The sequence below is a fragment of the Pseudomonas sp. EA_65y_Pfl2_P78 genome (assembly GCF_963970495.1).
Lineage (GTDB): Bacteria > Pseudomonadota > Gammaproteobacteria > Pseudomonadales > Pseudomonadaceae > Aquipseudomonas > Aquipseudomonas baetica_A.
Genome location: NZ_CAXAON010000024.1, coordinates 1 through 55105 on the forward strand (window position 1 = coordinate 1; position 55105 = coordinate 55105).

The following is a 55105-nucleotide window of genomic DNA, read 5'->3' on the forward strand; positions in this document are numbered from 1 at the left end:
CTTGGCCTGGAATACTGGCGTAGGTGCATAGAGTTCGGAGGCAGCGGAGACTGGGAAAAATTGGAGAAAGCTCTGCGCGATGAGGTGCATCATCAGGCGCAGAGCCTGGAGTAGATTTGTGGGGATCCCTCAGGGTCCGATGGCGGTTTTTGGTGCGGGTAACACTTTTGAAGATGGGTCAGGCTTATACAATCATTTCTGGGGTGATGAACCGTCTAGTTATAACCCGGTCAAGGATGCGTTTTATCAAATTCCGGGAGGATACGGGCCTGCCGTGTATAGTGGAGCTGATTTAGTGTTCTCTGCAGGAGCAGGGTTTGTAAAGGTTCCGTTGAAAGTCGTAGCGTCAGATGGCCTGAAGTCGACATCTTTATTCGGTGTAACGGTGAGGCAGTTCGACAATAATAAATTTATACCGCTCACAGGTATCGGTTTGCCTTATGGCTCGGCACTGGGTGTGTACATAGGTGGAGTGGGCGGAAAAGTGTTTGACTTTTATAAGGAGGCTAGCGGTGCGAAACAAAAATATTATTCTAAGGGGGATTATTTTCTTTAGCGTGATCGGATTTGTTTGGTCCGCGTTTCTTCTGGTATCGTTGGTTGTGGTTTTTTTGCTTATGGCAGTTTTGTATCTGTTTTTTGAACCGGATTTCAACGTGGTATTCAAGTGGCTCGGGCTGCCTCTATCAGTTCTTCTGTCAGTGCGTTGGATCTACAAGAACTTTTATAAAGTAAAAGGCTATGTGGAGGGGTGAGTGTTTGTTTTTCTCTTCCCCCCGGTGTCCTTCAAGATAGAGCCAAACGTAACCTGCTCCTGGAAGAGGGAGAACCTACTTGTAGGTTTATCAACAACCCACCTCGAGAACACAAAAATTTGTGCAGTTGAGGGAATTCTTGACTCTTTCAACGGGCAAGAACCTTGGCTGGCTGGATTCAGAGTTACGTTCGAGACCGGTGACTCATTAATCTACCTTAACCAGGGCGACGATGCCGTCGTATTGATTAATGCGCTACCGCCAGTCAGCGTTGGCCTCGAAACCCGCTTCGTTACCTCAATTTGATGAACGCCTTGGCGTCGATAGCAGCCTAGGGGGAGAAGATGAACGAAGAATTCAGCTATGTCTGGCTATTGCCGCTGCTTGAGAAACCTTTCGAAACAGCTGCACTCGATTTGCCTGATGCGGTAAGAGCCCTTAGCAAAAAATATAAGCTACCTGCCGACATAGCGTTGCAGCCGCTGGTGATCACAGCTTTGATGTCGCAATCCGAATATTGGTCGGGACTGGCGCTTAAATGGCTGGAGGATGGCATTCCTATAGACATTCCGCTGACCGCGCTCTTGGCTCATTGCGCCGAGGACAAAACGTTGTCTCAGTCTCGCCGTCATAGAGCACGCAGGCTTGTCGGCCGGAAAAAATTATGGGGCTGAATCCTATGTCTGGCTGTTATCGACCGATTCTGTTGAAAAAGTCGGCTTCAGTTTTCACGGCAGAAAAGTTCGTGCCTGAGATTGAAGTCTGTGCTTTGGGCAAACGGAATTTTTCAACAGAATCGACCCAAAGCGGCCAGTCGTGAAGGCAACTTGATCGTACTCCCTGCAATTCTGTTCTAACCGTCAAACGTGTCTATTATGCTGTCTAGTCGCTTCAGAAAGGGATGTGAATTGCGGGCAGGGGCTTAGAAGAGTCGCTGGAATGTGTATAGCGCTAAGATTAAAGTGGTCGAATGGAACCAAGCACCGAGCGGAAAATATTTGCCAAGATGGGAAGTTACTCAAAAGCTTTCGAGGGAAATGTTCCTCAGTCTGCGCTGATAGGTTAGGGTTGAATTGATGAAAAGTTATCAAGGTAATATTTCTAAAGAATCATTGAATCTGTTTGTTTCAGATATTGGCTCCGGAGAGTTTTTTTCATATGTGGGAAGCTCGGTGTCATTAGAACAAGCAGTTGCGGTTCTAGGTTTGCTTTCTCCTGATTTTATTGAGTCTGACGGCCACGTTTTCTGGCTGCCTAACGCTCAGCAATACGATCCGCAAAATTTTTCTTTAATGGGGCTGGTCGAAACTAGAGCTGGCGTGTGTGAAAAAAGTGTGTCGCGTAGAGATATTGAACGATATAGAAATATTTTCCCTATAAGTCAATTTTTTACAAAGTGGGAAGATACATCGAGTCGCCCTATATTGAAAGTTGGTTTGTCGGAGGAGGATTATCGTCTTTGTCATTTATTTGCTGAGCAGATAGTCAGATATTGGGCGCGCGCATTATCAGAATACTTTCCAGAGAAGGTGTTTCAGTTTGAAGTTGCTGATGATCTTCTCGATGAATATGGAGTTTGCCTGACATTCTGGCAGTCCTAGCAGCAAACTCCGAGCCAAGGGGGTGTAGAAAGGCTTCACAAGACATTCCAAGCATTGAAGCTAGACGGTTCGACGCATCTACATCTTGAGACTGTAGATGTGCGCTCGCGCAGGGGATCAGACCAAACTTCTGTGACTAGGAGTCTTTTGCTATTTGACGTAGCCGCCGAAATTGTGGGGACGAAATCAAGTGACAGTCCCCATGCTAGTGCCAATCAACGCCGGATCTAGGCTCATCAATGGAATCGCTGACGGTCTACTTTTGGCCGATTGCCGCCCGTCACAAAAAGCTATGCTCCTGAGTGGACACCCTCAGCCAAGATCAAAAAGCAGCTCGCCTCTTTACTGCAACGGAACATATATGTCCGTTTGCCATTGATCTTGCGGTGTTTGCGGATACACGCTCAGGTAATGGAAGAACAGTGGTTGATCACGCAGTTCTTCGCCACTGGCAGGCAGCCAATCGCGGTAGATCGGATAGATCGATTCGCCGATGTGGTCCGGCGACCCCACGTGCCGCACTACGACGCAGCGACCACCAGCGATGACCCGCTCGCGCACGCCGAACGCGTTCGGTTTCACCGCCTCGTGAATCTCGCCGCAAATGGCGAAGCGGAATGCTTCTGCTGGCGTGGTGTCTGGGTTGCCGTAGGGAATGCCAAAGCTGCGACTCGATGCCACCGGCGACTGCCCGCTCTGCATGCGCCACTCGATGAACCTGCTCACGCTCTCATTGACGAGCCCGGGGGAGCCGCAATGTTCAAGCGCTGCGACCCGGACGTTGGGGAATTCCACGATTCTTACTTGCATGATGATCGTCCTGGAAAAGTGAGGGATGGCGAACACCGCATGCCAGACCTGCCAGTTCGGAGCCTTCCTGAACGCACTCGGCGTCATGCCGACCGCTCGCTTGAACGCCCTGCAAAATGCCTCGGGACTGTCGAAACCGGCACCGAGTGCCGCCTCCAGTACCGAGTGATCCGCTACGGCGGCCAAGCGATGGGCGGCGCGTCGTAGCCGCATCAGTTGCACATAACGTGAAACCGGCACGCCGACGAACGCGGTGAATTGGCGATGGAAGTGAAACGTCGAAAAATTCGCCACATGGCTCAACGTCTTCACCGACAGATCACCTTCGAGATTCTCATCAATGTAGGCGAGTACGGCGTTGAAGCGCTTTGTGTAAGCGACGTTGATCGGCGTGTCGGGCACTGGGACAAGCTCCTGGAAGTACGGTCGGCAATAGAGTCGACCATAACGACGGGAGCATGCCTAGCCGGGTTTGCTCAACGCGGGTTTTGGGTTGGAACATCCCTGGATGAGTGAGCGCCCCTTTCACCCCCGCAACGTCTCCCATTGAGCGCGCGTAAGTGATTTTTTTAGGTCTATTTTTTAAGCAATATGAAAATAAATCCGTCCCCTTTTTTTGTGGCACATGTGAAAAACGTTTGCTCAGGCCTGGCTGATATCCAGCAATCGAGGCATGGCAATCGCCAGATAATCCTGCGTATCGAGCACCATCGACGCATCCAGCCGCCCCGCGTTGAAGGCTATTTCAGCGTAGCCTTTAGTCAAGGCTGGATCGACGATCAATTGAATTCGCTCATCGAAGACAAAAGGCGGGATGGCGCCGATCCGGCACCCGGTCAGTTCCATGGCCGTTTCGGCCTTCACTAACTCGGCTTTTTTGCCGCCCAGGGCCGCTCCGACTTTCTTCATGTCCAGCTTCTGGTCGCCCGGCAGGATCACCAGTGCATAGGGGCCGGCCTGCCCCTTGAGGGAGCAAAGCATGGCCTTCGCGCCTTGGCCGGGCTCGGTGCCACGGATTTCGGCGACGCGCGCCGACTGGCCCTCGGCATCGTGTATCAACACCCGGTAGGAGGCTGAGCGGGCATCGAGCAGTGCCACGAGGCGATCGAACATGGGGTGCATGCGGTTTTCCTCTGGTTTACAGGAACAGGTCGTAGGACAGTTTGCTGATCAGAATCACCAGCAACACCAAGAAGAGAGCCCGGACAAAGGGCACGCCTTTATGAACCGCCAACCAGGTGCCGGTGAGTGCGCCCAGGATGTTGAATGCCGCCATGGGGATTGCGATCAGGTAGAGCACGTTACCCGTCGGAATGAAGAACATCAGTGCCGCTACGTTGGTCGCGATGTTCACCAGCTTGGCTGATGCCGAGGCATGGAGAAAGTCGAAGGCGAAGCAGCGGATAAACAGGAAGATCAGGAAGCTGCCAGTGCCGGGACCGAACAGACCATCGTAGAAACCGATGGCGCCGCCGATGACGATCGCCAGCAGTTTTTCCTTGGTACCGATGCGCATGGGTTTGTGCAGGGCGCCGAAATCTTTTTTCCAGAAGGTGTAGATCGCCATCAGTACGATCAACACCAGCACCGCCGGCCGGATCATCGACTGGGGTACGAACGACACCGTGGCGGCTCCGAAGAAGGCCATGACAAAAGCCGCGCAGGCGGCGGGGATCACAAGGCCCCAGTCGATTACCACCTTGCGCACGAAGGACCGGGCCGCGAATGCGGTGCCGCAGGCGGCCGCGACCTTATTGGTACCCAGCAGCGCCGCCGGTTGAGTGGTGGGTAGCACGTTGAATAGCGCGGGAATCTGGATCAGTCCGCCGCCGCCCACCGCCGCATCGATCAGACCGGCGGCGAAGGCGAACAGGCAAAGGATGACAATATCGACCATGAATCAGGCTCTTACGATGTAGGGTTGATGAGGGTTCAGCGGCACCACGCGTGCCGGATCATTGACCCCGAAGACGCGCAACATCCAGCGATCACGGCCGTCGTAGCGGGGGGTGAAACCATCCCGGGCATGCAGGGTTTGCTGGTTCTTGAAGATCAGCATGTCGCCTGGTTGCAGCAGTATGTGGTGCACGACATCGGGATGATTGGCGGCGGCGGCGAACAGTTGGAGGGCAAACTTCGCATTGGCGCAGGTCGTTTCGACACTCGCTTTGTTGTAGCGGCAATACAGGCCATCGGTTGCGCTTCTGTACAGCAAGGGGACGTTTTCCAGCACATTCCCCTGTTTGCCGAAAGAAGCCGGCCGGCGAACGGTGAATTTCTGCCGTGACAATTCTTCTTCGACCCAGGTCGGCAGAATGGCCAGCACCTCGTCAATGGCGACGATGCGCGTCGGCACGTCGAGCTCGCAGCGCAGGCCGGTCAGGGACAGGTACTCCGGACAGGCCGACAACTGCGAGACGGGTTCGCAGGTCAAAGGCAGGTGTGGGTTGTCGACATGCATGCCCAGATCCGCGCGCGAGCCATAGGAGCTCTTTTCGGTCTCTCGCTTTTGCTTGGGCGAAACGTGACGGAACACGGTGTCGTGGCTTTCACCCTCGTACGCCAGCGGACGGGTTTGCAGAATTTGCAGCACGGACAAAATAGCCGAGGCCAGAGTCGACACGTTCTCGATACCCGGCTCCAGGTCGTAGGGCGTGGCGGGCAGTTGCGGGTCCAGCGGCAGCCCCCTGAGGATCATCGCCACGTCTCGGGCCTGTGGAAAATTGCGTAGCTGCTGGATTTTCTCGGTGCACAAGACTCTTTCCAGCAACTGCCCCAGGACCGGCATGTGACGGATACCCGAGGCGCTATCGGTCACGTCCAGCGATGCCAGACCGGTCTGAAGTGTGCGTTGTTCTTCGAGCGACAGATGAATTTGCGGTATCTCGCGTCGAATCGAAGTCACTGATTTTTTTTCCAGCCATTCATGAATGACTTCATCAACACAAGCTGCAGCTTTCCCGATTTCTTTATCCAGCTTCGACACGTCCTTGCGCTCCTGTTTGCCCCATCCTTGTAAGTTGAACGGGAAGGTTAACGGAAGGGCCTTTTTTGTGTTGCAATGCCGCGTTGTGAAAAATGCAATGAGGTGGAGAGTGGCATTGAATATGTTGGGGGAACTTGAAGCCTTCGCGACCGTGGCTCGCAAGCGCAGCTTCGTCGCCGCGGCACGGACCCTGGGACGTTCCCCCAGCGCACTGACCCGGGCCGTTCAGGCCCTGGAGGAAAGTGTGGGGCTCAAGTTGTTCAATCGCTCGTCCAATGCCGTGAGCTTGACCGAAGCGGGTGAATGCTTATTGCCCCACGCGTACAAAATGCTCGATCTGCAACGTGAGGTGGATGAAGACCTGGCCGGTCTCAGCGGCCTGGCCTCCGGCTGGATCCGTTTTTCCGCCCCCGAGCTTCTCGGAAACGGGGTATTGCCCCGGTTGATCGCGCAATACTGCGCGCGTTATCCAGACGTAAACATCGATGTGATTTTCACCGATGAGATCATCGACCCGGGCAAGAGCAAGCTGGACTTCTCGATTCGCGGCGCGTTTCCACAATCCAGCGAATTGATCGGCTTTGCGCTCTGGCGTTACTCACGTTATCTGTATGCCAGCCCCGACTACCTGGAGCGCAACGGCATGCCCGACTCCATCGAGGCGCTGGAGTCGCATTCGCTGATCCTGCACACGGCGCCACGGATTCTCAAGGAGTGGAATTTTCGCAGTGAGGAGCAGGCCATCAGCTTTCGGGTTCATCCAAAATTTCGTTTCAGCTCCGGTCTGGCCGTATTCCAGGCAGCCCTGGCGGGCGTCGGGATCGCCCGCCTGGCGGATTGGATGGCGGAGCCCGAAGTGGAAGCGGGGCGCCTGCTGCGGGTTTGTCCCGAGTACAAGCTCACCTCCAGCAGCGGTGAGAGCCCACAGATGCACGCGGTGTACCCGCCCGGAAATTTGCCGCTGCGGGTGAAGGCATTGATGGAGATGATCCGTGGCTTAGGTGAAAGCCTCGAATGTAAACGCGGCGCAGCGCTGATATGAGGTTACGGGTCGTTCAGCCCTGTCCGCTCACTCTGCCGTTGATCAGAAACCCACCCTGGGCTAACGCAGACGAGCATCGACAAGATGCTGAGCCGAGGATTTTGTATTAGGGCTTCATTGGCGCAGTGGTGACTATCGACGCCAGCAATGGGTGAAGCGCAGGAAGACGCCGCGCCCATGTCAGTGCAGCCCCTGACGGCGCGCAATTGTCCAAACACCCAGGCCCCCTGCGGGGTGCGAGCCGGCTCGCGATGGCGTCGTGTCAGCCAACATCAATGGAAGCGCTGGCCTCATCGCGAGCACACTGGATTTTTGATGTTTGCCGGACCACATCATGAGCGCATGGTCGATATCTGCCCGTCATTTCAAATCTGTTCAACCTTTGTCAGATCCACTGAATCCTTTTGAGGCTTCATCCCGCGATGATGTTGAACGCGGTAGTTGCCAACACCTCCCCATTAACCATCACCCGAACCGCATGCACCCCAGCGAAATGCTTGCGCGTCGTAAAATCCTTCATCACCTGTCTGCGCCCCACAACCACACTCTCAAACCCCGCCAATACCAACGTCTTCAACTTAAAAACCTTAGCCGAAACCCCGCCATTCGCCTTCACATAGTCAATCGCATAATCAATCACCAACCGCTGCTCTTCCAGCACCGTGGACTTCACCGTAAACGACAACGTAATCGCTTCCCCCAGTCGCACTACTGCCGGCTCGATCTTCACATCCAGCAACTCAACCTCAGGCTTCGCACCCGCACCAATCACTGTCAGCGCCCGCAAATTCCCCTGCTTGATCAAGCTGCGCAACGCATGCTTGGCAATCCACGCCGTGTGTTTGTTTGCCAGTGACCACCCTTCAATCACATCCAGCACCCACTCTGGATGTTCCTTGGTCACGTCATTCAAATGATTCGCCACGGATTTGCGCACGTACAAGCTCTCATCCGCCTTCAACCGGTCCAGTATCCCGGCGGCCAATTGCGGATCAGCCTGCACCGTTTCCAGCCTGAACGACCATGGCAGGCGCGGGCGGCTGCCTTCGCTGGCGAGGCGGCGGACGTGGTGGTTTGCGCTCTGGGTCCAGTCGTGCATCAGTTCCAGCGTGCGCTCCAGGTCGCTGCGCAGAAAGTGGCGGATGGCGAATTCGGAGGAGCCGAAGGTGGTGAAGTACTTAAGGGCCTCCATGGAGGTATCGAATGCGTGAGCGCCGTAGCTGGCGACGTAATGCGGCAGGCACATGCTGACGAATCCGCTGTTCAGCCGTGGGGCGAGTTCGCGCAGGACCTGGAGGGAATCTTCGTAGTCCAGTGGCAGCACGGTGTGCAGGCTTTCGCTGACGCGGGCCATGCGTTGCATGACTGAGAGGTCGGCGAGGCCGTCGTTGGCATGTTTAAGGAATGTTTTGGTTTTGAATGCCGGGTACACGGCGCTCATTTCGGTGGCAATGTGTTTCAAACGTTCGGCGTTGAAGATTTCCTTGAGGGCCGGCGCAGCATTTTCAGTTGCACTCATGATCAGTTCATCGGCGAGCTGACGAACGCTTCAAGCGTTTCAGCGTAGGCGGTGTATTGGGCGATATGGCGATAGCGCGCAACATCAATCTGGTCCGGCACGACAAGATCAGTGAAACTCCAGGCGACGGCGAGGCTGATGCCGGCCTGGCTGAGGGTGCCGTCGGTGGGCAGGCCGTGTTTTTCGAGTTCGTGTTCCAGGGCAGTGAAGGCAGCGGCGAGTTGGCCTTCGACGCGTTCGACCCATGGTTGGTACTGGATGTCGGCTGGGCGCAGGTTGCGTTCGTAATAGAGTTGCACGGCTTTTTCGCAGGCGGAGAGGCTGAGACCGATCAGGCGCAGGGCGTGGGCGCGTTGCTTGAGCTCGGAGGGCAGCAGGCTTTTGCCGGCGGCGGTTTCGAGGTAGTCGAGGATGAGGGTCGAGTCCATGAGGACGACGCCGTCGTCGAGGATCAGGGTGGGGGCCTTGACCACCGGGTTGATCTGCTGGAATCGCTCGAAGTGGCGGAACACCGAGACTGACTCGTGTTCGAGGTCGATCCCCAGGCGTTTGGCGCTGATCGCCACGCGGCGCACGTAGGGGGAGTCGAGCATACCGATCAATTTCATGACGCGTTCCTTCAAGTCGAACCGGTGAGGTAGGCATAACCTAGCTGAGCCTGAGGGAAATGTCAGGTGTCGAAAACGGCTTGTTCGTGAATTCAGTCGACATTCAATTGCGGCGCAACGGTGGCGGTCGGCAAACCCTTGCGAATGCTGGCTTTGCGCGGTCTCAAGGTCGCTCTGAATAAAAGCGCTGGCCTGCCGATAGCCTTTGGTCGCAGGTCGTCGATAGCCGTTTGTCTTCTATATACAGCCGCTCGACTGAATTTCTTGCTATAAACGCACTCCGATGACCGTTGTGAAGCTTGTGTGAGTGCAGATTCCGGGCGTTGTCGGACAAATTCCCTGTATTTACAGTTGCTGAGGCCTCAATCGGGCCTTAGACTGCCGCCCCTCGTAAATTGAGTGCCGGGTGGCGTTTGCAATAAACGATGCCTTTTCGTCGACCGGACACGGTTCGCCGGAACGCTCCCTAATTCGCCTTAATGCACGTTTTTTTATAGAGATATCAATGACAAAGGACAAGTTGCTGGCCATGCCGGCAGATGACTACATGAATGAAGAGCAACACGCTTTCTTCAGTGAGCTGTTGCAGAACATGAAAGTCGAAACCCATGAGCGCATTGAGCAAAACCGTATCGCTATCGAAAGCCTGGACACCCCGGCCGACCCGGCGGACGCGGCTTCGGTTGAAGAAGAGCGCACTTGGCTGGTAAACGCAATCGATCGCGACCAGCGCATGCTGCCTCAACTGGAACAAGCCCTTGAGCGTATCAAGGAAGACAGCTTTGGCTGGTGCGACGACAGCGGCGAGGCCATCGGTCTGAAACGCCTGCTGATCAGTCCGACCACCAAATACTGCATCGAAGCTCAAGAACGTCACGAGCAGATCGACAAGCACCAGCGTCAGGCCTGATTTCCCAGGCACTGCCATCGCGGGCAAGCCCGCTCCCACAAGGTTTTGCATTGAACCTGTGGGAGCGGGCTTGCCCGCGACGCTTTTTATCGTCCGCCATATTTCCCTGCCGTTCCATTGACCTGCTGCAGACCCCACGACTAACGGACCATAGATAATGGCGTTGTAGTGGCGTTTAATGCAGTCACAATAATGAGAACAAGCGTGGGGTGTTGATATGACGAGAGATGGATCTCTGGTTGGGGCTTTGCCTGCACCAGTGCTTTTGCCGAAGAACCGCTGGATCGCACCGACCTTGCAAAGCATCGCCCTGATGTTGTTGCTCGCCGGTATGACCTTGGGTGGAGGGTCGCTGTACGTCGGCATGCCGCTGGCGGTACTGATTGTCTGGCTGCCGCGCCTGCGCGTCCGAGCCGTTCCCGCTGCACTGCCTGCCGACACCGGCAGCGCCATTTCCGAACTGACCCGCGATCTTTCCTACACCACCAGCCATAACGCCTTGTCGGCAGCCGGCGTCGCGTTTTCGGTCAAGGCGTTGGCGAGCAAACTGGAATCGCAACTCGATGCAGCGGCGCGGATTGTCAGTAATGCTGAGGTGATGATCGCCACCGAGCACGCCACTTCGCAGCTCAGCCGCGAAGCGCTGGCGGCGGCCAGCGAGGCGCATCACAGCAGTGCGGCGGGGCGAACCGAGTTGGTCGACTCGATTTCGCGCATGCATCAGCTCAGTCAGCGCGCCAACGCCAGCCGTGAATTGATCGAGGCCTTGAGCCTGCGCAGCGATGATATTCAGCGAGTGACGTTGGTGATTCAGTCGATTGCCAGCCAGACCAATCTGTTGGCGTTGAACGCAGCAATTGAAGCGGCGCGAGCCGGCGAGCATGGTCGCGGTTTCGCGGTCGTGGCGGATGAGGTGCGTGGGCTGGCGGCGCGCACGGCGTCGGCGACGGGCGAAGTCGGTGAGATGGTCGCGGACATTCAGCAACGTACCGCTCAGGTGGTGGAGCAGATCCGCGAACTGTCGAGTGATCTGCACACGGGCGTCGAACAGGTCGAGCACACCGGCCAGCATCTGGAAAATATCGCGCGCTTGGCGGCGGGAGTGGAAAGTCAGGTCGGTGAGATCGCACGCGGCGCAGAGACCAATCGCGAACAACTCGACAGCCTGTTCAAGGCCATTGAGCAGATGCGCAGCGATCTGGCGATCAGCGATCAACAGACCCGTCACCTCGCCGAAGCGGCAGTGCAGATGGAAGGGCAGGCGGAAACCATCAGCGAGCGTCTGGCCGAAGTCGGCCTGGATGATTATCACCAGCGTATTTATGACCTGGCGCGTGAAGGGGCGAGCCAGATTGCGGCGCGGTTCGAGGCGGACGTCGAGCAGGGGCTGATCAGTCTTGAGGATCTTTTCGACCGTCAGTATCAGGCGATTGCGAATACTCAACCGGCCAAGTATCAGACCCGATTCGACCGTTATACCGATCAGGTGCTGCCGGCGATTCAGGAGCCATTACTGCCGCGTCATGAAGGGCTGGTGTTTGCCATCGCCTGCACGCAGCAGGGTTATGTGCCGACACACAATCAGGCGTTCAGTCAGCCGTTGACCGGGGATGCACAGGTTGATGCGGTGAATAATCGCACCAAACGCAAGTTTGCCGACCGCACCGGGATACGCTGCGGCAGCCATCAGCAACCGGTGTTGCTGCAAACCTATACGCGGGACACTGGCGAGCTGATGCACGACTTGTCGGTGCCGATCATGATCAAGGGGCGGCATTGGGGCGGTTTGCGTTTGGGCTATAAGCCGGAAAGTCCGCGCTGATTGATTGTTGCGATTGATGCAATGAATCTGTGCACGGGCGTCGCTGTTTCCTGCGCAGTGAAATCATTAACATGCCGACTTGGTTAGGTTGCTAATGAAGTCGGGAGGTCTGCATGCCCTGCAGAATTGATGTCGCCGTGATGATCGGCAGTGGCGTGCCCGCCGCGTTGCGTGCGATGGGTCAAAGCGTTTGCTGGGTGGTGTTGCTTGACGGTGAGCGACGCGGCACCGCGTTTGCCAGCCGCGATGAGGCCGAGGAGTGCAGGGCTGCGTGGCTCGCGCAGTTGAAGGCCGAGCCTGGCGACAGCCTGCATTGATCAGGGTTAGTTGCCGTCGTGCAAACGTACGTTGAGCTCGTCGACCACAACGGCTTCTTCGCCGTCGTTGCGCAGCCATTCCTTGAGCAGTTGTGCTTGTGATGGCGTCCAGAAATCGGCGTCGATCAGCTTGGTTTCGGCGTCCAGTGGATGGGCTTCGATGAAATCGTCGATTGCTGTGCCTTCTGAGGGCAGTCCCAGTTGATCGAACAGGGTTTTCAGATCATAGGTCGGCAAGTCCATCGTGTACTCCTTCTGATTGGCGCCGGGATGGCGCAGTCGATCACTTCCTTTATCTGAGGCAGTCGTTGTCCAGGAGTTCGATTTGGATTTCGAGCGAGCGGGCGAGGGCGCAGGCTTCATTGTGATCTTCGCGGAAACCTCTTACGCGTCCGGTGGATTTTTCCTTGATGTGGAAAAAGGCGTTGCCCGCCGGCACCACTTGAAAGCGCGGAGCATGATCGTTTTGTGCGTGTTCCGGCAGATCGTTCATCGCGGCGACATGCATGATCAGAGTTGATTTGAGTCGGGCGTCAGCGGGCATGGCGAAGTGAGTCAGAGTGCACATGTGAAGTCCTTTTCATCAGTTGGCCGATATTTACAGGCCGTTTCGGGTAGTCGTAATGAGCATCGCTGCTCTAGAATCGCCAGTACCTGTTGACGATGGGGCTTATCTAAAGCAATTTTTCGCGAGCGATATGTCGGAAAACTGCTTTTTTTCGTGAGAATTTTCCCTAAAGTTTGTAGTCGGCGTTCTCTGGCCGACGGTAAGGATTATTCCTTCAAGCTTTGGCGACATCGGGGTGAGTTTCGCGAGTGACAATCCAGTAGTCTTACGAAACCTCGCGTTGGATGAGCGGTCTGCTCTGTTCGAGCTTTTATTAGAGTCATTTGGCGGTTCCATCGGCCTGGCCGTTTTTTCGCCGTGCGCGTTTTCCGTGTGCGGTTTTTTCAGATCTGGGGATGTTTCTTTGGCAGTCAGTAATCTCGATATGCATGCTTTGTTCGTGTTGGGTGATTTGCGTGCGAAGCTGGTCAAGCTGTTTCAGTCGCGTTTTGTTTACATCACCGAGCAAAATGCCGAAGGCATTTACGTTGCCGAAATCGACACCGACAGTGCGTTGGTGGTCGATGACAAACCGGGGCTCAAGCTCAAGGTCGGCGATCATTTCAGCGCATCGGTCCTGCCCAGCCGCGAAGGCGGCAAGATGGATATCCGCTTTCGCGAAATCAAACTGACGGTCTATGGGCTTGGCGATTACGCCTTCGTCGACACTGCCGATGGCCACGCGATCCTGTTCAAGGAAGGTCACAGCGTGGTGACCGTGTTCGCCGCCAATGAGCAATTGCAGGAAGGCCTGACCAAGACTCTGAAAGCCGTTACTGCCAAAGCCGCGAAGTGGCGCAAGGGCGAACTGGTGACGTTCAAGGCCAGCGAGTGATCGGTGGATTGAGCCGCGCCGACTTCCACGCGCAGAACCTCGAAAGCGCACGCGAAGAGGCCCGGCGTTTGTTTGCTGCCAAGGCCGAGTTGCAAGGTGCGTGGCTGGGTTGGGTGGCGTCGCAGATTTACACGTTGCGCCCGGCGGAATACGCGAGCATGGTCAGACGCGAGCTGCAAAGTTTGCAGGGAAATGTCTGAAACCTGACATCGTTCGGGGCTTGGCCCTGAAAAAGCAGGAACCTCGGCTAAAGTCAGTTGACTGAGTATTCAGAGGCTTGCGGTCTTCTGTCAGGCCATTCCGCCATTGCTGTGAACAGCACGAGGTGCAATGAATGAACGGATTTCGACGGTTATTGGCTGCCAGCGTGGCCACATTCGGTTTGCTGACGTCAGCGCAGTCGGTGATGGCGGCACCCGCGCCGATCCATTTTGCCGACCTGAACTGGGAAAGCGGCAGCCTGATCACGGATGTTCTGCGCATCATCGTCGAGAAGGGGTACGGACTGCCGACTGACACTTTGCCGGGTACCACCATCACCCTGGAAACCGCGCTGGCCAACAATGACATTCAAGTGATTGGCGAAGAGTGGGCGGGGCGCAGTCCAGTGTGGGTCAAGGCTGAGGCCGAAGGTAAAGTCGTGAGCCTGGGCGATACGGTCAAGGGGGCGACCGAAGGCTGGTGGGTGCCTGAGTACGTGATCAAGGGTGATCCGGCCAAGGGCATCAAGCCGCTGGCGCCGGACTTGCGCAGTGTCAATGATCTGGCCAAATACAAAGACGTGTTCAAGGACCCGGAAAGCCCGAGCAAGGGGCGTTTCCTTAACAGCCCGATCGGCTGGACGTCTGAGGTGGTCAACAAACAGAAGCTGACGGCTTACGGCTTGCAGGATGACTACACCAATTTCCGCAGTGGCTCGGGGGCGGCGCTGGATGCTGAGATCAGTTCCTCGATTCGTCGCGGTAAACCGGTGTTGTTTTATTACTGGTCGCCGACGCCGTTGCTGGGCAAATTCAAACTGGTACAACTGCAAGAGCCGCCGTTCGATGCCGAGGCGTGGAAGACGTTGACCGATGCCGATAATCCCAATCCGAAACCGACCCGCTCACTGGCGTCGAAGCTGTCGATTGGCGTGTCTACGCCATTTCAGAAACAGTATCCGCAGATCGCCGAGTTCTTCAGCAAAGTGGATTTTCCGATTGGGCCGTTGAACAAGGCATTAGCGCAAATGAGCGAGAACTACACCGCGCCGCGTCAGGCAGCGGAAGCGTTTATGAAGGCGCATCCGGATGTGTGGCAGGCCTGGTTGCCGAAGGATGTGGCGGATAAGGTCTCGGCTGATCTGAAATAAGGGTTGAGCCTGCTGGCCTCAACGCGAGCCAGTCCACTCCCACAGTGGAATGCATTCAACGGTGGGAGTGGACTGGCTCGCGAAGCTTTTAGAATCGAGTCTGCACCGCCAATTCAAAGGTACGCGGCGTACCCAGGTAATACGCTGGCGAAACATGCGCAAACTCGGCATACACCTCATTCGTCAAATTGCGCACCCGCCCGGTCACGGTCGTGTGCGAATCAACCTTGTAGCTGAGGAAACTGCCGAACAGCGTGTATGACGGCACGGTCATGGTGTTGGCGGTATCGGCAAACACCGAGGCTACGTATCGCGCATCGACCCCACCTTGCCATTGCGATGAAAAATCGTAGGTCATCCACAGATTGCCGACCCGGTCAGGGACATTGGTGGGTGTATTGCCTTTGCGCGATACCACCACGCCAGCGGCGTTTTTCTCAGTGAAGTCATCGTACTGCGCGTCGACCCAGGCAAAGTTGCCTTCAGCCAACAGCCGGTCGGTGATTTGCAGCGAACTGGCAATCTCAATCCCTTTCGACGTTTGCTGGCCCACTGCAATGCTGCTGGTCGGGTCCAGCGGATCGGTGACGGCGAAGTCCTTTCGTTCGATTGTGTAGGCCGCCACCGTGGCCGAACCACGGCCGTTCAGGTAGTTGAACTTGCTGCCAATCTCCCATTGCTTGCCCGTCGAGACGTCGAAATCCTGAGTGCCGTTCGGTTGCTCGGCGGCGGTGCTGTATTGCACATAAACGTTGGCCGAAGGGATGAATTGATACGTCAGGCCCGCGCGGCCGGTGACCGGCTCCCAACGGCGTTTGAGATGCTTTGGATTGGCGGCGGTCACGGCTCGGTGGTTGGTCACGTCGAGATCGATGTCGTCATAACGCAGGCCGGTGAGCAGCGACAGTTTGTCGGTCAACGCCAAACGGTTTTCCACGAACAGCGCTTTGGTGGTCACCTGGTTGGTCTTGTCGCTGACCAATTGAGGGTGGGTGCCGGGAATGTCGTAGAAGTGCCCCGGTCGATAGTGGTTCGGGTCCACTGTGCTCGCGCCTCTGATGTTGAGCGGCGAGTTGGTGGTCTGGTTGACCTTGTATTCAAAGCCGCTCGACCACGTCGTATCAAGACCAAACAGTGTGCTGTCGTGGCGCAGTTCGAACTGGTTGCCGTTCTGCTCACCCTGGTGGCGTACCTGATACGCCGTGGAGCGATTCACCGCCGTGTTATCGGCGTTGTACTGGTAGGTTTCGAGGTTGCGGTAATCGCGTTGGCTGTCGAGGTGGTACAGCGTGTTGCGAAGAGTGGTGCTGTCGTTGATCCGGTAGTCGACGATCGAGCGAACCCAGATCGTTCGCTGCTCGTAGCGACCGTCCTCGACGTTGTAGTTGTTGAAGCGGTTGTGTTTATCGATCTTCAACTCGCCGGCCTTGGGATTGAGCACGGGCGTGCCCCAGTACGGACTGTCTTCGTGTTCATCCTGATATTCCAGGGCCAACGTGTGCGACAGGTCGGGTGTGAGATCGCTGAGCAGCGAGAACGCCACGCTCCAGGCATCGCGCTCCTGGCGGTCGATGTAGCCGTTGCTGGTGTTGTGACTGACGTCGAGGCGCGCGTAGTGCTGCACGTCGGCGCTCGGGTCGGTCAGGGCGTGGTTGAGGCCGAACGCGGTTTCGGTGGTGTCATAGCGGCCGTAACTGACTCTGCCTTCAACCGCTTGTTCATCGCGGGTCGCCAGTTTGGTCACGTAGTTCAGCGAGCCGCCCACCGAACCTGCGCCGTTGACCAATGAAGACGGGCCGCCGAGTAACTCCACTCGATCATAAATCCACGCATCCACCGGCCGGGCGAGGCCGCCTGAGACGTTGATGCCGTTGAACATCTGGGTGATCTGGCTGCTGGTGAAGCCGCGATAGGAAATGAAACCGCCGAAACCCGGCGGTGCGCTGGCGTTGACGCCGGGCAGGGTGTTGGCGGCGTCCTGGAAGTTCTGCGCGCCATGGCGTTCGATGTCGTTGCGATTGGCGATGGCCACCGAGGCGGGCGTGTCGCGCACGCTCAAGCCAAGGCGCGAAGCCATGCCGCTGGATTGGTCGAGGCTCAGGCCCGGTTCGGTGCCGGCCTCGCCATCGATGGTGATCGGCGCCAGATCCACGGTGGATTGCGCCCAGGCGTTAACGGACAGGCAGCCGCACAGGCTCGCCAGCAGAGTGAGTTGTTTCATCAAAGAATCCTGAATACTTGTCTAGGAATCAGCGCACAGGCAAACGCCGCGCGTTGGCGCAGTAGGCTGAACAATCAAAAAGGCAAGGGCACTCAGGCGAGCGGCGGGGCGCGTGGGTTGGCCGAGGGCCAGGTGAAGCGGGCAGGGAGGTCGGCGCTGACAATCGGGGCCAGCGGCGGGCTGTGTTGTTCGGGGAGGACTGCCAGGGTCAGGCTGGAGTTGAACGCCGGGCCCATGCCGCCGGTGGAGCACAACGGGCAACCGAAAGCTTTGGACAGGGTCGGCAGTTTTTCTTCGGTGGGATTGGATGCCAGCGGCGCTTGCGTCGTCGGGTCCACCGTACAGAACTGGCCGCCAATGCCGTTGAGCTGCATTGCGACCATTTGTCCGTGACCGATGCTGCACGCGAACACGTTGAACAGGACGCAGCAATAAAGCATCCAGGCCAGCAGTGAGCGATCGGTATTGGAGAATTTCATGGGGCGGCACTTTACCGTACCGCCGATCGGTCGTGCACTTGAAAAAAATGCGACTAGGATCATTTGTTCAAATCCCTTTCAAGGATTTCAATCATGACGTTTGTGTTGGCTCAATGGATGGCGGCCACTTTTGCGGTGATCGCCCTGGTGCATGTGTATTGGGCGTTGGGTGGTCAATGGGCGGCGGTGGCGGCGGTACCGCAAATTCCGGTGGACGGTTTTGTCGCGACGGTGCGGCCGGCGTTCAAACCGTCGGGCTGGATCACATTGGTGGTGGCGGCCGGGTTATTGCTGATTGCTGCACTGGTGTGTCTGCGGGTTGGCTGGGGCTTCCCGGCGGTGAATCACAAGGCATTGCAATGGGTGATCAGCGCGATTGCGCTGTTGATGTTCGCCCGAGCCATTGGCGATTCGAATCTGGTGGGGTTTTTCAAGGAAGTGAAGGGCTCGCGATTTGCGCGGCTGGATACCTGGGTGTATTCGCCGTTGTGTCTGGTATTGGGGGCGGGGTTGTTGGCGGTGGCGTGGGTTTGAGGCTGAGCGGGCTTGCCCGCGAAGAGGTTCGCCCTGACACGGATGATTGCAAACTAACTGCCGTTCTCAGTCCGCCGGCTACTGACTTCAGCCGGCACGTCATCCCCTGCCATGCGCTTGCGGAATAACGCCGCCCGCGCCAGCAGCAGCGTGGTCACCGGCATGGTGATCGCCAGCAGAATCGGGATCAACCAGGCATGCAGGACCGGCCCGGATTTCAGCGCTGAAAAGCAGATGATCGACGCCAGTGCGACGCACCATGCACCCAGCGTCGAGGCCAGTGCTGGCGGGTGCATGCGCTGGAAGTAATCTTTCATCCGCAGCAATCCGGTCGCGCCGATCAGCGTAAACACACCGCCGAGCACCAGCAGGATCGCCACCGCAATCTCGACCCACAGAGACCATTCAGCGTTCATTCGATCACCTCGCCACGCAGCAGGAATTTCGCCAGGGCAAACGAGCCGACGAAGCCGAACAGCGCAATCAGCAGCGCCGCTTCGAAGTAAGTGTCACTGGCGTAACGAATGCCCAGGGTCAGCATCATCAGCATTGCAACGATGTACAGATAATCCAGTGCCAACACCCGATCCTGCGCCGACGGCCCTTTGAACAGGCGGATCAGGGTCAGCACCATTGCCAGCGAGAACAAAAACAGCGTCAGCAGGATCGCGTTCGACAGGAACGGGCTCATTCGTAAATCTCCATCAACGGCCGCTCGTAAGCAGTCTTGAAGTGCTCAATGAACTGCGCTTCATCATCCAGATCCCAAATGTGCAGCAGCAAAATGCTGCGATCCAGCGACAGTTCCGACCACACCGTGCCGGGCACTACCGTGCAGATCATCGACAGCGCAGCCAGGCCGTGGGCATCGCGCAGGTCCAGCGGCACTTTGACAAAACACGAGCGCGGCGGGCGGCGGCCGGCGTTGAGCACGCCCCATGCCACGATCAGGTTGGACATCACCACATCACGGCCGACAAGCAGGAGCAGACGCAGGATCGTCCCGGGACGGCGAATGCGCACGGGTTTGGGACGCAATTTACGCATCATCAGCGGCGCAGCAAAACCCAGCATCATGCCGAGCAGCAGATTACCGGGGCTGACCGACAGATTCAGCGTCAGCCACAAAACACACAGCGCCAGGGATAACAACGGTGCAGGAAACACGCGCTTCATGGCTGTACCTCCAGGATGGCGGCTTTGGCTTCCGGGCTCGGTACGGCGCGAGTGCCGAGCACGGCCATCACGTACTGCTGCGGGTTGTGCAAGGCATCAGCGGTCGCTTGGGTGTAGCGCAGCAGCGGCTCAGCCTTGAACGTGAGGAGGATGCTCAACCCCAGCAACAGGAAAATCGGCGTGCATTCGAGTTTGCGCAACAGCGGTGAAGGGCGCTCTTGCGGCGTCCAGAATCGCTGGACGCCGAGGCGCGAGAAGGCCATCAACGACGCCAGCCCGGAAAGGATCAGCAGCACAAGCAGTGCCCATGCCGCATTGGAAATCGGCGCGTCAGTGCCCAGCCCCAGCGGATTGAGCAGCGCACCGATCAGGCTGAGTTTGCCGATGAATCCGGACAGCGGCGGCATGCCGATAATCAGCAACGCGCAGGCGATGAAACTCAGGCCGAGAAACGCCATGGTCCACGGGATGACCTGACCGACCACGGCTTTCTGCTCGTCATCGAGGTTGATGCCTTTGGGCGGTTGCAGCGATTCCTGCGGGCGTGGCAGCAGTTCGCTTTCGTCTTCCAGCGCAATCTCGTTGGCCGAGCGTGAGCGCTCGATCAACTCAGCCAGCAGGAACAGTGCGCTCAACGCCAAGGTCGAGCTGACCAGATAGAACAGTGCCGCGCCGATCAGGTTCGGCTGGGCGAAACCCACGGCCGACAGCAGTATCCCCGCCGACACCAGAATGCTCAGGCTAGCCATGCGCTCAAGCCGTTGCGCAGCAATAATCGCCAGCGCTGCGCACGCTATCGTCGCCATGCCGCCGTAGATCAGCCAGTCGCCACCGAAGAAGGACGAAGCCCCAGCCTGCCCGGAGAACAGCAGGGTCCACAGGCGCAGCAGGGTGTAAACGCCGACCTTGGTCATGATCGCGAACATCGCCGCCACCGGCGCGCTGGCCGAAGAGTACGCCGGCACCAGCCAGAAGTTCAGCGGCCACATACCGGCCTTGGCCAGGAACGCTACCGCGAGAATCCCCGCACCGGCGTGCAGCAAACCGCGGTCGGCTTCCGGCACCAGTGGGATTTTCAGGGCCAGATCGGCCATGTTCAGCGTACCGGTGACGCCATAGATCAGCGCCGCACCGATCAGAAACAGCGACGAGGCGAGCAGATTGATCGAGATGTAATGCAAACCCGACGACACCCGCGCCCGGCCGGAGCCGTGCAGCAACAGACCGTAGGACGCGGCCAGCAGCACTTCGAAGAACACGAACAGGTTGAACAGATCAGCAGTGAGGAACGCGCCATACAGGCCCATCAACTGAATCTGGAACAATGCGTGGAAGCTTGAGCCCGCGCCATCCCAGCGCGCCATCGCAAAGAGGAGGGCGCTGACGCCGATGATCCCGGTCAGCACCAGCATCAACGCTGACAGGCGATCGACCACCAGCACGATGCCGAACGGCGCCTGCCAGTTGCCCGGCAGGTACACGCCGATCGAGCCGGGCACGCCAGTGTTCTGCGTCCATTGCAGCAGCATCACGGAAATGAACAGGCCGAGCAGGCTGGAGAACAGGTTGATTTTCGCCTTCAGTGGTCGGTGTTTCTCGCCGAGCATCAACATGATGGCGGCGGTCAGCAGCGGCAGCAGAATCGGTGCGGCGATCAGGTGAGTCATCGCCATCATTCTTTTGGCTCCCGGCCGTCAACGTGGTCGGTGCCGGTCAGGCCGCGCGAGGCGAGCAGAACGACGAGAAACAACGCGGTCATGGCGAAGCTGATGACGATCGCCGTCAATACCAAAGCCTGTGGCAGCGGGTCGGTGTAGTGCAGCAAATCTTGCGTCACGCCGTCCTTGATCACCGGCTCCTTGCCGATGAACAGGCTGCCCATGCTGAAGATGAACAGGTTGACCGCGTATGACAGCAGACACAGGCCCATGACCACCTGAAAGGTCCGTGGTCGCAGGATCAGCCAGACGCCGGACGCGGCGAGGATGCCGATGGCGATTGCGATGACTTCTTCCATCAGACGGCTCCTTTGCTGGCGACGGACTTGGGCAACGATGCGGTCTTGTGCCCGCGCACCGATTGGTGGGCGAGGGCGGTGAGGATCAACAGCGTCGAACCGACCACCACGCCGTACACGCCGATATCAAAGAACAGCGCGCTGGCGATATGGATCTCGCCCAGCAGCGGCAATGCGAAATGCCAGGTGTGCGTGGTCAGGAACGGGTAGCCGACCGCCAGCGCTCCGAGTCCGGTCGCCGTGGCGAACAGCAACCCCGTCCCCATCCAGCGCAGTGGTCGCAGGCTCATTTGCGCCTCGACCCACTGCGTACCGGCCACCATGTATTGCAGGATGAACGCCACCGACATCACCAGGCCGGCGACAAAACCGCCGCCCGGCTGATTGTGGCCGCGCATGAACAGGTAGAACGACACCACCAGAGCAATCGGCAGCAGCAGTCGTACCAGCACCGCTGGCACCATCATGAAGCCGAGCGCGGTATCGCTGGCCGTACGCGGGTTGACCAGATCGGTGACCACGTCCGGCGCCAGCAGGCGTTGCTGTGCGGGCAGTTGCAGGCTCTCTTTCGGTGGGCGGAAGCGGCGCAGCAAGGCAAACACGGTCAGCGCCACCGCGACCAGCACGGTGATTTCGCCGAGGGTATCGAAGCCACGGAAGTCCACCAGCATCACGTTGACCACGTTGCTGCCGCCGCCCTCAGGCATGGCGCGACTGAGGTAGAACGAGGAAATGTCGTTCGGTGTCTGGCGCGTGAGCATGGCGTACGACAGCAGTGCCATGCCACCGCCGACGGCAATCGACAGCAGCAAGTCGCGCAGACGACGAATGCGCGCCTTGCGCAGGGTGCTCGGCAGTGGCGAGACTTCCTCGATCCGTCGTGGCAACCAGCGCAGGCCTAGCAGGATCAGTACCGTGGTGACCACTTCGACCGCCAATTGCGTGAGGGCCAGATCCGGTGCGGAGAACCAGACGAAGGTCACGCAGGTCATCAGGCCGCAAACACTGACCATGGTCAAAGCCGCGAGACGGTGATACTTGGCTTGCCAGGCGGCACCAAGGGCGCAGGCAATTGCCAGTAGCCACAGGGTCACGAAGACGATGGAGCCGGGGATTTTCGGCCGGTCGCCCCAGCTCAGGCTGCTGTGCAACATCGCAATCAGGCCCGCTAGCACCGCCGCCAATACCACCAGAAACAATTGCATTTGCAGGCGACGGGTGCCGAGTCGGCGCTCGACCCTGCGGGCCATGCGCATCATGACGACCAGACTGCGCTCGAACAGGTGCTTGCCGTTGAAGCGGCCTATCAGTGGCGGATATTTGAAGCGCCCGCGCTTGAGTTGCTTGCGCAGCAACAAATAGACGACGATGCCGGCGGACATGGCAATCAGGCTCATGATCATCGGGGCGTTCAGACCGTGCCAGATCGCCAGGCTGTACTCCGGCAAGGTGCCACCCACCACGGGCAGCGCGGCGGCTGCAAGCAGCGGGCCGACCACGTGCGCGGGGAAAATCCCCACGACCAGGCAGGTGAACACCAGCAGTTCGACCGGCGCACGCATCCAGCGGGGTGGTTCGTGCGGGGTGTGCGGCAGGTCGGTGGCTGGCGGGCCAAAGAACACATCGACGGTGAAGCGTAGCGAGTAAGCAACGCTGAACGTACCGGCGATGGTCGCGACAATCGGCAACGCCGCTTCGACCCACGCGGTGGCGTTGATGAACACGGTTTCGGCGAAGAACATCTCCTTCGACAGGAAGCCGTTGAGCAACGGCACGCCGGCCATCGAAGCGCTGGCAACCATGGCCAGCGTCGCTGTGAACGGAATCAGTTTGATCAGGCCGCTGAGTTTGCGGATATCGCGAGTACCGCTTTCATGGTCGATGATGCCTGCCGCCATGAACAGCGAGGCCTTGAACGTGGCGTGGTTAAGGATGTGGAACACCGCCGCGACGGCGGCCAGCGGACTGTTCAGCCCCAGCAGCAGGGTGATCAGGCCGAGATGGCTGATGGTCGAGTAGGCCAGCAGACCCTTGAGATCGTTCTGGAACATCGCGCAATAGGCGCCGAGCAACAGCGTACATGCGCCGGCACCGCTGACGATGTAGAACCATTCTTCAGTGCCGGACAGCGACGGCCACAGGCGCGCGAGCAGGAAAACCCCTGCCTTGACCATGGTTGCCGAGTGCAGATACGCGGAGACTGGCGTTGGCGCCGCCATCGCATGGGGCAGCCAGAAGTGGAAGGGGAACTGGGCACTTTTGCTGAGTGCGCCGATGAGGATGAGAGGTAATAGAAGAGGGTAGAGGGCATGTGCGCGAATCTGATCGCCGGCGGCCAGGACCTTGTCCAGGTCATAGCTGCCGACGACATGGCCGAGGATCATGACCCCCGCCAGCAGACAGAGTCCACCGGCCCCTGTAACCATCAATGCCATATAGGCACCGCGGCGGGCGTCCGCGCGGTGGTGCCAGTAGCCGATCAACAGGAATGAGAAGAGGCTGGTCAGCTCCCAGAAAAACACGATCTGGATCAGGTTGCCGGAAATCACCAGCCCGAGCATGGCGCCCATGAACGCCAGAAAAAACGCGAAGAAACGCGGCACCGGGTCGTCCGGAGACATGTAATAACGGGCATATAAAGAGACGAGCGTGCCGATGCCGAGCACCAGCATCGAGAACAACCAGGCGAAGCCGTCCATGCGCAGGACGAAGTTCAACCCCAGGCTGGGGAGCCACATGAACTCTTCGCGGATGACGCCGCCATCGGCGATTTGCGGATACAGCATCGCGACCTGGACGGTGCCGATCAGAGCGACCAGACCTGCCAACAGGGATTCGGTATTACGCGCATTGTGTGGCAGCACCGCTGCCAGACAGCTGCCTATGAAAGGCAGAAGCAGTAGAACTATCAGGGACATAGGCTTCTAATCTGCGGAAGTTTGTGAAGCATCATACGTGCCAGCTCCCCGATCACCAAACGCCAGGATGTCTCAGAATCCTACAAAATAGTCTGGAAATTTCTGTTTGGCATTGTTTCGCAGGAAAGGAAGTTGCCAGTGATGGTCCCATCGCGAGAAGGCTTACGCTCACGGGGGACAAACAATACCTGTGGGCGCGGGCTCGCTCGCGAAGGCAATGCGTTGGACAGCACCCAGCCTGGTTTAACCCTGAGTTTCCCGCTCCAGCTCAGTCTCTGCTTCGGCAGCTTTACCCTTGGTCTTCAACTCACTGACAATCACTGCCGCCACAATCAACCCAGCGCCCAGCAGTGCAATCGCTGGCAAGCGCTCACCGGCAATCCGTCCGACAATCCCGGCCCACACCGGCTCACCGGCATAGATCAACGTGGCCCGCGTCGGCGATACACTCTTCTGTGCCCAGTTCATTGCCACCTGAATCGCCGCACTCGCGGCGCCCAGTCCCAGTGCGGTCACCAGCAGCGTCCAGGAAAAGTCCGGAATCGCTTCGTTCGTCGGCACCACCAGCAGAAACGACAAGACAGCCGTCACCGCCAACTGCACCACGGTCACCCGGCGCACATCGACTTGCCCGGCATAAGTGCTGATCAGAATGATTTCGGCCGCAATGGCAATGGCGCTGATCAGCGTGGCGATTTCCCCGGGGCTGAAATTCAGCGAGGCCCCCGACGGCCCCGACAGCAGCATCAAACCGGTAAACGCCAGCATGATACCGATGCTCGGCATCAACCCCGGTCGCCGCCCGAGCACCAGCCATTGCAGCAACGGGACGAACGGCACGTACAACGCGGTGATGAATGCTGACTGACTGCTCGGGATCGATTGCAGACCGACCGTCTGCAAACCGTAGCCGAGCATGATCGCCACACCGATGAAGGCGCCGGCCTTGAGTTCGAACAGGGTCAGTTCGCGCAGATGGCGCCAAGAGAACAGCGCCACGATGCACGCCGCAGCGGCGAATCGCAGACCGACAAAAAACATCGGCCCACTGACGGTCATCGCGTGTTGCACCAGCAGGAAAGTGCCGCCCCAGACCATGGTGATCAGCACCAGCACGCACTCGGCTTTGCTGAAACGGGAGAAACGGAGGGAGGTGTCGGGGCGATTCACTGACGTCATGACCTTGCGCACTATAAAAGGCAGGACGCACAATGCGCCCAACGTTGCGCAGTATACTGCCCAACCCCACCGAGTGAGCAATATAGTGCCCAAAGATTCCAGCCAACGAGCGTCCGTCCTGCAACACGTCAGCCAGAACGTCCGGCGTCTGCGCCACGCGGCAGACATGAGCCAGACCGCGTTGGCGGAAAAATCCGGGGTGAGCCGGCGCATGCTGGTGGCGATCGAGGCGGGCGAAAAGAATGTCAGCCTGACCACCCTCGACCGAGTCGCCGAAGCACTCGACGTCGCCTTCAGTGATCTGATCCAGGCATCCGACGCGCGCGATCCGAGCCGCATCAACGAAGTGGCGTGGGCGGGCACGATCCCTGGCAGTAAAGCGGTGCTGCTGTCCAAAGCCACGGCGACTCGCGAAGTCGAACAGTGGGAGTGGTGCCTGCAACCCGGCGAGGTCTATCCCTCGCAACCGGATGCCGACGGCTGGAGCGAACAGATCTACGTGTTTGAAGGCTGCCTGACGTTAATGCTCGGCGATCAACCGCAGCACATCAACGCGGGTGAGTTTTTCATGTTCGCCAGCAACCAGCCGCACGCCTATCGCAATGATGGGGATGTGGCGGCGCGGTTTGTCCGTAATGTGGTGATCTGAATGAGTCAGAGCGCAGATATCCTGATTATTGGCGGCGGCCTCAGCGGCACGATGCTGGCGGTGCAATTGCTGCGTCTGCCCGGTCAACGCAAGATTCTGATCATTGAACCGCGCGCCGAAGTGGGGCGCGGCGAGGCTTACAGCGCAGTCGAACCTGGCCATACGCTTAATGGCAACGCGGCGCGAATGAGCGTCGACCCGGATAACCCCAATGACCTGACGCAGTGGCTGACCGAGCATATTGCCGCTGGTGGCTGGCCGGAGTCGGCTGAGCAAAATGTACCTGTCAGTGAGTTGTTCCCGCCTCGTGGATTGTTCGGCGTTTACGTGCAACAACGGTTAGCCGAAGCCCGCAATGCCGGTGCGCAACAAGGCTCGACAGTCGAGCATGTCCGCGCGGAGGTCGTCGATCTGCACGCCGATGCGGATTCAGTGCACTTGACCTTGAGTGACGGTCAACTTTTACACGGCGCATTTGCTGTGCTCGCCACAGGCATGTTTCCCGCCGCACGCACGCCGCAGAAAGAATCTAGTGGCCTCAACGCCACCGCACTTGACCCTTGGGACGTCGCGGCCATGCGCCAACTCGATCCGCAATCGACCGTGCTGATCATCGGCTCCGGCCTGACCATGGTCGATGCCGTGGTCTCACTGGAACAGGCCGGGCATCGCGGGCCTATCGAGGTGTTTTCCCGTCACGGCTTGCTGCCTCACGTACGGCGCCAACCACCGGTTTGGGTGGATTTCCTCGCTGAAGATCCTGGCATTCGCTCGCCACGGCAGTTGCTGCGCGAATTGCGTCGGCATTGCCGTGAGGCCATCGCCCAAGGCATTGATTGGCAGGCGCCTCTGGACACGGTGCGCGCTCACATCGGACGCTTGTGGAGTCAGGCGACTGACGTGCAGCGTCGACAATTCGTACGGCATGTGCGGCCGTGGTGGGAGAGTCATCACCATCGTTCGCCGCCGCTGAGTGCGCAGTTGGTCGAACGGCTGCAGGGCGAGGGGCGGTTGCGGATTCAGGCGGCTTCTTTCAAAGGGCTTGAAACGTGCGTGGCGGACGGTGTGAGTATTCGCATTCGTCGCCGTGGTGAGGCTCAAACCTGTGTAGTTCATGGCGCTGCGCTGATCAATTCCAGTGGCATCGAGTATGACTGGCGTCGGGTGGCGCGACCGTTGCCGCAGCAGTTGCTGGCGCGGGGATTGGTGCGACCGGGGCCGTTGGCGTTGGGGATCGCGGCTGCGATTGATGGTGCAGTGCTGAACGAACACGGGCAGGCAGCGAATCGGCTGTTCGCCATGGGCCCGCCGTTGCGCGGGATGTGGTGGGAGAGTACGGCAGTGACCGATGTGGCGTTACAGGCGAAGGCGTTGGCGATGCGATTGTGTGCTGAGCAAGGCTGAGGATTGAGGTTGCTGATCAGGGCCTCTTCGCGGACTTGCCTGCGAAGAGGCCAGCAGGTTCAACATCTCTGTCTACTGGTCTGGCCTATTCGCTAGCAAGCGAGTTCCCACAGGGTTGTGTAGCGGCTGAAAGCTTACGCGACCACTTGATAACACGGCACATACGCCGCGCCGCCCGGCAGTTTCATCCGGTGCTGCGCAACGAAAGCTTTGAGCAGCGCATCGAGCGGTTGCATGATCGCTGCGTCACCACGGATCTGGTACGGCCCGTGTTCTTCAATCAAGCGAATGCCCTTGTCCTTGACGTTGCCGGCCACGATCCCGGAGAACGCCCGGCGCAGGTTGGCCGCCAGTTCGTGTGGCGGCTGATCGCGGTGCAGTTTGAGGTTGGCCATGTTTTCGTGGGTCGGATCGAACGGACGCTGGAACCCCTCCTCGATTTTCAACAGCCAGTTGAAGTGGAAGGCGTCGTTGCGCTCGCGGCGGAATTGCTTCACGGCTTTCAGGCCCTGAGTCATCTGGCGCGCGACTTCGGCCGGGTCGTCGATGATGATTTCGTAGTGCTGTTTTGCGGCTTCGCCAAGGGTGGCGGTGACAAACGCGTCGAGTTGCTCCAGATACGGTGCGGCATGTTTCGGCCCGGTCAGTACGACCGGGAACGGCAGGCCTTCGTTGTCCGGGTGCATCAGGATGCCCAGCAGGTACAGAAACTCTTCAGCAGTACCGGCGCCGCCCGGGAAGATGATGATGCCGTGGCCAACGCGCACGAACGCTTCGAGGCGTTTTTCGATGTCCGGCAGGATCACCAGTTCGTTGACGATCGGGTTGGGCGCTTCGGCGGCGATGATGCCCGGCTCGGTCAAGCCGAGGTAGCGACCGCCATGAATGCGTTGTTTGGCGTGGGCGATGGTCGCGCCCTTCATCGGGCCTTTCATGACGCCGGGGCCGCAACCGGTGCAGATGTCGAGGCTGCGCAGGCCCAGTTCGTGGCCGACTTTCTTGGTGTATTTGTACTCTTCGGTGTTGATCGAGTGGCCGCCCCAGCACACCACGATTTTCGGCTCGACACCCGGGCGCAGGGTGCGAGCGTTGCGCAGCAGGTGGAAGACGTAGTCGCTGATGCCTTGCGAAGTGCTCAGGTCGATGCGTTGGCTGTCGAGTTCATTCTCGGTGTAGACGATGTCGCGCAGAGCGCTGAACAGCATTTCCCGGGTGCTGGCGATCATTTCGCCGTCGACGAAGGCGTCGGCGGGAGCGTTCAGCAGCTCCAGGCGCACACCGCGATCCTGCTGGTGAATGCGGATTTCGAAATCCTTGTAGGCTTCAAGAATGGTCTTGGCGTTATCGACATGCGCGCCGGTATTGAGGATGGCCAGGGCGCACTGGCGGAAGAGGGTGTAGGTGCTGCCGGATCCGGCTTCGCTCAGTTGCTGAACTTCACGTTGAGAAAGGGTTTCCAGGCTGCCCTTCGGGCTGACCGAGGCGTTGATTACGTGTCGTTGGGTCATGCAATGATCCTTAAAACGATGTCATCTCAAGACGAGGCGATGGCATCCGAATAGTGTGTATCCATGAATGAAGATGGCACGATCTGCGCTGTACCGCCATGTCCCCGTTGATTGATAAAAAGATGAAAAGGAGCCCCAGCATAGCTAAATCCGCCGCAGAGGCGATAATGCCCCGGCCGGTTTTTTCCGTTGCCCTTTTTTGCCGCTCAAGGAAGTCATTCGTGATGTTTGAAATTCAGCCGATGGATGCCGCTACTTTTCGCCAGCAGACCCGCCGCAGCACGATCATCATCGCCGTGCTGTTTCTGGTGCTGGCGATGTTGTTTTCGGCGGTGGCAGTGGCGCTGTTCGGTGAGCCTGGCGGCGATAATCTGCGGTTCAATGTCGGTGGGGTGTTTGTCGCGTTCCTGTTGACGGCGGGGCTGTTGCGCGCGCGATTCTGGAATCAGAGCTGGATGGCCCCGGCTGTTTATAGCTGGCGGCTCAAGCGTAGCCTGATGAGTGTCACCAATGTGATGCATCAGGTGACGGCGGCGGTAGAAAAAAACGATCCGACGGCGATGAAGGTGTTGCGCTTCTATCATCTGGGGCTGACCCAGATGCATGAACTGGACGGTAACTCCAGTGATCACGGGCAACTATGGCGGGAAGTTGAGCAGCATAAGGAACGCATGCAGGCGTTGGGGCTTGATATCGATCAGCCACGCCTCGATCCGGCGTGGCTGGAAGCCTTGAAATCCGCGTCGCGTTAAAACGGAATGCGCCTGGCTCGGCGCAGTTTCCACGAGCGGATCAGCCGCCCATAGACCAACAGGTTGACCGCCAGCACCACGCTGGCGAGTGCCAGTTGAATCTGCGGTGTCAGCCCGGCCGGGTAGATGATCGGCCAGATGTAATGCTCGATGAATCCACCGGCGTATTCGGTCTGTCCGGCGGCGTGGCGCATCAGGTTTTCCCAGTAGGTCAACGGACAGGTCAGGTGCAACACCTCGACCGCGAAGCCCCACGCGGCGGCGGGCAAGTGCAACCACATCAGCCGTGGCCACTTGAGCACCAGCAACCCGCCGAACAGCACGAACACAATGAACAACAAATGAAACAGCACCAGCCCGTCGGCTGCGATTCGGTACAGCATGTTGTGTCCCTGACGCGATTGTGAAAGGCGTTATGTTACGCGCAGGCCTTGGGCAATGGCGCAAGCTTGTTCAAGCCAGAGAGGTTTTTTAATGGCACCGTTATCAACGGCTTTTCTGGATGGAGAGCGTTATCTGCGATTCACGGTTGCCGCGCAGTAGGTTTCTTCAAGACGCTGGTGGTTGTAAGTTGCCCGCGTGAAACTGCTCTACGCTGTAAGGAGGGTAATTTACTTGTGGCAGGAGGTGTGCATGACGACTGAGCAAGAGCATCCTGAACGGGATGACGATGAGACGGATGAGCCGACGCAAGAAGAAATAGAGCGGGAGAAGCACAAGGAGCAAACCTGGAAACACGATGACGGCAGAGAGCTATCGGAGCCTGATCGCAAGTTGTAATTGATTCTTGCGAAAAAGCCCCGCATCAAAGCCTGAGCGGGGCTTTTCGTTATTTCAGAGATCGTCCATCTGCGTGAAATCGGGGTGTGAGGCCCGATATCCCAGGGTTTTGTCGATCCAGGCATTGAGTTCGTTGACCATCACCGGTGCCTGACCAGGATACTCTTCGAGGGTGGTGCGCAGGATACGTTCGATGTCGGGAACGGCACGCAGGTTTCGGGTTTTTATGTAGTGGCCGATAAAACAGTCGAGTTGAAAGCGTTCTGTCATGGACAGATGAATACACTCCAGGTCGTTGGCCTGTTTGATTGCAAAATCGTCGCGCAACTTGGTTCTCTGCAGGTTTGAAAAAGTTGTTGGGGATTCCTGGTTTTGTTGACTCTTCGGTCAACTGATATGCCAAATGGAAATGCGGCGCGCATGCTATCGCTAGCGCCTCTAAATGTATGTATGACGGTTGAAATGTCTGACAGGCGGTTAGTTCGTTCAAACGACTGTTTCGCGTTGGGCTGTGTCATTGTTGAAACGCTTGTTGTAATGAAACGGAATCACTATTGATTCGAATCTTTTTAAATAAATTGATGCAAAGAACATTCAGGTCAGTTGTTCTATTAGCCTGGCGCCCTGATTGCGTGAATTTCCTACGGTTTTAGCGACTTTGTACCATTCGAACGTCTCCCACGGTTCGCCTTCGAACAGAAGCATATGTTCGGCGCGTTCGACGGGCGTTGCTGGATCGAGCCATTCGCGCACCAAATCTGCGCAGAACACCACAGGTCGACGATCATGGATATCAAGCATGCCGCCGACGCTGTCCGCAGTGATGATCACAAACCCATCGTCGTCCCGCGCCTGCGTGCCGGATGTAGGAAGTTGTCCGATGGCGGCGCAGAAAACTGGTCCGTGATCGGCCCGACGGATCAGCCACGGTTGTCGGGTTTTATCCTCGGCATCCACCCACTCAAACCAGTTGTCGACCGGGACGATCAAGCGATCCCGCCAGATGGCCCGGAAGAATGGGCCATGGGCGACTTTCTCCACTCGCGCGTTGATTGGCGCTGCGCGATCCTTGGCCCAGTGTGGGCGCCAGCCCCAGCGCAGGTTGTCAGCGCACAGTCGTTGATCGTGCTGATGGAGCACGGCCAGCGAAGTGGTCGGGGCCGCGTTGTAGCGATTCAGCGGCGCGTCGCCCACATGATTGAGCAACGCATCCGGGATGCTCAGCACAGCAACGAAATCGTGAATGCCACGGTACTGCGAGAGTCTTGCGCACATGGGCTGAATCTCCGGTTGGACGGTTTCAGCTTAGTCGCTGATGCGCTCTCAATCCTGGTCTTGAGCAGACACTGGCTAACTGAGCGAGCGCCGGAACCAAACCCTGTGTACCTTATCCAGCCTCGGCTCGCAGAACCGGGCGCAGGGAAGGGTAAGGGCGAAGGAGTTTTGCCAATCGACAACGTGACCGCAGCGGTCGGACTCAAGGCGAAACATGACAACCGGATTCAGACTTCTTTGTGCAGCAGCCATTGTTTTGGGGTTGGCCGGTTGCATTGCCGCGCCCATCGAATTGACCGCGCAAACCGAAACACGCCTGAAAGCTCAAGCGCCGGTGCGCTTTTTGCTGACGTACGATGATGGCCCCAGCGCCTCGAGTTTCTGGAATCCGTCGGCCACGGTCCTCGACAGCCTCAAAGACAACCCCCTGCAACCGGGCATCAAAGCGGTGTTCTTCGTCCAGACCCGTGCGCCCAGGGCAGGCGACAGCGAGATCGGCCGCGCCATCATGCGTCGCGAGCATGAGGAGGGGCATATCCTCGGTTTTCACACCGCGACCCACTGGCACACCAATCATCGCTTGCTCGACCCGCGGGAGCTGGAAACGTCGCTGAGCAACGGTACGGCTGACATCGCCGCCATTACCGGGGCGCCACCCCGGTTATTGCGTCCGCCATTCTGGAACTACGACAAGCGCACTTTTGCCGCCTATCAACAACATGGATTACACGTCTTGTTGACGGATTTGAGCGCTAATGACGGCAAGATTTGGGGGTTTAACGCCAGCCCGCGGCGCCGGGCGAACCTGTTGCGGCAGTTGTCGCAAGTCCGGGAGCGCATCGCTCTTGGTGAGTTTCCAACCGTGGACGGGGTCATTCCGGTGGTGGTGACCTTCCATGACCTCAATCGCTACACCGCGCGGCATACTCGCGAATATCTGCAAATCCTGCTGGACAGTGCAGCCGCCACAGGCGTGAGGCTGGCGGACAAGCCGTTCTACGATGACCACGCTGCGCTGGAGAAGGCCGCGCTGGCGCGCACGGTTCAGCAAAGTTCGGATCAAGTGGAGTTACCGGGCATCTGGAACTGGGTCTGGGATCATGACGCCCACTGAGTCGTCGGGTCAATGTTGTGATCCGGTTGGCATTTTTGTATCGAGCAGGACACCAATGGCTCATCTATGCTTTCTGGGTTGACCGATTCTCTCATCGCCTGCGAGGCGTCAGCCCATGCTTGCCATCGCCGATATTTGCCGCATTGTCGAATCCGGCTTCCCCGCGTTTAAATGCGACTGCATTCCTACGCCGCAGGGGCTATTGCAAATCAAAGTCTATGAGCCCGACAGCGGTCACGTCGAGTTACTGCTCAATGGTGTTTCCCCGGAACATCTCGTCACGATCCGCGATATTTCCAACTTCATCGGTGAGTTACGCACGGAGATCAATGCGGGACGCAGGGCTTTTGCCGGTTAAACCTCATAAACGCCGCTGAAACGCCTGAACGATGCGCAACGTCGCGTCGCTGGTTTCCAGGTTCTGTACCGCGTCCAGTGGATGCCAGATGCAATCGGTGATCTCGTTCTGCGGGCGTACCCGGTCAATGTTCAATACCGATGCCTCGTAGACGTGATGCCGCGTGCTCCCGGTTTGCAGTTCCATCAGGTAAAGCACATCGTCGGCATCCAGTCCGGTTTCTTCCTGCAATTCACGCATGGCCGCATCCGCTCGGGTTTCCCCAGGCTCGACCTTGCCGCCGGGCAATGTCCAGCGACAGCGGGGTTTGCGCACCAGGAGTACGTGTCGATCCTGCTCGCAAATAACGGTTGCGCGTACTTTCATTTGTTACCTTTTTGGCGGGATGTCATAAACATGAAATAAAACTGCAATATTCGAGCCGGGTCCTTGCTCAAGGTTCCTTGGGTTTTGGCGCTTTTGGTTGTACGAAAACGGCCAAACCCCTGACAGACAGCATAGCGACACTCGGTCGGCACTTCGGCGCAATCAGGGTGTAAGGTAAAAGCGTGTAGCTGAACCAACCGTTAGCGGACAGGAGGTGTCCATGAGCATTCCCATGTTGAACAAAATGCACATGAACGGCTATGACGTGCTCAGCGTGAACAACGGCCCGTGGCGGGTCTGCACCCAGGGTGACCGGCTGGCGTCGTTTCGCAGCAGAGAAGAGGCGCTGGCGTATGCAGCGGCGCTCCCCGGTTACAAAAAGCGCTCGACACGTGCTCAAACTGAGAGCGTGAGCTAAATATTTGTAACCTGTAACGAAAGAGCCCCGGTTTATGCCGGGGCTTGTGTTTTGGGCTGCGTCGGCCTCAGTGAACCTTGGTACGGCTGATGGCGCGAGCCTTTACTTCCTTGGCATACAGTTGCAGCCGCTCTTCATCGCTCTGCAGTACCTCGCAGGATCTCAGTACGGTCTGAGCATCCGCCTCGTTGCCGGACTGGCGCAACTGTTCGGCGATACGTTTGAGGTCGACGGCCGACCATCGCAGATCCGAGGCCACACTTTGCAAGTCACGCTGAAGTTCGTGTTCGTATTCATTGAGCCGCATGGTCATCTCCAGAACATTCTCGGTAGAAAAGACTAGTCGCATTTTTCACGGTGTGTGCGCAGTTCGTCTGTCATCGGCTCAAAGGACATGAAAATTGCCCAATCACCATTGAGGGCGCGGGGCCATGATGGATGTGTACTCCGTTACGCGATACATTCGCTTTTTTTTAAGCAGGAAAACATGATGCGGATATGGATCGGGAGTTTGGCGTTGGTCATGTTGGCCGGTTGCTCGTTGCCGGCTTCATTGGTGCCGGGTGAGCCTAATCTCAGCAAGACCAGTGACAAAGCACCCAAAGACTATGCCGCGTGTGTATTGCCGTTATGGCAGCAGGATGTTGCAAAGGCTTCGCAGACGTCGATTTCCAACGGCTACCGCGTTACGGCGCCCAGCATCATCACCGCTGACGAGATTCTCGATATCGTGAAATACAAGGACGGCAGCCGCGTATCGCTGTATCAGGGGCCGCCGTGGGCCAAGTCCGGTTCGTTGCGCAAATCGGTGCGTGACTGCCTCTGACGACTGCTTGAGGAGCACCGTCAGAGCGTATCCACCAACCAGTCCCGAAACGCCTTCAGCGACGGCAGAGTTTCGTTGCGCGGTGGATACACCAGGTAATAGCTGCGCCGACTGGTGATGGGTTCTCCCAGTTGCAGCAACTCGCCATTCAACAACTCTTCCTCGACCAGAATTCGTGGCACCAGGCCTACGCCGATATTCGCGCGTACGGCCTGAATCAAGTGCGACGTCATTTCAAAGCTCGGCCCGATGCGCATGCTGCGATGCGGCAAGGCGTGATGGCTGAACCATTCCGCCCATGCCTGGGCATTACTGCTGACGTTGAGCAGCAATTGCCCGGCGATGTGCTGCTCTGCGCCATTGCGCTCGGCGGCAGACCACTGTGCACTGGCGATCACCACCAGTTCTTCGGTGTGCAGGGGCAGGGCTGTCAGCCCTGGCCATTCACCGCCGCCGACGCAGATGGCGGCATCGATTTCACTGGTATCAAAGTCAATCGCTTCGATGCGTGAGTGCAGGTGCACGGTCATGCCCGGGTGCGCGGTGTAGAAGTCCTTGAGGCGCGGCAACAACCATTTCGAGCCAAACGTTGGCAGCGTTGCCAATCGCAAACTGTGGATGCCGGAACCAAACGCCATGGCTTGCAGGGTCGCGCTGCGGATCTGCCCGAGGGCTTCGGCGAGTTCGCGTTGATACATGCGCCCGACATCGGTCAGGACGACTTTGCGACCTTCGCGATTGAACAAGCGCATGCCGAGCATCTTCTCCAGAATTTGCACCTGACGGCTGACCGCACTTTGCGTCAACGACAGCTCATGGGCGGCGCGGGTGTAGCTTTCATGGCGTGCGGCGGCCTCGAAGGCCAGCAATAACGACATGGAGGGCGTGAGCGTTCGCGGATTCATTCGTAAAAGTCATTGATAGCGGGTCGAATTTACGGTTGTCCCAGCGTCCTTCAACAATGAACATTGGCACCATTAGATGGCGGAGGGTGACGCAATCATTCGTTGCGTACAACTGTTCACCGCCACACGACCCGAATTTGCCCTGAGATGCCCTGACCGATGATTGCCCAACTGTCGCCCGCTACCGCACTGACCGCCGATTACCAGCAGTTCCTCAAAGCCCTGAAGGCCAGCGGTTTTCGCGGTGAAATCAGCGCCGACTACGCCAGCCGCGTGGTGTTGGCGACCGACAACTCGATCTATCAACGCCTGCCACAAGCGGCGGTGTTTCCCATGGATGCCGAGGATGTGGCGCGGGTTGCACGGCTGATCGCCGAGCCTGCTTACAAACAAGTGGTGATCACACCACGCGGCGGTGGCACCGGCACCAATGGGCAGTCGCTGACCGACGGCATCGTCGTCGACCTGTCGCGGCACATGAACCGCATTCTGGACATCAACGTTGAGCAGCGCTGGGTGCGGGTGCAGGCCGGGGTGGTCAAGGATCAGCTCAACGCCGCGCTGAAATCCGCCGGGCTGTTTTTCGCACCGGAGTTGTCGACCTCCAACCGTGCCACCGTCGGCGGCATGATCAACACCGACGCCAGCGGCCAGGGCAGTTGCACCTACGGCAAGACCCGCGACCATGTGCTCGAACTCGACATGATCCTGCGTGGTGGCGAGCGTCTGCACGGTCTGCCACTGGAGGAAAGCGAGTTGACAGCGCTGTGTGCCCGGCAAGACCGGGTTGGCGACGTCTATCGCTGCGCCCGGCAGATCATCGATGAGCAGGGCGCACTGATCAAAGAGCGTTTCCCCGATCTCAACCGCTGCCTGACCGGTTACGACCTTGCGCATCTGCGTGAAGCCGATCACCGTTTCAACCTCAACAGTGTGCTGTGCGGTGCTGAAGGTTCGTTGGGGTTTGTGGTCGAGGCGAAGTTGAATGTGCTGCCGATCCCCAAGCACACGATGCTGGTGAACATTCGTTACGCAGGCTTCATGGACGCGCTTCGCGATGCCCGGGCCTTGATGGCGCTCAAACCGTTGTCGATCGAAACCGTGGACTCCAAAGTCCTGCTGCTGGCGATGCAGGACATCGTCTGGCACGGCGTTGCCGAGTATTTCCCGGAAAGCGCCGAGCGGCCAACCCTGGGGATCAACCTGGTCGAGTTCTGTGGTGATGATCCCGAAGACTTGCAGCGCAGGGTCGAGACCTTCATCGAACACTTGATCAGCGATCAAACCGTTGAGCGGCTGGGCCACACGCTGGCCGTCGGGCAGGCCGCCGTGAGCAAGGTGTACGGCATGCGCAAACGGGCGGTTGGTCTGCTCGGCAACGTCGCCGGTGAAGCGCGGCCGCAGCCGTTTGTCGAAGACACCGCCGTGCCGCCGCAGCATTTGGCCGAGTACATCGCCGAGTTGCGCGATTTGCTCGACAGCCATGGCCTGCAGTACGGCATGTTTGGCCATGTCGATGCGGGCGTGCTGCACGTACGACCGATTCTCGACATGAAAGATCCGCAGCAAGCGGCGCTGGTGCGCCCGGTGTCCGACGGTGTTGCCGCGTTGACTCAACGCTACGGCGGACTGCTGTGGGGCGAGCACGGCAAAGGCCTGCGCTCGGAATACGCACCGGCGTTTTTCGGTGAGCTGTATCCGGCACTGCAAGCCCTGAAGGCGGCGTTTGACCCGTTCAACCAATTCAACCCGGGCAAGATCGCCACTGCCGCCAATACCGATGCGACGTTGCTGAAAATCGACGAAGTGACTTTGCGCGGCGAACTGGATCGGCAGATCGACGAAAAAGTCTGGCAGAGCTACGGCGCGGCCATGCACTGCAACGGCAACGGTGCCTGCTATAACTTCGACCCGGACGATGCGATGTGCCCGTCGTGGAAAGCCACCCGTGAACGTTCGCAGTCGCCCAAGGGCCGGGCTTCGTTGATTCGCGAGTGGCTGCGGTTGCAGGGCGAGGCGGGGGTTGATGTGTTGTCGGATGCCATTCGCCGCCCGGCGTTTTTCTCATCGCTGTGGCAGCGCTGGCGCAACAGCCGTGCGCAGTCCGAAGACTTCTCCCATGAGGTCTACGACGCCATGGCCGGTTGCCTGGCGTGCAAGTCCTGCGCGGGACAATGCCCGGTCAAGGTCAACGTGCCGGAGTTTCGTTCGCGGTTTCTTGAGCTGTATCACAGCCGTTATCTGCGTCCGGCACGGGACTATCTGATTGCCTCGCTGGAATACAGCATCCCGTACATGGCGCGTATTCCGGCGCTGTACAACGGTTTGATGGGCGCCTCGTTTATTCGCCGCCTGCTCGAACGCTTGGGGGGTATGGTCGATGTGCCGCTGCTCAGTCGCTTTGATTTTCACGCAGCCATGCGCCGTTGGCAGGTGCAACCGGCGACGGTGGCGACCTTGTCTGCACTGAGCGCGGCGCAACGTGAGCGCAGCGTGGTGCTGGTGCAGGACGCCTTCACCCGTTACTTCGAAGCACCGCTGCTGGCAGACCTGATCGAACTGATTTCGCGTCTGGGTTATCAGGTGTATCTGGCGCCGTTCAGCGCCAACGGCAAACCCCTGCATGTTCAGGGTTTCCTGTCGGCGTTCAACCGCGCGGCGCTGCGCAATGCCCGGCAACTGCGTGAACTGGCGGATGTCGGTGTGCCGCTGCTGGGGCTGGACCCCGCGATGACCCTGGTGTATCGCCAGGAATACTTGAAAGTGCCCGGCATGGAGCAATGCCCGGAAGTGGCGCTGGTGCAGGAGTGGTTGCTCAAGGTGATGCCGGAACAGGTTCGTCAGGGCAATGCCCAGACGTTCCGTTTGCTGGCCCATTGCACGGAAAAAACCAACGCCCCGGCCGCCACTCGGCAATGGGAGCAAGTGTTTGAACGCGCGGGACTCAAACTGGCGACTCAGGCCACCGGCTGCTGTGGCATGTCCGGCACCTATGGTCACGAGGCGCGTAACCGCGAAACGTCGGCGGTGATCTACGAGCAATCGTGGGCGCGGCAGGTTGATGTGCCGGTGGCGCAGGGCGAGGCGCTGGCCACCGGTTATTCGTGCCGTAGCCAGGTCAAGCGCCAGTCGGATCAGGCGCTGCGCCATCCGTTGCAGGTGCTGCTGGCGGTTCTGCGTCGCTGAGCAGTTCGTCGTCCGGGGCGTTGTCCCAGATCATCCGAGGGTCGAAACTCATCGCCGAGAGCATGGTGAACACCACCACCATGCCGAAGAACAGGATGCCCGGGCGCGGCTCGATATCGCCCAGCGCCTGGAATTTCACCAGCGCTGCGACCAACGCCACCACCAGCACGTCGAGCATCGACCAATAGCCGATCAGCTCGACGAAGCGGAACAGTTTCGAGCGTTCGCGACGCGCCCAACCGCTGCCGCACTGCACGGTGATCAGCAGCAGCGACAGGGCGACGAACTTGATGCCCGGCACCGCGATGCTGGCGATGAAAATGATCAGGGCTATGTCCCACGCGCCACCGTCCCAGAACTCCAGCACGCCACTCATGATCGTGCTGTCGGCGCCGTTGCCGAGCATGACGGTGTTCATCACCGGCAGCAGATTGGCCGGCACATAAAACGCCAGCGCTGCAAACAGGTAGGCCCAGGTGCGAGCCAGTGAATGGGGCTTGCGCCGGTGTAACGGTGCGTCACAGCGCGGGCACTCTTGGGGCTCGTCGCTCATGTCACAGGCCAGCCCACAGCTGTGACACAGGGAGAGATTGAGTTCGCTGGCCGTCGCTGGTCGTTTCATGGAATGTCCCACAGATCACGAATGTCGCGGCCGGCGATGCGGATCATCATCAGGCTCAGTGCGGCAAGGGCAAACAGACCGATGCCCGGCAACACATCAAGCAACCCCGCGAGTTTGAACACCGCCACCATCGCCCCCAGCAGGCAGACTTCGAGCATGCTCCAGGGGCGCAACGTTTCCAGCCAGCGCAAACAGACCTTGAAGCCCGGCGCTCGGCGTGAAGAGAGGGCGAAGCTGAGCACCCAGATCAACAGCACCAATTGAAAGGCCGGGGCGATGATGATCGAAATCGCCGCGACCATCGCCATGAACGTGATGGGCCCTTGACTCAGCGCCAGCACCGAATCCCACAGCGTCGCACTGTTTTTCAGGCCCTTCATGCTGATGCTCATCACCGGGTAGAAATTGGCGAACAACCACAGCATGGCCGCGGTAAAGCTCAGGGCCAGCCGTTGTTCGGCGGTCAAACCGTTGTAGCGCTGCAACACGCCACCGCAGCGCGTGCAAAGGGTCTTCTGATGCTGAGTGAGCACGACTTTTTCGTACACACAGTCGCAGTGCTCACAGATGATCAGGTGTTCGGTGTGGGCCATGGGTGGCACTCGACGGCTGGGCACAAGACCTGATCACTATAGACCCCGTCAGCGCCATGGGCTGGGAGGGGCGAATGATTTGTGATCCAGCCACAAGTCCAGTGTGGGCGCGGGCTTGCTCGCGAAGGCGATGTATCAGGCGCCGCGCCTCTGCCGGCGCGCACCGGTGATGGTGCACAGATGACGCAACGTACGACGAAGCCAGATCAGGTCGTGCCGTGATTTTTGCTGCACCGCTGGTGCCTTGGTGTTGCCAATGTGCCGGGCAAAGTCCGCCGCGAGTGTTTCTTCTGTGCCAATCCCTTTGAGTTTCTTCACAAGCCTGCCGTTCTTGTAGAACAGCACCGTCGGCGTTCCCGTGACCAGCGGATGGCGCGGCGACTCACGGGTATTGAGCATGTAGATGTTGGCACGATGCCGATACGGCTCGGCAGTCTGACGAAAAATCGGCCCGGCCCTTTCGCAGGCGGGGCAGTGTTCGTTGGCGAAGTACAGGATGACCGGCCGCCAGGTTTTCAGGGCTTTACGGTAAATGGCAGGCAAGTCCGAACGACGAGTTGTCGTTTGCATGGAAACCTCCTTGTTCAACGAGTGAGCGCGACTGCAACGTTAACCCCCATCGAACCCTCTCATCTACTGTCAGAGTTGACAGGCAGGCATCACTAAAGCAGTGCGCTCGCTTGATCACGGTGCACCCGAATGTTGCCCGAGTACCCGCCCATGTGTGGCCCTCGGTAGCGTTGGGCAGTGGCACCTCACGTAGCGCCTAATGCCGCACATCATGCATCCCTTTGATTCTTCAAGCATTTCAATCCATTGCAGATTCCTGGCGAATCCTGTGGCACACTTTCTGCTGTCTATTCCGTAGTAACAAACCAAGTTCCGTTGTAGCGGAATAAACAGTCTCAGGAGTGCTTGCCATGCATCGCCGACCTTCCTTGTTCAAAGCGTGTGTTTTTGTTCTTGCAGCTTCTTCAACTGTCATGGGCCTGGCTCAGGCCGCCGACAGCAAGCTCGACAGTGTGCTGGCCCGCGGAAAACTGATTGTGGGCACCGGCAGCACCAATGCGCCGTGGCACTTTCAGGGCGCGGACGGCAAGTTGCAGGGCTTTGATATCGACATCGCCAGGATCGTGGCCAAAGGGCTGTTCAACGACCCGGGCAAAGTCGAGTTCGTGGTGCAGTCGTCCGATGCGCGGATCCCCAATCTACTTACCGACAAAGTCGATATGAGTTGCCAGTTCATCACCGTGACAGCCAGCCGCGCTCAACAAGTTGCCTTCACCCTGCCGTATTACCGCGAAGGTGTTGGCTTACTGCTGCCGAACAACAGCAAGTACAAGGAAATCGAAGACCTGCAAGCCGCAGGCGACAGCGTGACGGTCGCGGTGCTGCAAAACGTATACGCCGAAGAACTGGTGCATCAGGCATTGCCCAAAGCCAAGGTCGATCAGTACGACAGCGTCGATCTGATGTATCAGGCCGTGAACTCCGGCCGCGCCGATGCTGCCGCCACCGACCAGTCCTCGGTCAAATACCTGATGGTGCAGAACCCTGGCCGCTATCGCAGCCCGAGCTATGCCTGGAGCCCGCAGACCTACGCGTGCGCCGTCAAACGTGGCGATCAGGATTGGTTGAACTTCGTCAACACGGCGTTGCATGAAGCCATGACCGGCGTTGAATTCCCGACTTACGCGGCGTCGTTCAAGCAATGGTTCGGTGTTGACCTGCCATCGCCCGCCATCGGTTTCCCTGTCGAATTCAAATGATCCTGTGAGAGTGGGGCGCCCATAACGCGCCCCGCTCAAGGTACTGCTGACCATGAACTATCAGTTGAACTTTGCCGCCGTGTGGCGCGATTTCGACACCTTGCTGGCGGGGCTGGGTCTGGGCCTTGAACTGGCGCTGGTGTCGATCGCCATCGGTTGCGTGATCGGCCTGCTGATGGCGTTTGCCTTGCTGTCCAGGCATCGCGCCTTGCGGGTGCTGGCCTCGGTGTACGTCACGGTGGTGCGTAATACGCCGATCCTGGTGTTGATTCTGTTGATCTACTTTGCGTTGCCGAGCCTGGGGATCCGGCTGGACAAGATCCCGTCGTTCATCATCACCCTGTCGTTGTATGCCGGGGCGTACCTGACCGAAGTGTTCCGGGGTGGCTTGCTGAGCATTCCCAAAGGCCAGCGCGAAGCCGGGCTGGCGATCGGCCTCGGTGAATGGCAGGTCAAGGCCTACGTCACCGTGCCGGTAATGCTGCGCAACGTCTTGCCCGCGCTGTCGAACAACTTCATTTCGCTGTTCAAGGACACCTCGTTGGCTGCCGCGATTGCGGTGCCGGAGCTGACCTATTACGCGCGCAAGATCAACGTCGAGAGCTACCGGGTGATCGAAACCTGGCTGGTGACCACGGCGCTGTATGTCGCGGCCTGTTACCTCATCGCCATGCTGCTGCGTTATCTGGAGCAGCGTCTGGCGATCCGCCGATAGGAGGCAGTGATGTACCAATCCCCCAGTTGGTTGCATGAGTTATGGGTGGCGCGCGAGCCGCTCTGGCAGGGTTTTCTGACCAGTGTGCAGGTGTCGGCGCTGGCGATTTTGTTCGGCACGATGCTCGGCGTCGTCGCGGGTCTGGTGCTGACCTACGGCAAGTTCTGGATGCGCGCACCGTTTCGTTTTTACGTCGACATCATTCGCGGTACGCCGGTGTTTGTATTGGTGCTGGCCTGCTTCTATATGGCACCGGCGCTGGGCTGGCGGATCAGCGCTTTTCAGGCCGGCGCGTTGGGCCTGACGCTGTTCTGTGGCTCCCACGTTGCCGAGATCGTACGCGGTGCGTTGCAAGCCTTGCCTCGCGGCCAGATGGAAGCGGGCAAAGCCATTGGCCTGACGTTTTATCAATCCCTCGGCTACGTGCTGTTACCCCAAGCGCTGCGGCAGATTCTGCCGACCTGGGTCAACTCGTCCACCGAAATCGTCAAGGCGTCGACCTTGCTGTCGGTGATCGGCGTGGCCGAATTGCTGCTCAGCACCCAACAGATCATCGCTCGGAACTTCATGACACTGGAGTTCTACCTGTTCGCCGGTTTTCTGTTCTTCGTCATCAACTTCGGCATCGAATTACTCGGCCGGCACATTGAAAAACGGGTGGCCTTGCCATGACAGACGCTCCAGTTTCCAACGTACAAAACGGCCAGCCACTGCTGGACATCCGTGGCCTGCACAAGCAGTACGGCGCGGTCGAAGTACTCAAAGGTGTCGACCTCAGTATGCAACGCGGCAACGTGGTGACACTGATCGGCTCCAGCGGGTCGGGCAAGACCACGCTGCTGCGTTGCGTGAACATGCTTGAGGAGTTCCAGGGCGGGCAGATCCTGCTCGACGGCGAATCCATCGGCTATGACGACGTCAACGGCAAACGCGTGCGCCACGCAGAAAAAGTCATCGCCCGTCGTCGCGCGATGACCGGCATGGCGTTCCAGCAATTCAACCTGTTCCCGCACTTGACGGCCTTGCAGAACGTCACCCTTGGGCTGCTCAAGGTGAAGAAAATGTACAAGGACGAAGCCGTGGTCCTGGCCGAGAAATGGCTGGAGCGGGTGGGCCTGCTTGAACGGCGTAATCACTTCCCGGGTCAGTTGTCCGGCGGTCAGCAACAGCGCGTGGCGATTGCCCGGGCCATTGCCATGAACCCGAGCCTGATGCTGTTCGACGAAGTCACCTCGGCGCTCGACCCGGAGTTGGTCGGCGAAGTGCTTAACGTGATCAAGGGCCTGGCCGACGAAGGCATGACCATGCTGTTGGTGACCCACGAAATGCGTTTCGCTTTCGAGGTCTCGGACAAGATCGTTTTCATGAATCAGGGGCGGATCGAAGAGCAGGGGCCTCCCAAGGAGCTGTTCGAACGCCCGCAATCACCGCGGTTGGCTGAGTTTCTCAAGAGCACGCGGTTCTAATTTTTGCTTTGTAATCAGGAGAAGTACCCATGAGCATTACTCGATACGGCACCGGCAGCACGGCCGCTGGCGGTCAGCCACGCCCCTTCGCTCGCGCCGTTGAAGCGGATGGCTGGCTGCATGTGTCCGGCCAGGTGCCCGCGGTGGATGGCGAGATCATTGTTGGCGGCATCGTCGAGCAGACCCATCAGACCATGAAGAACCTGATCGCCATTCTCGAAGAGGCCGGTTATGGCCTGGAAGATGTGGTTCGCGCTGGCGTATGGCTGGACGACCCGCGGGATTTCACCAGTTTCAACAAGGTGTTCGGCGAATACTTCAAACCTGAGCACGCCCCGGCACGGGCCTGCGTACAGGCGAGCATGATGGTTGATTGCAAGGTCGAGATCGATTGCATTGCGTACAAGAGAAAGGGTTGAGAGGGGGCTTGCTCGCCAAAGCGCTCTTACCGTCGATGCGGCACTCTCGGTAAACTCCCGGCACTTTCATTGGGGACTGCAGAAATGACCGAAGACACCATCAAACGCCGGGCGCGTGGCCTGGACCGAGCGTTCGATATCCTCGATTTCCTCAAGGAAATCGGCCAGCCGCTGCGCCCGAACGACATCGCCAACGGCATCGGCAGCCCGAAATCCACGGTCTATGAGTTGGTCGCGTCCTTGTTGGAGCGGCGGATTCTGGAACCGGTGGGCAAGGACGGTCACGTCTATCTCGGCCGGCAGTTGTACTTCCTCGGTCAGGCGCACCTGCGTCATTTCGACCTCAGCCGCGAGGCCGATCACGCCTTGCAGGAGATCGTCAGCCAGACCCGTGAAACCGCGCAGATGTGCCTGCTCAATGGGCGCAAGTACACGGTGGCGTTGATGAAGGAAGGTGAACGGCATTTCCGTATTTCTTCCGACATCGGCGAGAACGCGCCGATTCCGTGGACGGCATCCGGTCGTTTGCTACTGGCGCACCTGAGTGACCAGCAAATCGTCGACCTGATCGACGAAGACGATTACATCCTGCCCGACGGTGAACGCTTGTCGCTGGAGCTGTTTCTGGCGCAGATCCGTCAGGCCGGTATCGACGGATTTTTTTCCTTCGACAGCGTCGCCGACACCTTCACCCATTGCTTCGCCGCTCCGGTCAAAGACCCTAATGGCGTGGCCATTTGCACCCTGTGCATCGTCGCACCACGGGCCGATGCGAAGAACAATTACGACGACTATCGCCGGGTTCTGATCGAGAGCGCCAACAGCCTCGCCCGGCGAATCAACGAATAAACGCGGCGGCCTGCGGCCGCGGCTGCGAGGAGTTTGACCATGACGACTGCCATCAATACTGCTGCGCAAAAGGGCGATGCCGCGATCGGCGCGCACCTGGCGCGTGACGTCAGCCTGCCGGCGCTGGTGCTGCACCGCGAAGCGTTGGAACACAACATTGGCTGGATGCAAAAGTTTGTCAGCGACAGCGGCGCCGAGTTGGCGCCCCACGGCAAAACCAGCATGACCCCGGCGCTGTTCAAGCGCCAGCTCGACGCCGGTGCCTGGGGCATCACCCTCGCCAGTGCGACCCAAACCCGTGCGGCCTATACCCATGGCGTACGCCGGGTGCTGATGGCCAACCAATTGGTCGGCACGCCAAACATGGCATTGATTGCCGAACTGCTGGCGGATCCGTCGTTCGAGTTCTATTGCATGGTGGATCACCCGGACAACGTGGCCGATCTCGGTGCTTACTTTGCCTCGCGCGGTGTGAAGCTCAACGTGATGATCGAATACGGCGTGGTCGGTGGTCGTTGCGGGTGCCGTAGCGAGCAGGAAGTCATCGAACTGGCCAAAGCAATCAACGCGCAACCTTCGTTGGCGTTGACCGGTATCGAAGGTTACGAAGGCGTGATTCATGGCGATCACGCGGTCAGCGGCATTCGTGAGTTCGCCGCGTCGCTGGTGCGTCTGGCGGTGCAGTTGCAGGACAGCGGCGCGTTTGCCATTGCCAAGCCGATCATCACGGCTTCGGGGTCGGCTTGGTATGACCTGATTGCCGAATCGTTCGAGGCGCAGAACGCGGGCGGACGTTTCCTCAGTGTGTTGCGCCCTGGCAGTTATGTCGCGCATGACCATGGCATCTACAAAGAGGCGCAGTGCTGCGTGCTCGATCGGCGCAGCGATTTGCACGAAGGTTTGCGGCCGGCGCTGGAGGTCTGGGCTCATGTGCAGTCGATGCCGGAACCGGGGTTTGCGGTGATTGCGCTGGGCAAACGGGATGTCGCGTTCGATGCCGGTCTGCCGGTACCGTTGCTGCGTTACCAGGCCGGTGTGGTGCCGGCGGTGGGCGATGACGTCGGCGCGTGCAAAGTGACAGCGGTGATGGATCAGCACGCGTTCATGACCGTAGCGCCGGGCGTTGAGCTGCGCGTGGGTGACATCATTTCCTTCGGCACTTCGCACCCGTGCCTGACCTTTGATAAATGGCGCGTGGGGTTGCTGGTCGACGAGCAGTTGACGGTGATCGAGTGCATGGAGACCTGTTTCTAAGGCTCGCCAAGGCGTCTGCCCAGACACCCTCGATCAAACAGAGACCCACAAAATGACCAGCCTCAGCCCCTTGGGCCCACACCGCCCGCGCATCGCCTTGATTGGCGAGTGCATGATCGAACTTCAGCAACGCGCCGACGGCAGTCTGCTGCAAAACTTCGGCGGCGATACCCTCAACACGGCCGTGTACCTGTCCCGCGCCTTGGGCGATCAGGCTCAGGTTGACTACGTCACCGCGCTGGGCGATGACAGTTTCAGCGACGCCATGTGCCAGATCTGGACCAGCGAAGGCATTGGCCTCGATCTCGTGCAACGCCTGCCGGGTCGTTTGCCCGGCCTGTATTGCATCCAGACCGACGCCAACGGCGAACGGCGTTTTCTCTACTGGCGCAACGAAGCGGCCGTTCGCGATTGCTTCACCACCCCGGCCGCCGAACCGATTCTGGCGGCGTTACCGGATTACGACGTGCTGTATTTCAGCGGCATCACCCTGGCCGTGCTCGGTGCGCAGGGCCGGGAAAGACTGATCGAAGTGTTGTCCGAGGCCCGCCAGCGTGATGCGCGGATTGTCTTCGATAACAACTACCGGCCCCGTCTGTGGGCGTCGTCGGAGGATGCGAGGGCGGCCTATCGCAGCGTGTTGCCCTATGTCGATCTGGCGTTGCTGACGGTCGATGACGACCAGGCGCTGTTTGGTTTTGCTGACGGCGATGCCGTGTTCGAGGCTTACGCGCTGATCGGCACACCGGAAGTGGTGCTCAAACGGGGCGCCCAGGCGTGTCTGATCCGGTGCGACGGTGAGGTGTTTGAGGTGCCGGCGCAAAAGGTCGAAAAGGTGGTGGACACCACGGCGGCGGGGGATTCGTTCAGTGCGGCGTATCTGGCCAGTCGTTTGCTGGGGGGCAGCCCGACGGAGGCGGCCGCGGCGGGGCACCGGTTGGCGAGTCGGGTGATTCAGGTGCCTGGGGCGCTGATTCCGAGGTAAGCGGTGGATGCCGCTTGCTGCGCAGTCGGTCCGCGAGTCGACCCTTCAGTCCCGGTAAAACACCTGCACCAGGTGATAACCGAACTTGCTCTTGATCGGCCCATGGACCGTGCGCAGCGGCTTCTTGAAAATCACCGCGTCGATCGCACCGACCATTTGCCCCGGCCGCACTTCACCCAGATCACCGCCGCGCTTGCCGGACGGGCAGGTGGAAAATTTTTTGGCCAGCACATCAAACGCTTCACCCTTGGCAATGCGTTGTTTGAGCTGTTCGGCTTCTTCGGCGGTTTTCACCAGGATGTGGCGGGCTTGGGCTTTCATCTTGCGATACCTGATAACGGGGTGACGGCGGGCCGCGGATTATGCCTCAACTCAAGGCGTTTGGCTGAGCATCGTGCGGATCTTGCTGGCCAGAAGCTCAATGGAAAACGGTTTGGCCACCATGTCCATGCCGTCCTCCAGAAAACCCTGACGCTCGGCGGCTTTCTGCGCATAACCGGTCATGAACAGCACCTTGAGTCGTGGGTGCTGCTGCCGGGCGATTTCCGCCAATTGCCGGCCGTTCATGCCCGGCAGGCCAACGTCGGTGACCAGCAAATCCACCCGCACGCCGGATTCCAGCAAGGGCAGGGCGGTCTTCGCGTCTTCTGCTTCGAGGGCGTTGTAGCCCAACTCGTTGAGCAGATCGAGCACTAGCATGCGCACCGCCGGATCGTCTTCGACCACCACCACGGTTTCCCCGGTGACGGTGCTCGGGGTCTGCTCAATCGGCTCCATAGCCGGGTGCTCAGGCTCAACGCCATGCAGGCGCGGCAAGTACAAACGTACGCAAGTGCCCTGGCCCGGCAAGCTGTCGAGGCTGACATGCCCGCCCGATTGCTGGGCAAAACCATAGATCATCGACAAGCCCAGGCCGGTGCCCTGGCCGATGGGTTTGGTGGTAAAAAACGGATCGAACGCTTTCGATCGCACCGAAGGCGTCATGCCGGTACCGTTATCGCTGACCGCCAGCATCAGGTAATCGCCAGCCTTGACTGGCTCAAGCGTCGTGATATCGCTGCCGTCGAGATAGACGTTGGCCGTCTCGATCAGTAACTCACCCCCATGAGGCATGGCGTCCCGGGCGTTGATCACCAGATTGAGCAGGGCGTTTTCCAGTTGGCTGACGTCGGTGCTGACCGGCCACACCTGATCGGCCAGGCGCAATGTCAGTTCGATCGGATCGCCCTTGGTACGGCGGATCAGATCTTCCAGTGAATGGATCAGCGTGTTGACGTTCAGCGTCTTGCGATCCAGCGATTGTCGCCGCGAAAACGCCAGCAAACGGTGGGTCAGCGCCGCCGCACGGTTGGCGGACGACACCGCGGCGTCGGTGAAGCGCCCGATCTCATCGGTCCGGCCGTTGGCGATATAGCGCTGCATCAGGTCGAGGCTGCCAATGATCCCGGTGAGCATATTGTTGAAGTCATGGGCGATGCCGCCGGTGAGCTGCCCGACCGCTTCCATCTTCTGTGCATGGCGCAGCGCGTCTTCGGCGCGCTCGCGTTCGAACATCTCGTTCTGCAGCCGCTGATTGGCCTGAGCCAGTTGCTCGGTGCGGGCGCTGACGCGCTCCTCCAGGGTTTCGTTGAGGTTGCGCAGGGCCTCCTCGGTTTTTTTGCGCTCGGACTCGTCGATCACAAAGATGTAGAAACCATTGACCGCACCCTCTGCGCCCAGGCGCGGCAAGTAGTTCATCAGGGCATGGCGGTTGCTGCCGTCGCGGTGCGGCGTGTAGAGGCTGAATGAGCAAGGCCGGCCCGCCAGCGCTTCGGCGATATACGGTAGGCGCAGGAAATACGCCTCTTCACCTATCACTTCACGAATCGTGCGGCCATAGAGCTCCTGCGGCGTCTGGCCGTACCAGTCAAGATACGCCGCGTTGTTCAGGCGAAAACGTTCTTCGTGGTCGACATAGCTGATCAGGATCGGCATGGCGTTAATGATCAACTGCAACTCGGTCTGGCTTTGACGCAACGCTTGTTCGGTGTGTTTACGCTCGGTCAGATCGAGCGCGGCGCCGAGGAAGCGTACCGGCCGGTCATGGTGATCCTTGTAGCAGCGCCCGCGAGCAAACACCCAGCGCAGTTGTCCGCCAGGTTGCAGCAGACGATATTCCTCGGCGTATTCGGTGCCGTGGGTGATGCAGTGCTTGATGCTGCGCGCGACCATTGCCCGATCCTCGGGATGCACGCCTTGCAGGTACTCGGTGATTGGCAACTGCCCCGACAGGGCGGGATCGATGCCGTGCAATTGAGCAAAATGCGCGTCGGCAATAAAGCGGTCTTCGCCGATGTCCCAGTCCCAGGTGCCCACCGCATCGGTTGCGGCGAGCGCCAGTTGCAGGCGCTCTTCAGTTTCACGTTGGGCTTTGAGGCTTTCGTCGGAGCGCCGTTGCAGTTCCAGAGCAATACGCCGCCGCTCGTTGGTTTCAATCGCCGTGACCAGAATTCCCGCCACGTTTGCGCTTTCATCGCGGATCGGACTGTAAGTCAGGTCGAGCCAGAAATCGGAATCCTTGCCGTCGTGTTGCAGGGTGAAGCGTCGTTCGCTATAGGTGCGCACCTGGCCTTGTAGGACGGCGCTGTAAATCGGGTCAGTGAAGTCTCGAAGTTCCGGCCATATCTGGTGGGCAGGCTGTCCGAAAGCGCTCGGATGCTTGCTCCCGGCAAGCAGGGCAAAGCCGTTGTTATAGATCTGCGTCAGCTCCGGCCCCCACAACAGCAACATCGGCATCGGCGAGTGAATCACGATGTCCACTGCCGTGCGCAGGCTCTGCGGCCAGGTACCGGAGGCGCCCAGCGGGCTTTGGCTCCAGTCGGTACGGGCGATCAGTGCCTGGGCGTCATCGGTGGTGGGTACAGCGTTCATTACATCAATCCTGAGCGTCGGTCGGTGAGGCGGCGTCTACTATCCTAGTTCGGTAGACGCCATTTGGCCCGTCGCGTCACGGCACCGGGCCTCTCTGTTCATTGAAAGCTTCGCGGGTGCTTTTTGCCATGGAAATCGATGCACTGCTCAAACAACTGGCGGACCGTCACGGCTCGGACCTGTTTCTGTCAACAGGCGCACCACCGAGTGCGCGATTCGACGGGGTGCTGACGCCGTTGAGCGAACAACGCTTCAAGCCCGGTGAGATAGCCTCAATCGCCAACTCGGTGATGGACGCCGAGCAGCGCCGGGAGTTCGATCGGGATCTGGAAATGAACCTGGCAATTTCTCGAACCGGTGTCGGACGCTTTCGCGTAAACATTTTTAAACAGCGCAACGATGTGTCGATTGTGATCCGTAACGTCAAGCTCGACATTCCGCGTTTCGAGGACTTGAAACTGCCGCCGGTATTGCTCGAAACCGTGATGCTCAAACAGGGGCTGATCTTGTTCGTCGGCGCCACCGATTCGGGAAAATCAACGTCACTGGCAGCGCTCATCGATCACCGTAACCGCCACAGCAGCGGGCATATCATCACCATCGAAGACCCGATCGAATACATCCACCGTCATCAGCGTTCGATCATCAACCAGCGTGAAGTCGGCGTCGACACCCGCAGTTTTCATGTCGCTTTGAAAAATACTCTGCGTCAGGCGCCGGACGTGGTGCTGATCGGCGAAATTCGCGACCGTGAAACCATGGAACATGCATTGGCGTTCGCCGAGACCGGGCATCTGGTGCTGTCCACCTTGCACGCCAATAACGCCAACCAGGCGTTGGACCGGATTATCAATATGTTCCCGGAGGAGCGGCGGTCGCCGTTGTTGCAGACGTTAGGCGTTAACTTGAGAGCGTGTATCTCACAACGACTTGTGCGCACGGTTGACGGGCAGAGGAGGGCTGCTGTGGAAGTAATGTTGGGAACGCCGACTATTAGCGATCTGATAGGCCGCAATGAATTAGGTGAACTTAAAATGATCGTGGAAAAGTCTGGGGCTGTGGGCATGCAGACATTTGATCAGTCATTGTTCAGTCTGTTTGAAGAACAAGTGCTCAGCGAAGAAGAGGCGTTGAAACATGCTGACTCTGTAACTAATTTGAGGTTGAAGATTAAGTTGCAAATGGACAGTGTTAGTCATCGGGAAGAAGGGCATGATGATTGGGGGTTGTTGGAGTAGTTGGGTGTTGGTTTTTTTGTGGCTTACATATTGGCTTATAAATATCTGATGGCTTATCTAGTTGCGAATGGGGTCAACTTTTCAGGCGCAACTAGAGCGCATAAATATTGATAAGGAAATTGTGATGTCATCTGAGGTTGCAGGAAAGTTGTTCAAGTCTTATGGCGTTTTTTGTCAGGAGCATCAGCGTCGAAAGGCGTTTGATGCTGAAGAGCGAGAGCTCGTACTTGCCCAGTTGCGCGATGGAGTCAAAGAGCAAGGGGTTGATCCGGTTTATAGCTGGCAGGGTTATACCGTTGAGGTGCGGGCAGGCTCGTCTTTTTATGAGGTGTTCAACCCCGGGCGCGTGTTCTGGAGCAAGTTGGCCAACAACGACCGGATCATGAGTGAGTTGCGTCGCCATCGCGCATTGAATATGGCGTTGGTCAGGGTAAATGAAAAAGGTGGAGTTGAAGTCTTTCGCAAGGAAACTGAAAAATGGCATGAAGTGGATCTTGATAATATTCCTCAGCTCACTTATTTATATAAAAATGTTCTGGTCGTTGGTGATATTGCCAAACAGGCTGGCGGGTATATCTATGACGTCGATTATGTCGATATCGATCAATGGCTCAAGTTTCACGGGCTGCCTGTTCCGCAAACGTTGGCGCAAACGAAGAACCTGATCGGTTATTTTGAATTCAATCCGAAAGTGGATGTGCTCGGCAATTTCTGGACACAGTTGGATGCTGAAGATCATTCGCTGATTGTCCTGTCTGCCGAGCAATGTCGCGCCATACGTCTGGTGACTGCACAATTGGTGGGTGCAGGTAAAAAACTGTTGGATGTCCTGCACCGCAATACTGGACAAACCGCCGTCACCGAAGAGAACGTCGCCGGGTGGGTTGGCCGTGTACTGAGCCACACCTTTGCGCGCGATCTGGCCACGGCTTATCTGCAAAAACTGCAGTGGTTTGGTTCTCAGCCGGGAGACACACCCTCAAATTCCGGTCTCGCCCGGTTATTGGTGACCGCACTTTTGTTAGATGTCGATCCATCAATTGGCGGCAGCGCTGTCTGCAAGTCGATTGCCGGCCTTGAGCTTTACGCACCGAGCAATGTCGGACGCGATTCCAAAACCATATGCCAGGAATTGCAGAGCCTTCTGGTGACCAAGCAAATGGCATCAATCGATTTGGCGCCAGTGGCCGCACACTTGTTGTTGGCGGGTATTGCTCCTGAGTTCCTGGTCAAGGGTATTCCGTCTTCGTTACTGTTGGGTTCAGTAGACTGGATGAGTTATTGCCGCGCCGTGGTACTGGCCGAATCAGTACGCAAGGGCGCCTCACGTGTGCTGAGTTATGAACAAATCGTCGCTTATGCCGATCTGGAGCCCTTAACTGAAGCCCAGGTGCATCTGCGTGACCTGGCCATGATCGGTCCGATGGTCGATTGGGCATTGATCAATGAAGTGGTGACATCGTCTGAATTGGCGAGCAACGGAAAAGAAACCACAGAGCGCGCACTGTCTGCCTTTCAGGGGTATGCGGACCATTTCGTACCGCGTAATGGGCGTCTGCCGGACAGGCGCTTGATCGCAAAGCAGGCGCTGGAAGATGCGGCGCCGCTGTGTGATTTTCTGGAAGATAAAGTACTTCACCAGCATCCGGGCCTTGGGTCGTCTCCGACGGCTGCTTGCATGATCGATTTGCATATGTCTGGCGATCTGTCCGGAGGGGAGTGGGATCGGCCGCAAATCTTCCCGGATAATGTCTATTCCAATATTCCTTCCTTGCACGGTGGCGTGACCAATTACCAGCGGCCAAAACAACATGACCCTTCGGTTGCGAGTATCCACGAAGAGTTTCCCCGACTGCGTCGCCTGCGCCCCAATGACCAAGAGTTTCATCGCCAATTACGGGTCTTTGAGACAAACCTCAATCGCTCGTTGATCGCTACGGTGAAACTGGCGCTTTCCAACATGCCTCATGCAGATCTGCAGGCGTTTTTGCAAGGCACCGTCACTTTCTTTACGTTCCGCGACAACGCGATTGAAACCTCCTCGCATCGTATTGCCGGGCCGCTTACCTATGAAGTGAATTACGAAACACGACAAGGCAAGGATGCCGCTACCGGACGCTTCGGGCTATTGATGTGCGTGAAAAATGGCGCTGAGCTTACCTCTTATGAGCTGTTCACTCTGCGAGGCGAACTGATCAAAAACAATCAACTGGGTAATGAACTGGTCAAGAAAGGCTTGTTTCAGCAACCCGCCAGGATTGATTTCAACGGTGATCTGAAGGCGCACGATGACCCTATCGCCAAATCGTCCTTTAATATTGATTTTTCCAAGTACCTGTATGGCGACAGTTCGGAATTCGTTTCGGGCTCTGGTCAAGCAGTTGCGGAAAAGCTTGGCGTGCTCCATGCCGATTCCACATCGGTAAAGCTGGAGCGCAGTGTTTACAGAAACTTCAGCCATCCACAACTTGTGCGCCTTGCCGAGTTCATCGTCAGTCATCATCCGATCATCAGCTTTGACGAACTGGTGGCGGCGGCTGCAGAGCCAACGGAACTGGAAAGGGAGCGGGCCAAAGGCGAGAAAATCGCCACGTATTTTGTTGATCTGGCCGTGCCTTTCAAAAAGTGCATCGAGGACATTTCAAGTGGTGAGCACAACAAAGTCGTCGATGGCGTCTATGGTTGCCTCATGGATGTCATTGCATTGGGAGGCGCATTCTACGGTGCCGGGGTCAAGGCTTTGAGTATTTCCGCCAAGGCAATCTCTGCGGCCAGCAAAGCTGCGCGGGTGACAAAACTCGTGGTGGCGACCTCCGTATCTGCTTTCAATCCGGTCGATGGAGTGCCAACGGCTATATATGGCGTCAGTAAACTCGTTCACAAGGGTTTGCTGCGATTCAGCAAGCCCACGCTGGAACTTCTGGGACTGGCCAAATCTCAATTGGGCACTATGCATGGCAGTAGTAAAGGCAAGAATCTGATCCGCTCAGTCGATAACGCCTCGGCAGCCCAGGGAACATGGCGGCCGAATGCTTCGGTCGCCGACACGCTCACGTG

At 58.3% G+C, this 55105-nt stretch carries 60 protein-coding genes (1 of these 60 cut by a window edge); 31 read left to right on the forward strand and 29 right to left on the reverse strand.

Annotation, left to right across the window (positions count from 1 at the left end; genetic code table 11):
* The first annotated feature begins 118 nt into the window (after window positions 1–118).
* The 4 genes from AACY02_RS17930 (at window position 119) to AACY02_RS17945 (ending at window position 2356) form a co-directional block, all read left to right on the forward strand.
* Window positions 119–556, forward strand: a complete 438-nt coding sequence (locus tag AACY02_RS17930; protein WP_339433094.1) for a hypothetical protein — start codon at window positions 119–121, stop codon at window positions 554–556.
* Window positions 557–755: 199 nt separating this feature from the next.
* Window positions 756–1061, forward strand: a complete 306-nt coding sequence (locus AACY02_RS17935; RefSeq protein WP_339433095.1) for a hypothetical protein — start codon at window positions 756–758, stop codon at window positions 1059–1061.
* Between the two features lie 38 nt (window positions 1062–1099).
* Window positions 1100–1429, forward strand: a complete 330-nt coding sequence (locus tag AACY02_RS17940) for a hypothetical protein (RefSeq protein ID WP_339433096.1) — start codon at window positions 1100–1102, stop codon at window positions 1427–1429.
* Between the two features lie 402 nt (window positions 1430–1831).
* Entirely contained in the window at window positions 1832–2356 is a 525-nt protein-coding gene (locus AACY02_RS17945; protein WP_339433097.1) for a hypothetical protein, read from the forward strand.
* Between the two features lie 342 nt (window positions 2357–2698).
* Here AACY02_RS17945 and AACY02_RS17950 read toward each other — a convergent pair whose 3' ends face one another.
* From AACY02_RS17950 to AACY02_RS17965, 4 genes are all read right to left on the reverse strand, one after another.
* The gene (locus tag AACY02_RS17950) at window positions 2699–3568 is read right to left on the reverse strand and encodes an AraC family transcriptional regulator (protein ID WP_339433098.1); all 870 of its coding nucleotides are present in this window, start codon (window positions 3566–3568) and stop codon (window positions 2699–2701) included.
* Window positions 3569–3808: 240 nt separating this feature from the next.
* Window positions 3809–4288 carry a YbaK/prolyl-tRNA synthetase associated domain-containing protein gene (locus AACY02_RS17955; protein WP_339433099.1) on the reverse strand — a complete coding sequence of 160 codons (480 nt, stop codon included), beginning with the start codon at window positions 4286–4288 and terminating at the stop codon, window positions 3809–3811.
* A 16-nt stretch (window positions 4289–4304) separates the two neighbouring features.
* Complete coding sequence (locus AACY02_RS17960; protein WP_339433100.1) at window positions 4305–5063, reverse strand: sulfite exporter TauE/SafE family protein; 759 nt, start codon at window positions 5061–5063, stop codon at window positions 4305–4307.
* A gap of 3 nt (window positions 5064–5066) precedes the next feature.
* A complete protein-coding gene (locus tag AACY02_RS17965; protein ID WP_339433101.1) occupies window positions 5067–6071 on the reverse strand; it encodes a TauD/TfdA family dioxygenase in 1005 nt (334 codons plus the stop codon).
* 190 nt (window positions 6072–6261) lie between these two features.
* Between AACY02_RS17965 and AACY02_RS17970 the strand changes: the two genes are divergently transcribed.
* Entirely contained in the window at window positions 6262–7194 is a 933-nt protein-coding gene (locus AACY02_RS17970; protein ID WP_339433102.1) for a LysR family transcriptional regulator, read from the forward strand.
* 412 nt (window positions 7195–7606) lie between these two features.
* Here the strand turns inward: AACY02_RS17970 and AACY02_RS17975 are convergent, their stop codons facing one another.
* Both AACY02_RS17975 and AACY02_RS17980 read right to left on the reverse strand, forming a co-directional pair.
* Window positions 7607–8713 carry a DNA alkylation repair protein gene (locus AACY02_RS17975; protein WP_339433103.1) on the reverse strand — a complete coding sequence of 369 codons (1107 nt, stop codon included), beginning with the start codon at window positions 8711–8713 and terminating at the stop codon, window positions 7607–7609.
* Between the two features lie 2 nt (window positions 8714–8715).
* Complete coding sequence (locus tag AACY02_RS17980; protein WP_339433104.1) at window positions 8716–9321, reverse strand: glutathione S-transferase; 606 nt, start codon at window positions 9319–9321, stop codon at window positions 8716–8718.
* A gap of 505 nt (window positions 9322–9826) precedes the next feature.
* Here AACY02_RS17980 and AACY02_RS17985 point away from each other — a divergent pair.
* The 3 genes from AACY02_RS17985 to AACY02_RS17995 all read left to right on the forward strand — a co-directional run bounded on the left by AACY02_RS17985 (window position 9827) and on the right by AACY02_RS17995 (window position 12370).
* A complete protein-coding gene (locus AACY02_RS17985; RefSeq protein WP_221729599.1) occupies window positions 9827–10231 on the forward strand; it encodes a TraR/DksA family transcriptional regulator in 405 nt (134 codons plus the stop codon).
* A 598-nt stretch (window positions 10232–10829) separates the two neighbouring features.
* Entirely contained in the window at window positions 10830–12053 is a 1224-nt protein-coding gene (locus AACY02_RS17990) for a methyl-accepting chemotaxis protein (RefSeq protein WP_445261982.1), read from the forward strand.
* 113 nt (window positions 12054–12166) lie between these two features.
* Window positions 12167–12370, forward strand: coding sequence for a hypothetical protein (locus tag AACY02_RS17995; RefSeq protein ID WP_339433106.1), 204 nt, complete (start codon window positions 12167–12169; stop codon window positions 12368–12370).
* 6 nt (window positions 12371–12376) lie between these two features.
* On the opposite strand, the gene AACY02_RS18000 is transcribed toward AACY02_RS17995, so the two are convergent.
* Window positions 12377–12613, reverse strand: coding sequence for a DUF2789 domain-containing protein (locus AACY02_RS18000; protein ID WP_339433107.1), 237 nt, complete (start codon window positions 12611–12613; stop codon window positions 12377–12379).
* Window positions 12614–12662: 49 nt separating this feature from the next.
* Window positions 12663–12878 carry a hypothetical protein gene (locus AACY02_RS18005; RefSeq protein ID WP_339433175.1) on the reverse strand — a complete coding sequence of 72 codons (216 nt, stop codon included), beginning with the start codon at window positions 12876–12878 and terminating at the stop codon, window positions 12663–12665.
* A gap of 484 nt (window positions 12879–13362) precedes the next feature.
* Here AACY02_RS18005 and AACY02_RS18010 point away from each other — a divergent pair, with 484 nt between their 5' ends.
* The 3 genes from AACY02_RS18010 (at window position 13363) to AACY02_RS18020 (ending at window position 15163) form a co-directional block, all read left to right on the forward strand.
* Complete coding sequence (locus AACY02_RS18010; protein WP_445261500.1) at window positions 13363–13812, forward strand: hypothetical protein; 450 nt, start codon at window positions 13363–13365, stop codon at window positions 13810–13812.
* Between the two features lie 8 nt (window positions 13813–13820).
* Entirely contained in the window at window positions 13821–14012 is a 192-nt protein-coding gene (locus AACY02_RS18015; protein ID WP_339433176.1) for a hypothetical protein, read from the forward strand.
* Window positions 14013–14146: 134 nt separating this feature from the next.
* Window positions 14147–15163, forward strand: coding sequence for an ABC transporter substrate-binding protein (locus AACY02_RS18020; protein ID WP_339433109.1), 1017 nt, complete (start codon window positions 14147–14149; stop codon window positions 15161–15163).
* An 88-nt stretch (window positions 15164–15251) separates the two neighbouring features.
* On the opposite strand, the gene AACY02_RS18025 is transcribed toward AACY02_RS18020, so the two are convergent.
* Entirely contained in the window at window positions 15252–17384 is a 2133-nt protein-coding gene (locus AACY02_RS18025; protein ID WP_339433110.1) for a TonB-dependent receptor, read from the reverse strand.
* 92 nt (window positions 17385–17476) lie between these two features.
* Window positions 17477–17863, reverse strand: coding sequence for a DUF2946 domain-containing protein (locus tag AACY02_RS18030; protein WP_339433111.1), 387 nt, complete (start codon window positions 17861–17863; stop codon window positions 17477–17479).
* Window positions 17864–17956: 93 nt separating this feature from the next.
* On the opposite strand from AACY02_RS18030, the gene AACY02_RS18035 reads away from it, so the two are divergent.
* Window positions 17957–18397 (forward strand): DUF3995 domain-containing protein, encoded by a 441-nt coding sequence (locus tag AACY02_RS18035; RefSeq protein ID WP_339433112.1) that lies wholly within the window; start codon window positions 17957–17959, stop codon window positions 18395–18397.
* A gap of 53 nt (window positions 18398–18450) precedes the next feature.
* Here the strand turns inward: AACY02_RS18035 and AACY02_RS18040 are convergent, their stop codons facing one another.
* The 7 genes from AACY02_RS18040 to AACY02_RS18070 all read right to left on the reverse strand — a co-directional run bounded on the left by AACY02_RS18040 (window position 18451) and on the right by AACY02_RS18070 (window position 25687).
* On the reverse strand, window positions 18451–18813 hold the full coding sequence (locus AACY02_RS18040) for a Na+/H+ antiporter subunit G (protein WP_339433113.1): 363 nt from the start codon (window positions 18811–18813) through the stop codon (window positions 18451–18453).
* Window positions 18810–19088, reverse strand: coding sequence for a K+/H+ antiporter subunit F (locus AACY02_RS18045; RefSeq protein ID WP_221729610.1), 279 nt, complete (start codon window positions 19086–19088; stop codon window positions 18810–18812). Before AACY02_RS18045 ends, AACY02_RS18040 begins: the two co-directional genes overlap by 4 nt.
* Window positions 19085–19573 carry a Na+/H+ antiporter subunit E gene (locus tag AACY02_RS18050; RefSeq protein WP_339433114.1) on the reverse strand — a complete coding sequence of 163 codons (489 nt, stop codon included), beginning with the start codon at window positions 19571–19573 and terminating at the stop codon, window positions 19085–19087. Before AACY02_RS18050 ends, AACY02_RS18045 begins: the two co-directional genes overlap by 4 nt.
* Entirely contained in the window at window positions 19570–21249 is a 1680-nt protein-coding gene (locus AACY02_RS18055; RefSeq protein WP_339433115.1) for a monovalent cation/H+ antiporter subunit D, read from the reverse strand. Before AACY02_RS18055 ends, AACY02_RS18050 begins: the two co-directional genes overlap by 4 nt.
* Window positions 21246–21590 carry a Na+/H+ antiporter subunit C gene (locus AACY02_RS18060; protein ID WP_016775082.1) on the reverse strand — a complete coding sequence of 115 codons (345 nt, stop codon included), beginning with the start codon at window positions 21588–21590 and terminating at the stop codon, window positions 21246–21248. The genes AACY02_RS18055 and AACY02_RS18060 overlap by 4 nt, the downstream gene beginning before the upstream one ends.
* On the reverse strand, window positions 21590–24508 hold the full coding sequence (locus AACY02_RS18065) for a monovalent cation/H+ antiporter subunit A (RefSeq protein ID WP_339433116.1): 2919 nt from the start codon (window positions 24506–24508) through the stop codon (window positions 21590–21592). The genes AACY02_RS18060 and AACY02_RS18065 overlap by 1 nt, the downstream gene beginning before the upstream one ends.
* A 243-nt stretch (window positions 24509–24751) precedes the next feature.
* Window positions 24752–25687 (reverse strand): DMT family transporter, encoded by a 936-nt coding sequence (locus AACY02_RS18070; RefSeq protein WP_339433117.1) that lies wholly within the window; start codon window positions 25685–25687, stop codon window positions 24752–24754.
* Window positions 25688–25772: 85 nt separating this feature from the next.
* Between AACY02_RS18070 and AACY02_RS18075 the strand changes: the two genes are divergently transcribed.
* Both AACY02_RS18075 and AACY02_RS18080 read left to right on the forward strand, forming a co-directional pair.
* Window positions 25773–26336 (forward strand): helix-turn-helix domain-containing protein, encoded by a 564-nt coding sequence (locus AACY02_RS18075; RefSeq protein WP_339433118.1) that lies wholly within the window; start codon window positions 25773–25775, stop codon window positions 26334–26336.
* Complete coding sequence (locus AACY02_RS18080) at window positions 26337–27740, forward strand: FAD/NAD(P)-binding protein (RefSeq protein WP_339433119.1); 1404 nt, start codon at window positions 26337–26339, stop codon at window positions 27738–27740. It begins immediately after the preceding gene.
* A gap of 134 nt (window positions 27741–27874) precedes the next feature.
* Here the strand turns inward: AACY02_RS18080 and ppnN are convergent, their stop codons facing one another.
* Complete coding sequence (gene ppnN / locus AACY02_RS18085; RefSeq protein WP_339433120.1) at window positions 27875–29248, reverse strand: nucleotide 5'-monophosphate nucleosidase PpnN; 1374 nt, start codon at window positions 29246–29248, stop codon at window positions 27875–27877.
* A 224-nt stretch (window positions 29249–29472) separates the two neighbouring features.
* On the opposite strand from ppnN, the gene AACY02_RS18090 reads away from it, so the two are divergent.
* Window positions 29473–30000: a DUF3087 domain-containing protein gene (locus AACY02_RS18090; protein WP_339433177.1), complete on the forward strand. Its 528-nt coding sequence runs from the start codon at window positions 29473–29475 to the stop codon at window positions 29998–30000.
* Here AACY02_RS18090 and AACY02_RS18095 read toward each other — a convergent pair.
* Window positions 29997–30383 (reverse strand): DUF2784 domain-containing protein, encoded by a 387-nt coding sequence (locus AACY02_RS18095; protein ID WP_339433121.1) that lies wholly within the window; start codon window positions 30381–30383, stop codon window positions 29997–29999. The genes AACY02_RS18090 and AACY02_RS18095 overlap by 4 nt on opposite strands.
* A gap of 250 nt (window positions 30384–30633) precedes the next feature.
* Here AACY02_RS18095 and AACY02_RS18100 point away from each other — a divergent pair, with 250 nt between their 5' ends.
* Window positions 30634–30780 carry a hypothetical protein gene (locus AACY02_RS18100; protein WP_339433122.1) on the forward strand — a complete coding sequence of 49 codons (147 nt, stop codon included), beginning with the start codon at window positions 30634–30636 and terminating at the stop codon, window positions 30778–30780.
* A gap of 54 nt (window positions 30781–30834) precedes the next feature.
* Here the strand turns inward: AACY02_RS18100 and AACY02_RS18105 are convergent, their stop codons facing one another.
* Both AACY02_RS18105 and AACY02_RS18110 read right to left on the reverse strand, forming a co-directional pair.
* Window positions 30835–31107 carry a hypothetical protein gene (locus AACY02_RS18105; protein ID WP_339433123.1) on the reverse strand — a complete coding sequence of 91 codons (273 nt, stop codon included), beginning with the start codon at window positions 31105–31107 and terminating at the stop codon, window positions 30835–30837.
* Window positions 31108–31374: 267 nt separating this feature from the next.
* A complete protein-coding gene (locus tag AACY02_RS18110) occupies window positions 31375–32055 on the reverse strand; it encodes an SOS response-associated peptidase (protein WP_339433124.1) in 681 nt (226 codons plus the stop codon).
* 214 nt (window positions 32056–32269) lie between these two features.
* Here AACY02_RS18110 and AACY02_RS18115 point away from each other — a divergent pair, with 214 nt between their 5' ends.
* Together AACY02_RS18115 and AACY02_RS18120 are read left to right on the forward strand one after the other, a co-directional pair.
* Window positions 32270–33169: a polysaccharide deacetylase family protein gene (locus tag AACY02_RS18115; RefSeq protein ID WP_339433125.1), complete on the forward strand. Its 900-nt coding sequence runs from the start codon at window positions 32270–32272 to the stop codon at window positions 33167–33169.
* A 115-nt stretch (window positions 33170–33284) separates the two neighbouring features.
* Entirely contained in the window at window positions 33285–33527 is a 243-nt protein-coding gene (locus AACY02_RS18120) for a DUF1652 domain-containing protein (protein WP_339433126.1), read from the forward strand.
* A 3-nt stretch (window positions 33528–33530) separates the two neighbouring features.
* Here the strand turns inward: AACY02_RS18120 and AACY02_RS18125 are convergent, their stop codons facing one another.
* A complete protein-coding gene (locus AACY02_RS18125) occupies window positions 33531–33893 on the reverse strand; it encodes an NUDIX hydrolase (RefSeq protein WP_339433127.1) in 363 nt (120 codons plus the stop codon).
* A gap of 220 nt (window positions 33894–34113) precedes the next feature.
* Here AACY02_RS18125 and AACY02_RS18130 point away from each other — a divergent pair, with 220 nt between their 5' ends.
* Entirely contained in the window at window positions 34114–34311 is a 198-nt protein-coding gene (locus tag AACY02_RS18130) for a DUF2188 domain-containing protein (protein WP_339433128.1), read from the forward strand.
* A gap of 67 nt (window positions 34312–34378) precedes the next feature.
* On the opposite strand, the gene AACY02_RS18135 is transcribed toward AACY02_RS18130, so the two are convergent.
* On the reverse strand, window positions 34379–34618 hold the full coding sequence (locus tag AACY02_RS18135) for a hypothetical protein (RefSeq protein WP_221729626.1): 240 nt from the start codon (window positions 34616–34618) through the stop codon (window positions 34379–34381).
* 183 nt (window positions 34619–34801) lie between these two features.
* Between AACY02_RS18135 and AACY02_RS18140 the strand changes: the two genes are divergently transcribed.
* Window positions 34802–35137, forward strand: coding sequence for a hypothetical protein (locus tag AACY02_RS18140; protein ID WP_339433129.1), 336 nt, complete (start codon window positions 34802–34804; stop codon window positions 35135–35137).
* A gap of 20 nt (window positions 35138–35157) precedes the next feature.
* Here AACY02_RS18140 and AACY02_RS18145 read toward each other — a convergent pair whose 3' ends face one another.
* Complete coding sequence (locus AACY02_RS18145) at window positions 35158–36042, reverse strand: LysR substrate-binding domain-containing protein (RefSeq protein ID WP_221729628.1); 885 nt, start codon at window positions 36040–36042, stop codon at window positions 35158–35160.
* A gap of 159 nt (window positions 36043–36201) precedes the next feature.
* On the opposite strand from AACY02_RS18145, the gene ydiJ reads away from it, so the two are divergent.
* Window positions 36202–39228, forward strand: a complete 3027-nt coding sequence (gene ydiJ, locus AACY02_RS18150; RefSeq protein ID WP_339433130.1) for a D-2-hydroxyglutarate dehydrogenase YdiJ — start codon at window positions 36202–36204, stop codon at window positions 39226–39228.
* Here the strand turns inward: ydiJ and AACY02_RS18155 are convergent.
* The 3 genes from AACY02_RS18155 to AACY02_RS18165 form a co-directional block, all read right to left on the reverse strand.
* Entirely contained in the window at window positions 39161–39850 is a 690-nt protein-coding gene (locus tag AACY02_RS18155) for a paraquat-inducible protein A (protein ID WP_339433131.1), read from the reverse strand. The two genes, ydiJ and AACY02_RS18155, sit on opposite strands and share 68 nt — an antisense overlap.
* A complete protein-coding gene (locus tag AACY02_RS18160) occupies window positions 39847–40443 on the reverse strand; it encodes a paraquat-inducible protein A (RefSeq protein ID WP_339433132.1) in 597 nt (198 codons plus the stop codon). Before AACY02_RS18160 ends, AACY02_RS18155 begins: the two co-directional genes overlap by 4 nt.
* Before the next feature lie 135 nt (window positions 40444–40578).
* Complete coding sequence (locus tag AACY02_RS18165) at window positions 40579–41013, reverse strand: thioredoxin family protein (RefSeq protein ID WP_339433133.1); 435 nt, start codon at window positions 41011–41013, stop codon at window positions 40579–40581.
* Window positions 41014–41363: 350 nt separating this feature from the next.
* Here AACY02_RS18165 and AACY02_RS18170 point away from each other — a divergent pair, with 350 nt between their 5' ends.
* From AACY02_RS18170 to AACY02_RS18205, 8 genes are all read left to right on the forward strand, one after another.
* Entirely contained in the window at window positions 41364–42212 is an 849-nt protein-coding gene (locus AACY02_RS18170; protein ID WP_339433134.1) for a transporter substrate-binding domain-containing protein, read from the forward strand.
* A 52-nt stretch (window positions 42213–42264) separates the two neighbouring features.
* On the forward strand, window positions 42265–42927 hold the full coding sequence (locus AACY02_RS18175; protein WP_038368362.1) for an amino acid ABC transporter permease: 663 nt from the start codon (window positions 42265–42267) through the stop codon (window positions 42925–42927).
* A 9-nt stretch (window positions 42928–42936) separates the two neighbouring features.
* On the forward strand, window positions 42937–43599 hold the full coding sequence (locus AACY02_RS18180; protein ID WP_339433135.1) for an amino acid ABC transporter permease: 663 nt from the start codon (window positions 42937–42939) through the stop codon (window positions 43597–43599).
* Window positions 43596–44393: an amino acid ABC transporter ATP-binding protein gene (locus tag AACY02_RS18185; RefSeq protein WP_339433136.1), complete on the forward strand. Its 798-nt coding sequence runs from the start codon at window positions 43596–43598 to the stop codon at window positions 44391–44393. Before AACY02_RS18180 ends, AACY02_RS18185 begins: the two co-directional genes overlap by 4 nt.
* Before the next feature lie 29 nt (window positions 44394–44422).
* Window positions 44423–44812, forward strand: a complete 390-nt coding sequence (locus AACY02_RS18190) for a RidA family protein (protein WP_339433137.1) — start codon at window positions 44423–44425, stop codon at window positions 44810–44812.
* A gap of 84 nt (window positions 44813–44896) precedes the next feature.
* Window positions 44897–45661: an IclR family transcriptional regulator gene (locus AACY02_RS18195; RefSeq protein WP_339433138.1), complete on the forward strand. Its 765-nt coding sequence runs from the start codon at window positions 44897–44899 to the stop codon at window positions 45659–45661.
* 39 nt (window positions 45662–45700) lie between these two features.
* Complete coding sequence (locus tag AACY02_RS18200; RefSeq protein WP_339433139.1) at window positions 45701–46915, forward strand: amino acid deaminase; 1215 nt, start codon at window positions 45701–45703, stop codon at window positions 46913–46915.
* 52 nt (window positions 46916–46967) lie between these two features.
* Window positions 46968–47900 carry a sugar kinase gene (locus AACY02_RS18205; RefSeq protein ID WP_339433140.1) on the forward strand — a complete coding sequence of 311 codons (933 nt, stop codon included), beginning with the start codon at window positions 46968–46970 and terminating at the stop codon, window positions 47898–47900.
* Between the two features lie 45 nt (window positions 47901–47945).
* Here the strand turns inward: AACY02_RS18205 and AACY02_RS18210 are convergent, their stop codons facing one another.
* The gene (locus AACY02_RS18210; RefSeq protein WP_007912322.1) at window positions 47946–48221 is read right to left on the reverse strand and encodes a peptidylprolyl isomerase; all 276 of its coding nucleotides are present in this window, start codon (window positions 48219–48221) and stop codon (window positions 47946–47948) included.
* Between the two features lie 51 nt (window positions 48222–48272).
* The gene (locus AACY02_RS18215; RefSeq protein WP_339433141.1) at window positions 48273–50810 is read right to left on the reverse strand and encodes a PAS domain-containing hybrid sensor histidine kinase/response regulator; all 2538 of its coding nucleotides are present in this window, start codon (window positions 50808–50810) and stop codon (window positions 48273–48275) included.
* A 128-nt stretch (window positions 50811–50938) separates the two neighbouring features.
* Between AACY02_RS18215 and AACY02_RS18220 the strand changes: the two genes are divergently transcribed.
* The gene (locus AACY02_RS18220) at window positions 50939–52048 is read left to right on the forward strand and encodes a PilT/PilU family type 4a pilus ATPase (protein WP_339433142.1); all 1110 of its coding nucleotides are present in this window, start codon (window positions 50939–50941) and stop codon (window positions 52046–52048) included.
* A 124-nt stretch (window positions 52049–52172) separates the two neighbouring features.
* Window positions 52173–55105, forward strand: partial view of a hypothetical protein gene (locus AACY02_RS18225; RefSeq protein WP_339433143.1) — the 5' portion only. Its footprint extends 943 nt past the window's final position; 2933 of the gene's 3876 nt are visible here — the first part of the coding sequence; the start codon lies at window positions 52173–52175; its stop codon lies beyond the right edge, outside the window.

Excerpts from the sequence above, each read along its gene's own strand:
- AACY02_RS17990 (WP_445261982.1), top strand. The coding sequence starts at position 10,830 with ATGATCGCCACCGAGCACGCCACTTCGCAGCTCAGCCGCGAAGCGCTG.
- AACY02_RS18035 (WP_339433112.1), top strand. The coding sequence starts at position 17,957 with ATGACGTTTGTGTTGGCTCAATGGATGGCGGCCACTTTTGCGGTGATC.
- AACY02_RS18130 (WP_339433128.1), top strand. The coding sequence starts at position 34,114 with ATGAGCATTCCCATGTTGAACAAAATGCACATGAACGGCTATGACGTG.
- AACY02_RS18040 (WP_339433113.1), bottom strand. The coding sequence starts at position 18,813 with ATGAACGCTGAATGGTCTCTGTGGGTCGAGATTGCGGTGGCGATCCTG.
- AACY02_RS18170 (WP_339433134.1), top strand. The coding sequence starts at position 41,364 with ATGCATCGCCGACCTTCCTTGTTCAAAGCGTGTGTTTTTGTTCTTGCA.
- AACY02_RS17985 (WP_221729599.1), top strand. The coding sequence starts at position 9,827 with ATGACAAAGGACAAGTTGCTGGCCATGCCGGCAGATGACTACATGAAT.
- AACY02_RS18145 (WP_221729628.1), bottom strand. The coding sequence starts at position 36,042 with ATGAATCCGCGAACGCTCACGCCCTCCATGTCGTTATTGCTGGCCTTC.
- AACY02_RS17995 (WP_339433106.1), top strand. The coding sequence starts at position 12,167 with ATGCCCTGCAGAATTGATGTCGCCGTGATGATCGGCAGTGGCGTGCCC.
- ppnN (WP_339433120.1), bottom strand. The coding sequence starts at position 29,248 with ATGACCCAACGACACGTAATCAACGCCTCGGTCAGCCCGAAGGGCAGC.
- AACY02_RS18185 (WP_339433136.1), top strand. The coding sequence starts at position 43,596 with ATGACAGACGCTCCAGTTTCCAACGTACAAAACGGCCAGCCACTGCTG.
- AACY02_RS18050 (WP_339433114.1), bottom strand. The coding sequence starts at position 19,573 with ATGAAGCGCGTGTTTCCTGCACCGTTGTTATCCCTGGCGCTGTGTGTT.
- AACY02_RS18125 (WP_339433127.1), bottom strand. The coding sequence starts at position 33,893 with ATGAAAGTACGCGCAACCGTTATTTGCGAGCAGGATCGACACGTACTC.
- AACY02_RS18110 (WP_339433124.1), bottom strand. The coding sequence starts at position 32,055 with ATGTGCGCAAGACTCTCGCAGTACCGTGGCATTCACGATTTCGTTGCT.
- AACY02_RS18140 (WP_339433129.1), top strand. The coding sequence starts at position 34,802 with ATGCGGATATGGATCGGGAGTTTGGCGTTGGTCATGTTGGCCGGTTGC.
- AACY02_RS18160 (WP_339433132.1), bottom strand. The coding sequence starts at position 40,443 with ATGGCCCACACCGAACACCTGATCATCTGTGAGCACTGCGACTGTGTG.
- AACY02_RS18115 (WP_339433125.1), top strand. The coding sequence starts at position 32,270 with ATGACAACCGGATTCAGACTTCTTTGTGCAGCAGCCATTGTTTTGGGG.
- AACY02_RS18010 (WP_445261500.1), top strand. The coding sequence starts at position 13,363 with ATGCATGCTTTGTTCGTGTTGGGTGATTTGCGTGCGAAGCTGGTCAAG.
- AACY02_RS18180 (WP_339433135.1), top strand. The coding sequence starts at position 42,937 with ATGTACCAATCCCCCAGTTGGTTGCATGAGTTATGGGTGGCGCGCGAG.
- AACY02_RS18065 (WP_339433116.1), bottom strand. The coding sequence starts at position 24,508 with ATGTCCCTGATAGTTCTACTGCTTCTGCCTTTCATAGGCAGCTGTCTG.
- AACY02_RS18045 (WP_221729610.1), bottom strand. The coding sequence starts at position 19,088 with ATGAGCCCGTTCCTGTCGAACGCGATCCTGCTGACGCTGTTTTTGTTC.
- AACY02_RS18090 (WP_339433177.1), top strand. The coding sequence starts at position 29,473 with ATGTTTGAAATTCAGCCGATGGATGCCGCTACTTTTCGCCAGCAGACC.
- AACY02_RS18175 (WP_038368362.1), top strand. The coding sequence starts at position 42,265 with ATGAACTATCAGTTGAACTTTGCCGCCGTGTGGCGCGATTTCGACACC.
- AACY02_RS18070 (WP_339433117.1), bottom strand. The coding sequence starts at position 25,687 with ATGACGTCAGTGAATCGCCCCGACACCTCCCTCCGTTTCTCCCGTTTC.
- AACY02_RS18190 (WP_339433137.1), top strand. The coding sequence starts at position 44,423 with ATGAGCATTACTCGATACGGCACCGGCAGCACGGCCGCTGGCGGTCAG.
- AACY02_RS18210 (WP_007912322.1), bottom strand. The coding sequence starts at position 48,221 with ATGAAAGCCCAAGCCCGCCACATCCTGGTGAAAACCGCCGAAGAAGCC.
- AACY02_RS18000 (WP_339433107.1), bottom strand. The coding sequence starts at position 12,613 with ATGGACTTGCCGACCTATGATCTGAAAACCCTGTTCGATCAACTGGGA.
- AACY02_RS17960 (WP_339433100.1), bottom strand. The coding sequence starts at position 5,063 with ATGGTCGATATTGTCATCCTTTGCCTGTTCGCCTTCGCCGCCGGTCTG.
- AACY02_RS18060 (WP_016775082.1), bottom strand. The coding sequence starts at position 21,590 with ATGGAAGAAGTCATCGCAATCGCCATCGGCATCCTCGCCGCGTCCGGC.
- AACY02_RS18155 (WP_339433131.1), bottom strand. The coding sequence starts at position 39,850 with ATGAAACGACCAGCGACGGCCAGCGAACTCAATCTCTCCCTGTGTCAC.
- AACY02_RS18165 (WP_339433133.1), bottom strand. The coding sequence starts at position 41,013 with ATGCAAACGACAACTCGTCGTTCGGACTTGCCTGCCATTTACCGTAAA.
- AACY02_RS17955 (WP_339433099.1), bottom strand. The coding sequence starts at position 4,288 with ATGCACCCCATGTTCGATCGCCTCGTGGCACTGCTCGATGCCCGCTCA.
- AACY02_RS18095 (WP_339433121.1), bottom strand. The coding sequence starts at position 30,383 with ATGCTGTACCGAATCGCAGCCGACGGGCTGGTGCTGTTTCATTTGTTG.
- AACY02_RS18055 (WP_339433115.1), bottom strand. The coding sequence starts at position 21,249 with ATGATGGCGATGACTCACCTGATCGCCGCACCGATTCTGCTGCCGCTG.
- AACY02_RS18020 (WP_339433109.1), top strand. The coding sequence starts at position 14,147 with ATGAACGGATTTCGACGGTTATTGGCTGCCAGCGTGGCCACATTCGGT.
- AACY02_RS18215 (WP_339433141.1), bottom strand. The coding sequence starts at position 50,810 with ATGAACGCTGTACCCACCACCGATGACGCCCAGGCACTGATCGCCCGT.
- AACY02_RS18100 (WP_339433122.1), top strand. The coding sequence starts at position 30,634 with ATGACGACTGAGCAAGAGCATCCTGAACGGGATGACGATGAGACGGAT.
- AACY02_RS17940 (WP_339433096.1), top strand. The coding sequence starts at position 1,100 with ATGAACGAAGAATTCAGCTATGTCTGGCTATTGCCGCTGCTTGAGAAA.
- AACY02_RS18200 (WP_339433139.1), top strand. The coding sequence starts at position 45,701 with ATGACGACTGCCATCAATACTGCTGCGCAAAAGGGCGATGCCGCGATC.
- AACY02_RS17975 (WP_339433103.1), bottom strand. The coding sequence starts at position 8,713 with ATGAGTGCAACTGAAAATGCTGCGCCGGCCCTCAAGGAAATCTTCAAC.
- AACY02_RS18025 (WP_339433110.1), bottom strand. The coding sequence starts at position 17,384 with ATGAAACAACTCACTCTGCTGGCGAGCCTGTGCGGCTGCCTGTCCGTT.
- AACY02_RS18195 (WP_339433138.1), top strand. The coding sequence starts at position 44,897 with ATGACCGAAGACACCATCAAACGCCGGGCGCGTGGCCTGGACCGAGCG.
- AACY02_RS18005 (WP_339433175.1), bottom strand. The coding sequence starts at position 12,878 with ATGCATGTCGCCGCGATGAACGATCTGCCGGAACACGCACAAAACGAT.
- AACY02_RS18205 (WP_339433140.1), top strand. The coding sequence starts at position 46,968 with ATGACCAGCCTCAGCCCCTTGGGCCCACACCGCCCGCGCATCGCCTTG.
- AACY02_RS18030 (WP_339433111.1), bottom strand. The coding sequence starts at position 17,863 with ATGAAATTCTCCAATACCGATCGCTCACTGCTGGCCTGGATGCTTTAT.
- AACY02_RS18120 (WP_339433126.1), top strand. The coding sequence starts at position 33,285 with ATGCTTGCCATCGCCGATATTTGCCGCATTGTCGAATCCGGCTTCCCC.
- AACY02_RS17980 (WP_339433104.1), bottom strand. The coding sequence starts at position 9,321 with ATGAAATTGATCGGTATGCTCGACTCCCCCTACGTGCGCCGCGTGGCG.
- AACY02_RS18135 (WP_221729626.1), bottom strand. The coding sequence starts at position 34,618 with ATGCGGCTCAATGAATACGAACACGAACTTCAGCGTGACTTGCAAAGT.
- ydiJ (WP_339433130.1), top strand. The coding sequence starts at position 36,202 with ATGATTGCCCAACTGTCGCCCGCTACCGCACTGACCGCCGATTACCAG.
- AACY02_RS17945 (WP_339433097.1), top strand. The coding sequence starts at position 1,832 with ATGAAAAGTTATCAAGGTAATATTTCTAAAGAATCATTGAATCTGTTT.
- AACY02_RS18080 (WP_339433119.1), top strand. The coding sequence starts at position 26,337 with ATGAGTCAGAGCGCAGATATCCTGATTATTGGCGGCGGCCTCAGCGGC.
- AACY02_RS18220 (WP_339433142.1), top strand. The coding sequence starts at position 50,939 with ATGGAAATCGATGCACTGCTCAAACAACTGGCGGACCGTCACGGCTCG.